At 40.0% G+C, this 57,671-nt stretch carries 54 protein-coding genes (2 of these 54 cut by a window edge); 32 read left to right on the top strand and 22 right to left on the bottom strand.

What is annotated here, in order from left to right; genetic code table 11:
• Window positions 1-627, bottom strand: partial view of an endonuclease MutS2 gene (locus L0951_RS09255; protein ID WP_234110947.1) — the start only. 1,524 nt of this gene lie to the left of the window's left edge; only the first 627 of its 2,151 coding nucleotides appear in the window; its start codon is at window positions 625-627; its stop codon lies beyond the left edge, outside the window.
• A 110-nt stretch (window positions 628-737) separates the two neighbouring features.
• Here L0951_RS09255 and L0951_RS09250 point away from each other — a divergent pair, with 110 nt between their 5' ends.
• A complete protein-coding gene (locus L0951_RS09250) occupies window positions 738-1,379 on the top strand; it encodes a uracil-DNA glycosylase (RefSeq protein ID WP_234110946.1) in 642 nt (213 codons plus the stop codon).
• Here L0951_RS09250 and L0951_RS09245 read toward each other — a convergent pair.
• Together L0951_RS09245 and L0951_RS09240 are read right to left on the bottom strand one after the other, a co-directional pair.
• Window positions 1,366-2,055, bottom strand: coding sequence for a hypothetical protein (locus tag L0951_RS09245; RefSeq protein ID WP_234110945.1), 690 nt, complete (start codon window positions 2,053-2,055; stop codon window positions 1,366-1,368). The two genes, L0951_RS09250 and L0951_RS09245, sit on opposite strands and share 14 nt — an antisense overlap.
• Window positions 2,056-2,065: 10 nt before the next feature.
• The gene (locus tag L0951_RS09240) at window positions 2,066-2,551 is read right to left on the bottom strand and encodes a DUF456 domain-containing protein (RefSeq protein ID WP_234110944.1); all 486 of its coding nucleotides are present in this window, start codon (window positions 2,549-2,551) and stop codon (window positions 2,066-2,068) included.
• A 65-nt stretch (window positions 2,552-2,616) separates the two neighbouring features.
• Between L0951_RS09240 and L0951_RS09235 the strand changes: the two genes are divergently transcribed.
• From L0951_RS09235 to L0951_RS09210, 6 genes are all read left to right on the top strand, one after another.
• Window positions 2,617-3,876 carry a mechanosensitive ion channel family protein gene (locus tag L0951_RS09235; protein WP_234110988.1) on the top strand — a complete coding sequence of 420 codons (1,260 nt, stop codon included), beginning with the start codon at window positions 2,617-2,619 and terminating at the stop codon, window positions 3,874-3,876.
• A 23-nt stretch (window positions 3,877-3,899) separates the two neighbouring features.
• Window positions 3,900-4,619, top strand: a complete 720-nt coding sequence (locus tag L0951_RS09230; protein ID WP_234110943.1) for a pyridoxine 5'-phosphate synthase — start codon at window positions 3,900-3,902, stop codon at window positions 4,617-4,619.
• Between the two features lie 170 nt (window positions 4,620-4,789).
• Window positions 4,790-5,578, top strand: coding sequence for an alpha/beta fold hydrolase (locus L0951_RS09225; RefSeq protein ID WP_234110942.1), 789 nt, complete (start codon window positions 4,790-4,792; stop codon window positions 5,576-5,578).
• Window positions 5,579-5,633: 55 nt separating this feature from the next.
• Window positions 5,634-6,641, top strand: coding sequence for an NAD-dependent epimerase/dehydratase family protein (locus tag L0951_RS09220; protein ID WP_234110941.1), 1,008 nt, complete (start codon window positions 5,634-5,636; stop codon window positions 6,639-6,641).
• 46 nt (window positions 6,642-6,687) lie between these two features.
• Window positions 6,688-8,448, top strand: a complete 1,761-nt coding sequence (locus L0951_RS09215; RefSeq protein ID WP_234110987.1) for an AMP-dependent synthetase/ligase — start codon at window positions 6,688-6,690, stop codon at window positions 8,446-8,448.
• Window positions 8,449-8,569: 121 nt separating this feature from the next.
• Window positions 8,570-9,625, top strand: coding sequence for a diphosphomevalonate/mevalonate 3,5-bisphosphate decarboxylase family protein (locus L0951_RS09210; RefSeq protein ID WP_234110940.1), 1,056 nt, complete (start codon window positions 8,570-8,572; stop codon window positions 9,623-9,625).
• A gap of 53 nt (window positions 9,626-9,678) precedes the next feature.
• Here the strand turns inward: L0951_RS09210 and L0951_RS09205 are convergent, their stop codons facing one another.
• From L0951_RS09205 to L0951_RS09165, 9 genes are all read right to left on the bottom strand, one after another.
• Window positions 9,679-9,870 (bottom strand): hypothetical protein, encoded by a 192-nt coding sequence (locus tag L0951_RS09205; protein WP_234110939.1) that lies wholly within the window; start codon window positions 9,868-9,870, stop codon window positions 9,679-9,681.
• An 11-nt stretch (window positions 9,871-9,881) separates the two neighbouring features.
• On the bottom strand, window positions 9,882-10,478 hold the full coding sequence (locus L0951_RS09200) for a MarC family protein (protein WP_234110938.1): 597 nt from the start codon (window positions 10,476-10,478) through the stop codon (window positions 9,882-9,884).
• A gap of 44 nt (window positions 10,479-10,522) precedes the next feature.
• Window positions 10,523-12,265 carry a BatD family protein gene (locus L0951_RS09195; RefSeq protein WP_234110937.1) on the bottom strand — a complete coding sequence of 581 codons (1,743 nt, stop codon included), beginning with the start codon at window positions 12,263-12,265 and terminating at the stop codon, window positions 10,523-10,525.
• Window positions 12,265-13,008, bottom strand: coding sequence for a tetratricopeptide repeat protein (locus L0951_RS09190; RefSeq protein WP_234110936.1), 744 nt, complete (start codon window positions 13,006-13,008; stop codon window positions 12,265-12,267). Before L0951_RS09190 ends, L0951_RS09195 begins: the two co-directional genes overlap by 1 nt.
• Window positions 13,009-13,099: 91 nt before the next feature.
• Window positions 13,100-14,107, bottom strand: a complete 1,008-nt coding sequence (locus L0951_RS09185) for a vWA domain-containing protein (protein ID WP_234110935.1) — start codon at window positions 14,105-14,107, stop codon at window positions 13,100-13,102.
• Window positions 14,108-14,198: 91 nt separating this feature from the next.
• Window positions 14,199-15,203: a VWA domain-containing protein gene (locus L0951_RS09180; RefSeq protein WP_234110934.1), complete on the bottom strand. Its 1,005-nt coding sequence runs from the start codon at window positions 15,201-15,203 to the stop codon at window positions 14,199-14,201.
• 3 nt (window positions 15,204-15,206) lie between these two features.
• Window positions 15,207-16,106 (bottom strand): BatD family protein, encoded by a 900-nt coding sequence (locus tag L0951_RS09175; protein ID WP_234110933.1) that lies wholly within the window; start codon window positions 16,104-16,106, stop codon window positions 15,207-15,209.
• Entirely contained in the window at window positions 16,107-16,970 is an 864-nt protein-coding gene (locus L0951_RS09170; RefSeq protein ID WP_234110932.1) for a DUF58 domain-containing protein, read from the bottom strand.
• A gap of 165 nt (window positions 16,971-17,135) precedes the next feature.
• The gene (locus L0951_RS09165) at window positions 17,136-18,140 is read right to left on the bottom strand and encodes an AAA family ATPase (RefSeq protein ID WP_234110931.1); all 1,005 of its coding nucleotides are present in this window, start codon (window positions 18,138-18,140) and stop codon (window positions 17,136-17,138) included.
• Window positions 18,141-18,410: 270 nt separating this feature from the next.
• Between L0951_RS09165 and L0951_RS09160 the strand changes: the two genes are divergently transcribed.
• The 5 genes from L0951_RS09160 to L0951_RS09140 all read left to right on the top strand — a co-directional run bounded on the left by L0951_RS09160 (window position 18,411) and on the right by L0951_RS09140 (window position 21,093).
• Window positions 18,411-18,881, top strand: a complete 471-nt coding sequence (locus L0951_RS09160) for a DinB family protein (RefSeq protein WP_234110930.1) — start codon at window positions 18,411-18,413, stop codon at window positions 18,879-18,881.
• A 38-nt stretch (window positions 18,882-18,919) separates the two neighbouring features.
• Window positions 18,920-19,657, top strand: coding sequence for a 23S rRNA (guanosine(2251)-2'-O)-methyltransferase RlmB (gene rlmB, locus L0951_RS09155; RefSeq protein ID WP_234110929.1), 738 nt, complete (start codon window positions 18,920-18,922; stop codon window positions 19,655-19,657).
• 97 nt (window positions 19,658-19,754) lie between these two features.
• Window positions 19,755-20,204, top strand: coding sequence for a GreA/GreB family elongation factor (locus L0951_RS09150; RefSeq protein WP_234110928.1), 450 nt, complete (start codon window positions 19,755-19,757; stop codon window positions 20,202-20,204).
• Between the two features lie 21 nt (window positions 20,205-20,225).
• Entirely contained in the window at window positions 20,226-20,747 is a 522-nt protein-coding gene (locus L0951_RS09145) for a nitroreductase family protein (protein WP_234110927.1), read from the top strand.
• Between the two features lie 49 nt (window positions 20,748-20,796).
• Window positions 20,797-21,093 (top strand): TM2 domain-containing protein, encoded by a 297-nt coding sequence (locus tag L0951_RS09140; protein ID WP_234110926.1) that lies wholly within the window; start codon window positions 20,797-20,799, stop codon window positions 21,091-21,093.
• 103 nt (window positions 21,094-21,196) lie between these two features.
• Here L0951_RS09140 and L0951_RS09135 read toward each other — a convergent pair whose 3' ends face one another.
• Window positions 21,197-22,402: an RsmB/NOP family class I SAM-dependent RNA methyltransferase gene (locus L0951_RS09135; protein WP_234110925.1), complete on the bottom strand. Its 1,206-nt coding sequence runs from the start codon at window positions 22,400-22,402 to the stop codon at window positions 21,197-21,199.
• 147 nt (window positions 22,403-22,549) lie between these two features.
• Here L0951_RS09135 and L0951_RS09130 point away from each other — a divergent pair, with 147 nt between their 5' ends.
• Window positions 22,550-22,882, top strand: a complete 333-nt coding sequence (locus L0951_RS09130; RefSeq protein ID WP_234110924.1) for a zinc ribbon domain-containing protein YjdM — start codon at window positions 22,550-22,552, stop codon at window positions 22,880-22,882.
• A 7-nt stretch (window positions 22,883-22,889) separates the two neighbouring features.
• Here L0951_RS09130 and L0951_RS09125 read toward each other — a convergent pair whose 3' ends face one another.
• A complete protein-coding gene (locus L0951_RS09125) occupies window positions 22,890-23,543 on the bottom strand; it encodes a ComF family protein (protein WP_262908479.1) in 654 nt (217 codons plus the stop codon).
• Between the two features lie 81 nt (window positions 23,544-23,624).
• Here L0951_RS09125 and queD point away from each other — a divergent pair, with 81 nt between their 5' ends.
• The 3 genes from queD (at window position 23,625) to L0951_RS09105 (ending at window position 25,924) form a co-directional block, all read left to right on the top strand.
• On the top strand, window positions 23,625-24,068 hold the full coding sequence (gene queD, locus L0951_RS09115; protein WP_234110923.1) for a 6-carboxytetrahydropterin synthase QueD: 444 nt from the start codon (window positions 23,625-23,627) through the stop codon (window positions 24,066-24,068).
• An 81-nt stretch (window positions 24,069-24,149) separates the two neighbouring features.
• Entirely contained in the window at window positions 24,150-24,914 is a 765-nt protein-coding gene (locus L0951_RS09110) for a UDP-2,3-diacylglucosamine diphosphatase (RefSeq protein WP_234110922.1), read from the top strand.
• Window positions 24,911-25,924, top strand: coding sequence for an acyl transferase (locus tag L0951_RS09105; RefSeq protein WP_234110921.1), 1,014 nt, complete (start codon window positions 24,911-24,913; stop codon window positions 25,922-25,924). The genes L0951_RS09110 and L0951_RS09105 overlap by 4 nt, the downstream gene beginning before the upstream one ends.
• Window positions 25,925-25,977: 53 nt before the next feature.
• Here the strand turns inward: L0951_RS09105 and aqpZ are convergent, their stop codons facing one another.
• A complete protein-coding gene (gene aqpZ / locus L0951_RS09100; RefSeq protein WP_234110920.1) occupies window positions 25,978-26,730 on the bottom strand; it encodes an aquaporin Z in 753 nt (250 codons plus the stop codon).
• Window positions 26,731-26,992: 262 nt separating this feature from the next.
• Between aqpZ and L0951_RS09095 the strand changes: the two genes are divergently transcribed.
• The gene (locus tag L0951_RS09095; RefSeq protein WP_234110919.1) at window positions 26,993-29,830 is read left to right on the top strand and encodes an alpha-amylase family glycosyl hydrolase; all 2,838 of its coding nucleotides are present in this window, start codon (window positions 26,993-26,995) and stop codon (window positions 29,828-29,830) included.
• 59 nt (window positions 29,831-29,889) lie between these two features.
• Here the strand turns inward: L0951_RS09095 and L0951_RS09090 are convergent, their stop codons facing one another.
• The 3 genes from L0951_RS09090 to pfkA all read right to left on the bottom strand — a co-directional run bounded on the left by L0951_RS09090 (window position 29,890) and on the right by pfkA (window position 32,538).
• Window positions 29,890-30,408 (bottom strand): DUF488 family protein, encoded by a 519-nt coding sequence (locus L0951_RS09090; protein ID WP_234110918.1) that lies wholly within the window; start codon window positions 30,406-30,408, stop codon window positions 29,890-29,892.
• Between the two features lie 86 nt (window positions 30,409-30,494).
• The gene (gene gap / locus L0951_RS09085; RefSeq protein WP_234110917.1) at window positions 30,495-31,499 is read right to left on the bottom strand and encodes a type I glyceraldehyde-3-phosphate dehydrogenase; all 1,005 of its coding nucleotides are present in this window, start codon (window positions 31,497-31,499) and stop codon (window positions 30,495-30,497) included.
• 52 nt (window positions 31,500-31,551) lie between these two features.
• Window positions 31,552-32,538, bottom strand: a complete 987-nt coding sequence (pfkA, locus tag L0951_RS09080; RefSeq protein WP_234110916.1) for a 6-phosphofructokinase — start codon at window positions 32,536-32,538, stop codon at window positions 31,552-31,554.
• Between the two features lie 186 nt (window positions 32,539-32,724).
• On the opposite strand from pfkA, the gene L0951_RS09075 reads away from it, so the two are divergent.
• The 4 genes from L0951_RS09075 (at window position 32,725) to L0951_RS09060 (ending at window position 37,632) form a co-directional block, all read left to right on the top strand.
• Complete coding sequence (locus L0951_RS09075; protein ID WP_234110915.1) at window positions 32,725-33,054, top strand: hypothetical protein; 330 nt, start codon at window positions 32,725-32,727, stop codon at window positions 33,052-33,054.
• A gap of 111 nt (window positions 33,055-33,165) precedes the next feature.
• Complete coding sequence (locus L0951_RS09070) at window positions 33,166-35,550, top strand: TonB-dependent receptor (RefSeq protein ID WP_234110914.1); 2,385 nt, start codon at window positions 33,166-33,168, stop codon at window positions 35,548-35,550.
• A gap of 116 nt (window positions 35,551-35,666) precedes the next feature.
• Window positions 35,667-36,227, top strand: a complete 561-nt coding sequence (locus L0951_RS09065) for a hypothetical protein (RefSeq protein WP_234110913.1) — start codon at window positions 35,667-35,669, stop codon at window positions 36,225-36,227.
• Window positions 36,228-36,297: 70 nt separating this feature from the next.
• Entirely contained in the window at window positions 36,298-37,632 is a 1,335-nt protein-coding gene (locus L0951_RS09060) for a trigger factor (RefSeq protein WP_234110912.1), read from the top strand.
• 77 nt (window positions 37,633-37,709) lie between these two features.
• On the opposite strand, the gene L0951_RS09055 is transcribed toward L0951_RS09060, so the two are convergent.
• Window positions 37,710-38,471 (bottom strand): exodeoxyribonuclease III, encoded by a 762-nt coding sequence (locus L0951_RS09055; RefSeq protein ID WP_234110911.1) that lies wholly within the window; start codon window positions 38,469-38,471, stop codon window positions 37,710-37,712.
• Between the two features lie 136 nt (window positions 38,472-38,607).
• Between L0951_RS09055 and L0951_RS09050 the strand changes: the two genes are divergently transcribed.
• From L0951_RS09050 to L0951_RS09030, 5 genes are all read left to right on the top strand, one after another.
• Window positions 38,608-39,954, top strand: a complete 1,347-nt coding sequence (locus tag L0951_RS09050; protein ID WP_234110910.1) for an alpha-amylase family glycosyl hydrolase — start codon at window positions 38,608-38,610, stop codon at window positions 39,952-39,954.
• A 135-nt stretch (window positions 39,955-40,089) separates the two neighbouring features.
• Window positions 40,090-40,530 carry a hypothetical protein gene (locus L0951_RS09045; RefSeq protein WP_234110909.1) on the top strand — a complete coding sequence of 147 codons (441 nt, stop codon included), beginning with the start codon at window positions 40,090-40,092 and terminating at the stop codon, window positions 40,528-40,530.
• 58 nt (window positions 40,531-40,588) lie between these two features.
• A complete protein-coding gene (locus L0951_RS09040) occupies window positions 40,589-41,383 on the top strand; it encodes a thymidylate synthase (protein ID WP_234110908.1) in 795 nt (264 codons plus the stop codon).
• 72 nt (window positions 41,384-41,455) lie between these two features.
• On the top strand, window positions 41,456-41,683 hold the full coding sequence (locus L0951_RS09035) for a hypothetical protein (RefSeq protein WP_234110907.1): 228 nt from the start codon (window positions 41,456-41,458) through the stop codon (window positions 41,681-41,683).
• A gap of 84 nt (window positions 41,684-41,767) precedes the next feature.
• The gene (locus tag L0951_RS09030) at window positions 41,768-44,278 is read left to right on the top strand and encodes a M1 family aminopeptidase (protein WP_234110906.1); all 2,511 of its coding nucleotides are present in this window, start codon (window positions 41,768-41,770) and stop codon (window positions 44,276-44,278) included.
• A 65-nt stretch (window positions 44,279-44,343) separates the two neighbouring features.
• Here L0951_RS09030 and L0951_RS09025 read toward each other — a convergent pair whose 3' ends face one another.
• Window positions 44,344-46,500, bottom strand: a complete 2,157-nt coding sequence (locus L0951_RS09025) for a prolyl oligopeptidase family serine peptidase (RefSeq protein ID WP_234110905.1) — start codon at window positions 46,498-46,500, stop codon at window positions 44,344-44,346.
• Window positions 46,501-46,788: 288 nt separating this feature from the next.
• Here L0951_RS09025 and L0951_RS09020 point away from each other — a divergent pair, with 288 nt between their 5' ends.
• From L0951_RS09020 to L0951_RS08995, 6 genes are all read left to right on the top strand, one after another.
• Window positions 46,789-47,706, top strand: coding sequence for a DnaJ C-terminal domain-containing protein (locus L0951_RS09020; RefSeq protein WP_234110904.1), 918 nt, complete (start codon window positions 46,789-46,791; stop codon window positions 47,704-47,706).
• Entirely contained in the window at window positions 47,703-47,993 is a 291-nt protein-coding gene (locus tag L0951_RS09015; protein ID WP_234110903.1) for a chaperone modulator CbpM, read from the top strand. Before L0951_RS09020 ends, L0951_RS09015 begins: the two co-directional genes overlap by 4 nt.
• A 238-nt stretch (window positions 47,994-48,231) precedes the next feature.
• Complete coding sequence (locus L0951_RS09010) at window positions 48,232-50,439, top strand: GEVED domain-containing protein (protein WP_234110902.1); 2,208 nt, start codon at window positions 48,232-48,234, stop codon at window positions 50,437-50,439.
• 230 nt (window positions 50,440-50,669) lie between these two features.
• Window positions 50,670-53,930 (top strand): beta strand repeat-containing protein, encoded by a 3,261-nt coding sequence (locus L0951_RS09005; RefSeq protein WP_234110901.1) that lies wholly within the window; start codon window positions 50,670-50,672, stop codon window positions 53,928-53,930.
• Window positions 53,931-54,187: 257 nt separating this feature from the next.
• Complete coding sequence (locus L0951_RS09000) at window positions 54,188-54,523, top strand: PadR family transcriptional regulator (RefSeq protein WP_234110900.1); 336 nt, start codon at window positions 54,188-54,190, stop codon at window positions 54,521-54,523.
• 5 nt (window positions 54,524-54,528) lie between these two features.
• Window positions 54,529-56,199, top strand: coding sequence for a PspC domain-containing protein (locus L0951_RS08995; RefSeq protein WP_234110899.1), 1,671 nt, complete (start codon window positions 54,529-54,531; stop codon window positions 56,197-56,199).
• 308 nt (window positions 56,200-56,507) lie between these two features.
• Here the strand turns inward: L0951_RS08995 and L0951_RS08990 are convergent, their stop codons facing one another.
• Window positions 56,508-56,951 carry a phosphohydrolase gene (locus tag L0951_RS08990; RefSeq protein WP_410686375.1) on the bottom strand — a complete coding sequence of 148 codons (444 nt, stop codon included), beginning with the start codon at window positions 56,949-56,951 and terminating at the stop codon, window positions 56,508-56,510.
• Window positions 56,952-57,016: 65 nt separating this feature from the next.
• Window positions 57,017-57,671, bottom strand: the 3' end of a protein-coding gene (locus L0951_RS08985) for a cation:proton antiporter (RefSeq protein ID WP_234110897.1). The gene runs 1,607 nt beyond the window's last position; only the last 655 of its 2,262 coding nucleotides appear in the window; its start codon lies off the right edge, out of view — the gene reads right to left on this strand; its stop codon occupies window positions 57,017-57,019.

Raw genomic sequence — 57,671 nt, 5'->3', positions numbered from 1 at the left:
AGAAACTCTTTTTTTGTATCCGGATTTCACTGCCAAAACCCTTTGGTCATCGATGATGCTTTCTTTAATATCATCCAGAAAATCAGTGGTGGAGAGCGCGCTCAAAGTGCGGTTGAAGTTCTCTTGAATGGCTTTTCTGGCATGTTGGATTTCCGTTCGAAGGGTTTTTAAAAATGGGGAAGCCTCACTTTTCACTTCACCGAAACGGTTGAAAACATGATCGATCTTGTCTATGATTTCTTTCTTGAATTCCAAGACTTTCACATCATTATTCAGGTTGTGAAATAACTCTTCAAATGGCGGAAAAAATTTTTGTAGTTTTCCGATTTGCTCAGTCAAGCTTTTTATTTTGATAAAGGCCGCATTTTCTAACCGAAAATTTTCGATCATCATCAGTTTCAGTTCCTGTTCAATATCTTCATATTCGCTGAATGGAATAGCATTTTCGCTTTCAAAACTCGATAGAAATTCCGCTGCCTTTTTTAGTGAAAGTTCAGCCTCGTCAATTTCCATCGGTTGAAGTGCAAGAATTTTTTCCGCCATCTTCGGTGAAAAGGCAAATGGAGCTATTTCCGACAACAGTTCGGGAAATTCGAGTTCGTTTAAATCTTCTTTTTGTATATGCACCCTGCAAAAATAATCAATTTGTTGATGTGAAGATGTGTGGTGGTGTGTACATCATAATTTGAAAACGGTAATATTGTTTTAATTTTGCAATTACTCATTATTCATCATTTATGACTTGGTCCGAAATTGTAGCACCCGTCGTTCATTCGGAATATTATGAAAATCTCTGCCGAAAATTGGAGGAGGAATATTCATCCGGAGATTGTTTCCCGCCGAAAAATCAGATTTTCCGTGCTTTGGAACTGACTCCGTTTGAGGAAGTGAAAGTGGTGATTATTGGGCAAGATCCTTATCATAATTATTTTCAGGCGAATGGGCTTTGTTTTTCTGTTTCAGAAGAAGTTTCTGCGCCACCTTCTTTAAAAAATATTTTTGCTGAACTGAAAGCCGATCTAGGAATAGAGCGAACCAAAACTGAACTCGACGATTGGGCAAAACAGGGTGTATTGCTTTTGAATGCAACTTTGTCAGTGAAAGCTCATGCTCCAAATTCGCATAAATATTTGGGCTGGGAAAAATTTACAGATTTCGTAATCAAGGAGATTTCGGATAAGAAAGAAAATGTGGTTTTCGTTTTGTGGGGCGCATTTGCACAAAAAAAGGAGGAACTCATTGATTCCTCCAAACATTTTATCATTAAATCTGCTCATCCATCACCGTTTTCGGTTTACCGCGGATTTTACGGCAGCAAGCCATTTTCTAAAATTAATGACTATTTAGCATCAAAAAATCTGCAGATTATTTCGTGGTAACTCCGTCTCCGTTTGAACTCTTCGAGAATTTCAACCCGATTTTATAATTCCCCTGAAGTGCTTTAAATCCTTTATCAGAAGTAGTTTGAGGATAAACTTCAACCAACGAAATACTGTAACCATTGAAATTTCCGCTCGTGGTAGTGCCACGTCTGGTGTCATTGGTAGTGCTTAGCTGAAAAGTCATCGGACGGGTATAAGTTCCCATAAATTCAATTTCGGCAGTAGCATTTCCAGCCCAGATACATTCAACGCCTTCCGGACAGCGGCTATCTTCAAGCATTTTCTTGAAGGTTACATTCATTTCATATTCCTTCAGAAATCTTCTTTCGCCTTCTTTTAAATAGATGACGCCGTCTTTCTCCGAATTTGCTGAACTTCTGGCGGCTTCTTTTTTTGCCTGATCTATCGCCGCTTTATCGGGTGGTAATCCTGGTGCCATTTTGGGGTTGCCTTTTTTTGGAGGAGTGGTGTGTTCTTGCATGGTGGTAACGGTTGAAGAATTGCTTATGCTATCTGTTGAATAGACAGTGTTTGTGTGATGGTCTTCCGCAGTTGAAGTGGAGGTGGTGTTCACAGAAGTTTCTGTGTTTGTAATCCCGTTCTTTGTTTCAGGATTTTTACAGGTTGCCAAAGTTAGCAAACCAAATGTGGTAATGAGGATAGGATGATGCATCGTGTTGATTTTAAAATAGGTCAAATAATACTACCAAAAACATTGCCAAAGCAACGATGAAATTAAATCCTGTTCCGTATAAAAAGCCTATCAGTGCGCCTTTTGTGGAATTCCAAGCTTTTTTCTTGTCATTAACATCATGCAGTAATTCACCGATAAACACGCCCAAAAACATCCCGATCAAGAATCCAAATGGAATTGGAATGAAGATCATACCGGCGAATGTTCCGAGTACCGAACCGACGCTTCCCCATCGTGTTCCACCGTATTTTCGGTTGGTTCGGGCGGGAATTACATAATTCAGAATTACAGATATGCCGGTCAATACCACAAAAATCCAGACATAAATCATTGAAAGCGGAGCATCTGTCCCGAATTTATAAATCAACAATCCGCATAAACTCAGCAGTAGTCCAGGTAAAACGGGAATAAAGGTTCCTAAAATCCCCAATACCAGCAGAATCATCACGACGAGGTAAATCAAACTGTTGTCCATTTCTTTTTTTGTTAAAAATAATTATTAATCCGCGAATGACAAACAGTTTTATTAATTTTGTGCTGATGAACACCGAACTGAAAGATACTAAAGATTTTCTGCAAAACATTAGCGATTCCATCCATTATTGGGTACGGGAAAACTTACCCGACAGTTGGGTTCTGTTTTGGCAGATCGTGCTGAAACTTCTGTTTCTTTTTCTGGTTATTTTCCTGGTTAGTTTTTTGGTGAAAATGTTGGTGAATGGAGTTTTCCGGGTGTTTTTTTACAAGGATAAATATCCCGTTTTAAAATCGGTTTACCAATCGAGGATTACCAATTCTTTTGCAAATCTGATTGCGCTTCTGTTCGGGAGTTATGCGCTGTTTTCCATTTTTTACCGGCATCCGAAAAGTTTCACATTTTTGGAAAGAATGATCGGACTGATCATCGTATTCGTGGTAGCGGGAATGCTTTATCGTGGTTTGGCGGCATTTCGGAACTATTACATCATCATGAAAAACCATTACAGAATCATTGCGCTGAATGCGGTTTCGCAAACGGTTCGGATTTTTGGGGTTTTTATTTCCGCAGTGGTGGCGGTTTGTGTCATATTCGGCATCAGCGGTTCTGCGATTGTAGGAAGTTTGGGTGCGATCACCGCAGTTTTGGTTTTGATTTTCCGGGATATGATTTTGGGATTTGTGACCGGAATGCACGTGGCGACTTCCAAAAATCTGAAAGTCGGTGACTGGATCGGAATACCGAAGTACAATCTGGAGGGAAATATCCTGGATCTTAATCTGCTGACGACTAAAATTCAAAATTTCGATAAAACGATCTCTACAATTCCTACTTACGATCTTTTGACCACTGAGATCAAGAATCTACAGGTCATGACCGAAAGCAATACCAGACGCATCAAGCGTTCCATTATTTTCAACATCAAGTCTTTCAAATTTCTGGACAGAGAAAATCTGGATAAGCTGGCAAAAATCAATCTCATTACCGATTATATTGAAACGAAAAGGGATGAATTAATCAAAAGCAGAACCACAATGCCGAATCCTGAACTTTTGATCAATGGCCGGCAACTGACCAATATCGGGGTTTTTCGGGAATATGTCTTTAATTATTTAAAAAACAATGAATCGATAGACCAGCAAGGAACCATCATCGTAAGACAGCTGGAGAATACGCCCCAAGGAATGCCGCTTGAAATTTACTGCTTCACCAATAGTTCTGTTTGGGCGAATTATGAAGATATTCTTGCCGATATTTTCGACCATCTTTTGGTGGCTTCCAAGGAGTTTGATTTGGAAGTGATGCAGTTTTCAAAAATATGAATGACTAATCTGAACAATAAATAATGACGAAACTCAGCGTAAATATAAACAAAATTGCCACCATCAGAAATGCAAGAGGTGGCGAAATTCCAAGTGTGACCGCAGCGGCGATAAAATTGCAGGAATTTGGTGCGCAGGGAATTACCGTTCATCCTCGTCCGGACGAAAGACATATCACAAGAAAAGATGTCTATGATTTGAAGCCTTTGATTAGCACCGAGTTCAATATTGAAGGAAATCCACATCGTCCCTTCCTGGACATGGTTCTGGAAATCAAACCGGAACAGGTGACTTTGGTTCCCGATGCGGATGATGCGATTACTTCCAATGCTGGTTGGGATTGCGAAAAGAATCTGGATTTTCTGAAATTGGTTATCGCTGAACTGAAAAACGCCGGAATAAGGACTTCCATTTTCCTGGACCCCAATCCGGAAATGGTGAAATTTGCCGCAGAAACCGGAACAGATCGAATCGAACTTTATACAGAAGCATTTGCAAAAAATTATACGGTCAACAAAGAATCAGCCATCCAACCGTATTATGAAACGGCTTTGGAAGCAACAAAAATTGGTTTGGGAATCAATGCCGGTCATGATTTGAGTCTGGATAATCTGAAATATTTTGCAGACCATATTCCCAATTTACTGGAAGTTTCCATTGGTCACGCTTTGATTTCCGAAGCGCTTTATATGGGATTGGAAAATACCGTTCAGGCGTATCTGAAACGACTGGCGAAATGGTAGATTTTACCGACAATAATATCCTCATCAGATTCCTTTTATGATGCTTAAGTCCATAAATTATTTTAGAGATACCGAAATGACGCCAATAACCATTATTTTTAAGGACTTTAATTGGTTAGAATATGAGGAAATCATAAGAGAAGAACACAAAAAACCTAAAATCTAATTTAATGCAAATCCTCCACTCAAAAATATACGGACAGGAAAAATCGGGAACTCCACTTTTGGTTTTTCATGGGCTTTTTGGAATGCTCGATAACTGGGGAAGTTTCGGTAAAGAAATGGGCGAGCTTTTCCCGGTTCATCTGATTGATTTACGGAATCACGGCAAAAGTTTCCATTCCGAAGAAATGTCCCACGACGATTTGGCGCATGACATTACGCATTACATGGAACATTACGGGATTGCAAAAGCGAATTTGCTCGGTCATTCTCTCGGCGGAAAAGCAGTGATGCAGTTCGCTATAAAATATCCGCTCAAAGTGGAAAAACTGATCGTCGTAGATATCGGTCCTAAAGCTTATCCCCCGCATCATCAAGGAATTATGAAGGCGCTGGAAAGTGTGGATTTCGAAAAAGTGAATTCCAGGCAGGAAGTGGAAGAGCTTCTCCATCAGTTTATCCCAGAAAAATCCGTCATTCAGTTTCTCACCAAGAATCTTTATTGGAAAGATGATAAAAAACTGGATTGGAGATTCAATCTGAAAACATTGTCCGAAAAATACAGCGAGTTTGTTTCAAATGCCATAAAATATGGGGTTTTTACGGGCGAAACTTTATTTGTCGCAGGTGCAAAATCCAATTATATTCTTCCGCAGGACGAATTTCAAATCAAGCAGCAATTTCCGAATTCCTCCATCGTGACCATTAAAAACGCAGGACATTGGGTTCAGGCGGAAAATCCTAAGGATTTCAATGAGGTGGTGAAGGATTTTATCATGCATAAATTCCTCAGTTGATATTTTTGAAAACGCACAATTAAAGCGTATTTTTGTAAATTATCATTCATCAATCATGGTTTTAGTAACTGGCGCCACAGGAATCCTTGGAAGAGTCATCGTTTTGGAGCTTCTCAAACGCGGAAAATCCGTGCGCGCCACCAAAAGAAAGTTCAGTAACCTTGACGAAGTCTGCAATTCCTTAAAGTTTTATACCGAAAATCCCAATGAATTTTTCAACCGGATTGAATGGGTTGATGTGGATTTTGACGATATCGATTCTCTGAGAACGGTTTTGAATGACATTGTGGAAGTTTATCACTGCGCCGCGAAAGTCAGTTTCCATCCCAGTTCCAGTAAAAAAATGTATCATACCAATATTGAGGGAACAAGAAACCTCCTGTATGCGTGTGAGAATTCTTCGGTGAAAAAATTCTGTTTTGTGAGCTCTATCGCAGTTTTGGATGGACTTAACGAAAATGGGGAAATGGATGAAAACTCCGACTACAATCCCAAGCTGGATCATTCGCCATATGCGGTTTCTAAACATTTTTCGGAAATGGAAGTTTGGCGCGCCGCTGCGGAAGGTTTGAAGGTGGTCATCATCAATCCCGGAATCATCATCGGAAGTGGAAATTGGAACGAAAGCAGCGGATTGATTTTCAAGAATTTTTCCAAAGGCCTCACTTTTTCCGGCGGCACATCCTACGTGGATGTTCGTGATGTGGCGAAAATTTCGGTGGATTTGATGGATAAAAATATTTTCGGCGAAAGATTTATCTTGATTTCCGAAAATAAGAGCTATCAGCAAATGACGGATTTTGTCCGAAAAAAATTGGGAAAACCCGCACCGAAAGTGATTGCAAAATCAGTGTTGCAAGTCGGCCAGGTTTTGAATCTTTTTTTAGGATGGCTGCTTCCACCTTTAAGAATAGCCAATAAAGTAAATATCGAATCGGTGACGACTTTCAATAAGATTTCAAATCAAAAAATAAAGGAAAAACTCGGGTTTGAATTTCTTCCTGTCGAAGAAAGCCTCGATTTCCATCTGAATAATTATTTAAATGACCAAAGAAAGAATTAATACATATCTTTCTTTCGGTAATTCACTTCATTCGTCTCAATATATTATGAATATCACTCATTTCCTTAACGATAATACTCAGAAATTTCCCCTAAAACCCGCCATCGGTTTCAAGAAAAAGGAGGAATGGAAGGAACTCAACTGGACGAATTTGCGGCGGATAGTTTTCAAGACTGCAAATGCCCTGAAAGCTGCCGGAATCAATGAAAATGATAAGGTTGCGATTTATTCCGACAATTCTGCGGAGTGGATTATTTTCGATTTGGCGGTGCTCTCGATCGGTGCGGTCACGGTTCCCATCTATTCCACGAACAACCTGGAACAGGCAGAATATATTCTCGAAGATTCCGAGTCAAAAATTATTTTGGTCGGTAATCAGGAACAATATGACGCCGCGTTTGAACTTTTGGGCAAAAGCAAAGTGCTGAAGCAAATCATCGTTGCTAAAAAATCGGTTTGGATCAAAAAGGAAAATTCACAATATCTGGAAGATTTCATCAAAAAAAGCGGAGAATATCTGGATATTGTGGAAAAGAATGATGAAGATTTAGCCACTATTATTTATACTTCAGGAACAACCGGCGTTCCGAAAGGCGTGATGCTGACTCATGGGAATTTCCATAAATGTTTTGATGCACACTTTGATTTCTTTCAATTTAAAAATTTTGAAAACGAACATTCTCTCGCATTTTTGCCATTGACACACGTTTTTGAAAGAAGCTGGACTTTGCTTTGCCTGTATGGTGGCGCAAAAGTATCTTTTCTGGAAAATACCAAACTCATTGCGAGTACCTTGACGGAAGTGAAACCGACCATGATGTGCTCCGTTCCGAGATTCTACCAAAAAATCTATGCGGGAATTCAGGAAATGGTTTCAGAAGGTTCTGAGTCCAAAAGGAAGATTTTCAACTGGGCGATGAAAATCGGTGGTGAGGTTGCCGAGTTAAAACGGACCGGGAAATCCGTTTCATTTTCCTTAAAACTGAAAAATAATATCGCCAATATTTTAGTTTTCAAAAAGATCAAGAACAAAATGGGTGGAAACCTTTGGTTCATGCCGTGCGGAGGTGCATCGATTTCTTCTGAAGTGACCAGATTTTTTGACTCCATGGGAATCCACATTACCGTGGGTTATGGATTGACAGAAACCACTGCTACTTTGACTGCTTTTCCGTTCCGGAATTATGAACACGGTACAGCGGGAGTTACTTTGGGTGACACCAAAATCAGGATCGGCGAAAACGATGAAATCCAGGCTAAAGGAAGCGGAATCATGCAAGGTTACTATAAAAAACCAAGTGAAACCGCTGAAGTTTTCACCGAGGATGGTTGGTTCAAAACCGGGGATGCCGGAAAATTTGACGAAAATGGAAATCTCGTAATTACTGATAGAATTAAGGATTTGATGAAGACTTCGAACGGGAAATACGTCGCACCACAACCGATTGAAAATCTTTTGTCCAATAATAATTTCATCACTCAAGCCATGGTGATTGCAGAGGGAAAACCTTTTGTCACCGCATTGATTATTCCTAATTTCGAAGCGTTAAAAGAGCAGTTGCCAAAACTGAATATTCCGTTCACCAATTGGGAAGAAATAGTAAAATCAGATAAAATCAGGGATTTTTATCATCAAAAAATTGACGAAATCCAAAAACAGCTTTCCGGTTTTGAAAAAGTGAAAAAATTCGTTTTGATGCCGGCAGAATTTGAAATCACCACGGGTGAAATTACCCCTACTTTGAAAGTCAAACGAAATGTGGTTTTGGCGAAATATGTTGGTTTAATTGATAAAATGTATTCGTAAGTACAGGTCAAGAATGGTCCGACCGTCGAAGGCAGTCAAATCTCAATTTATCCGCATTCATTTTAGAACCGAATTCCAAGTACATTATGAAACTCTTTTTCCTCTGTGTTAAATAATAATTATGGTAAACGAATTTTTAGGAAATCCCAATTTCAATATTTCAGCGCAAACCGTTTCAGCGAGTTGTCCGTCAAACATCGCCCTCATCAAATATTGGGGAAAATACGAAAGCCAGATCCCGGCAAATCCAAGTATTAGTTACACTTTAAACCACTGCAGAACCAATACTGCACTGGAGTTTGTGGCAGATGAAAAATTTTCTGTCCAGACTTTTCTCGGCGGAAATGAAGAAAAGAAGTTTGCCGAAAAAATCGAGAAATATTTTAAAGACATTGAGCCATTTTTGCCCTGGATTTTAAAAGGCAGATACGTTATTAAAACCGAAAATACATTTCCGCACAGTTCGGGAATTGCCAGTTCAGCATCAGGTTTCGGCGCCATCGCAAAATGTCTGATGAATCTGGATGAAGAGTTTTCGGGAAAGTTAGAGAAAGACTTTACGTTAAAAAAAGCTAGTTTCCTCGCTCGATTGGGAAGCGGAAGCGCATGCAGAAGTCTGTATGGCGGACTTGTTGTTTGGGGCGAAACCCAAGAAGTTCCCGGAAGTTCGGACCTTTTTGCGGTTCCTTATCCTACTGATGAAATTCATTCTGTTTTCAAGAATTTCAATGATTGGGTTTTATTGATTCACGAAGGTGAAAAATCGGTGAGTTCCACGGTGGGACATGGTTTGATGAAAACCAATCCGTATGCGGAAAGAAGGTTCCAGGAAGCACATGAAAACTTTTTTTCATTAAGAGAAATTCTGAAAACCGGCGAAATTTCCAGGTTCATCCGACTCGTTGAACATGAAGCATTGACGCTTCACGCGATGATGATGATGAGTGAACCGGCGTTTATCTTAATGAAAACGGGCACTTTGGATGTCATCCACAAAATCTGGAATTTCCGAAAGGAGACCAGACTGAACTTGTTCTTTACTTTAGATGCAGGTGCGAATGTGCATTTGCTTTTTCCCGAAAATTCCGATGCGGACAAAATCCGCGAATTTATTGTGAAAGAATTGTTGCAACATACCCAAAATGGAGGAGTAGTGAAGGATGAGATGAGGTTTTAGAGCTGGATTTGCTTTGCGGGTATCTGATCCTTTGAAACCTTAAGCTAATCATTCTACTTTCTCACCAATTTGCTCATATAGTGGAGCACAAAAATAATGACCACTCCCAAAATTCCTGCAGAAAGTGAAAGGATGTATTTGGCGTTTTCTTCATGCCAAAATCCTAAGTCCCATTCGATTACATAAAGGTTAAAGCCGATGAAAATGATGAAAAGAGCTAGGAATATTTTATAAAATCGCTGCATTTTTGCCTGGTTTAGAATTTCACGTACGTTGTAAATAACTGCGCAAAGTTAGCGGTAAATAATTTAATGGCAATCGCCAGAAGCACAATTCCGAAAACTTTTTGTAATATCTGAAGTGTCGTGGGACCTAATTTCCTTTCGAGCCAGTTTGCTGATTTTAAAACCAGATAAACAAATAGCGTATTCAGAAGTATAGCGGAAATAATATTGATATCATGATAATTGGCACGAAGCGAAAGTAACGTGGTCAAAGTTCCCGCACCTGCCACCAGTGGAAACGCGATGGGAACTATGGATGCTGCTTTTGCCTCGGTGTGTTTGTGGATTTCAATTCCCAAAATCATTTCCAAAGCGATAATGAAGATGACCAAAGCACCGGCAATGGCAAATGAATATACATCTACCCCGATGAATTTCAGGATTTTGTTTCCGATGAAAAGAAATGCAAGCATTAATGCACCTGCTACGATCGCTGCTCTTTCAGACTCTATTTTTCCAAACTTTTGTTTTAAGCCGACGATTACAGGAAGTGATCCCACGATGTCTATCACCGCAAACAAAACCATCGCAGTAGTAAGTGTTTCTTTAATGGAGAAAAATTCAAACATTTTTTTCAAATTAATAATTTGACAAAAATATAAAAAATAATTGATTATTTGTTAATCTCTGAATAAACCGCAATAATGGTATTGAGAAGTTCATCCAAACTTTCTTCAGAAGGAACGGGGGCGTATTTTTCAAACTGGATTTGCTCCGAAAGTGCCCTGTATTTTTCAGCTAACAATTGCCCTTTTGATTGTTCGATGAACTGATTGAATTCTGATTCCGTTGTGAGAGAATTCGCTTTTTTGGTTTCATTTTTAAGGTCTTCATATGCGGTGAAGAACTTTTCGAAATCATTATTTTCTTTTAATTTTTTTAGATATTCGATATTTTCCTCAAAGCGGTTCCCTAAATTTTCTCTGATCAGATCTTCTGTTTCTGCGATGGAAACAAAATTTTTACTGGCTATTTGAGGTTGCAATTTTCGTTTTCCTCTTTTTTTAAGGACCACGAAAAGCAGCGAAACAAACCCAAAAAGCAAAGCCATATTTGCAAAAACAATATTCCAGTTGATCTTGTTTTTTTCGGTGTCTTTTATTTTCAGATTCTGGGTTTGCAGAACTGGTGTGTTTACGGTTTCCAGAACGGTGTTTGTGTAATCGTTCACTTTTTCCAAGGTGGATTTCGCATTCGCTATTTCTTGTGGGGTTTTCACATCCAGGGTGATCGATTTTGCACCTAAATCCACATATTTTTCTTCCGTAGGATCAAAAAAAGAAAAGTCTTCAAATGTAATCGAAAGTGGACCCGCTTTTTTTGGAACCACCACATAATCCGCCGTGACAGATCCGTGTAAGCCATTGCGGCTTGCAACGGTTTTGCTGCTGATTTTGGGAGGATATGAAATATAATTGTTTGATTCCTGGATTTTTGGCAAATGCAGTGACTCGAAATTACCTACTCCGGAAACTTTTAACGAAACCATGACAGCTTTGTCAATTTCAGAGTGTTCCGAATCATTCTTGTTGACTACAGATACCTCAAAGTTGCCGACTGCATTTTTGAAGTTCTCGGGCATTCCACCGGGTAGTTTTTTTACATTAAGGCGAACAGTATTGGATTTGATCTTTTCAACTTTGTCAGCATTGGAAACAGATGCTGCAATAGGGTTGATCTCTACATTTCCGGATTCCGATGGGAACACCATGAACACCGCGATTACCTGCGAATTCATACCAGCCGAGGTTTCGATTTCAGACTTTGCAAAACTTACGGTCCTGAAATTTGCATTTCGCTGCCGCGGAATCTGTATGTTGCCCACTTTTCTGAAACTTCCGTAATCTTTGCTGTAAGCTCGCAGAACTGCAATAGTGGATTCGTTTTTATAAACTTCGCGATCCTGGATTTCGAGATTCAGATAAATGTCATCGGTATCCGTGTTTACCGCCATGGAAGATTTTTTTTCCTGTTCACGGACGTTGATGTCGAAAGGTTCGGTTTTGTATATTTTTCCGTTGACCGTCACCAAAACGGAGCCGAATTTGATCTTCCCTGCTTGTTTCGGACTCAATACCAGTTGGTAAACCATTTGGTTCACCGCATCCCCTTTTTTTGCATCCAGTACCACGGTATTTTGATCTGAAGCAGTTCCGATAATGTCAAATTTAGATAAATCGGGCATTCTCAGCGGCGTTTCCTGCATCATATTTTCACCGCTGATTTCCAACAAAACCGTCAGTTTGAACCGTTGGTTCATTTTGGCCTCTTTTACTTCCGAAACAGCCAGTGTGACCTGTCCGTAAGCTAAAAGCACGGAGAATAAAGACAATATGAATGGAATTTTCTTTTTCATCACCAATCCTTTTCATTGCTTTGGGGCATAGAATAGGAGTTTTTGTTGAGTATCCGCTTTGCGGTTTCACGTTCTTTATTTTCAACCCGGTTCAGGATGGAGTTTTCCAGGTCTTTTGGCATTTGGTTTTCGTTATTAGGCTGGTTTCGGTTCGGGTCGTTTCCCGTACCGTTTTCTTTTCCCTGCTGACCATTTCCCTGTTCCTGCTTTGGAGTATTTCCTTGGTCATTTCCTTTGTTCTGGTCTTTATTCTGGTCATTTCCACCACCTCCACCGGAATTGTTTTTTTGGTCTTTTTGCTGCTGTTTTTCTTTTTCTTTCAGCATCGCAATTTCGTAATTTTTTCGGATGGTTTCGTTGTATGGATCCTGCTTCAAAGCCTGTTTGAAGAGTTCAGCTGCTTTCTTGGAATCATTTTTCTGCATATAGGCATTCCCCAAATTATATAGGGCTGCTTTTTTGTCCGCAATAGTGGTTGAAAGTTTTTCAGCTTTTTCGAATTCTGCTCTGGCTTCTTCGAATTTGCCGCTTTTGTACAGCGAATTTCCTAGATTGTAATGTCCGGTAAAATCCTTATCGTTCAATTTTGCGGCATTCATAAATTTAGAGGAAGCAGATTCGTAGTTTTTTTTATCAAACTGCTGGTTTCCCTCATAAATAAGGGTATTGTAATTTTCCTGAGCTGATGTAAAAATAAAACCTGCAATTGCAAGAATTGCCGAAAAAATAACATTCGTGTTCATTACTGCAAAATTATTCCTTTAATTGTTAAGGAGGTAATGAGGAATTGTTAAATTTCGGTTAAAATGGGGGTGAAAATACGCTGATATGCATTTAAAGGTTGAATTCCCTCTTTGGATTAAGCAAAAAAATTAACAGAAAGAAAAAGAGGGAAATGCCCAGAAGATATTGGTAATAATGAATGGAATTTTGGGATTTCACCACACTTTCTGAAGACGTGGAAGTTTTCTTTAATCCTTCGATGATTTGAGCGGTTGCACTGTCCAGATTATTTCCGTCCACATAAGTTCCGCCGGTTTCCTGAGCGATATTTTGCAACGCATTAATTTGTCTTTTAGAGATCACGGTTTGTCCGTTCCGATCGGTTTTATAGCCCATCAATTGACCGAAAACATATTCCGGAATTGGTGCGCCTTCCTCGGTTCCGATTCCCACACTTACTACCGAAATGCCTTCTTTCTTTGCCAGTCGGATCGCTGCTTTTTCATTTCCTTCATTATCTTCACCATCACTCAGTAAAACGACTTTTCTGGAACCTTTTGCCACGTTTTTGAATTTTTCGGCTACGGTCTTTATCCCGTTCAGAAAGTCGGTTCCCTGAATTTTCATCACATTGGTTTCAATTCCGCCAATATATGTTTCGGCTGCGGTGAAATCGGTCGTCAAAGGCATGATGGAAGATGCTTCACCTGCGAAAACCACAATTCCGACTTTGTCGTTCTTCATTTTGGCCATGGTTTGAACCATGATGTTTTTTGCCATGTCCAGTCGGTTGGGATTGATGTCCTGTGCATTCATGGAGTTGGAAACATCGAGCAAGAAAATCACGTTGTTCATTTTTTGTCTGGATTCTATTTCTTCGGATCCGCTCAGGACATCTACGATGGAAAGGATCAGGAATAAGGTCGCGATTAAATAGAGTATCGGTAAAATTTTTGAAAACCGAGATTTTTTCTCGAAAAGTTGCTCCTGAAATTTGGACTCGGCAAAAACGTTTTTCCTCTTGATTTTCCACTTCGCATAAGCGAACATGATCAATCCGAGCAGCGGCAAAAGCAACAGCAGCAATAGATACCAATTATTTCCTAAATACCAATTCACAAAATTTTGTTTATAGTTTAAAGTTATTTGAGATTGTTTGATTTCAAGTTTAAATCAACAAATCACTCTGTCTTCGCTCAGACATCGTTTATTAGTTCAGGAACTTATAAAAAACCCATCTCAAAAGCGCATCCAGCAACAAAACACCGAGCGCAATCCACAAAAACGTTCTGAAATATTCCTGATAATTATATAATTTTGAAGTTTTCAGCTCTGATTTTTCGAGTTGATTGATTTCGTTGTACACTTCTTCCAGACTTTGCACCGAAGTTGCCCTAAAGTATTTTCCACCTGTAGTTTGTGCAATTTCTCTCAGAACGGGTTCGTCAATTTTGACTTCCACCTCATTGAATATCAAATCTCCAAAAATATCAATATTTGTAGGCATTAACGCATATCCGTTGGTGCCAATTCCAATCGAGTACACTTTTATTCCGTTTGCCTTGGCGAGTTGTGCGCCGACTTGAGGTGGCATTGCATTTTCGATCGTATTGACGCCGTCCGTCATTAAAATAATGATTTTTGATTTTGCTTTTGAGTTTTTCAAATGGCTCACTGCCACTGATAGTCCTTCGCCGATTGCGGTTCCGGGTTGCAGTTCCAAAGTGTTTAGGTTATCGAGTTCATCTAAAATAACGGCATGATCGGAGGTGACGGGAACTTTCGTGAAAGCTTCGCCGGAATAAGCCACAAGACCAATTCTGTCGGCGGGTCTTTGCATCACGAAATTTTTTGCAATTTTTTTCAATGCGGTCAATCGATCCGGTTCCAAATCTTTAGCCAACATACTGAGGGAAACATCCACAGAAAGCATGATGTCTATTCCCTTTGAGTCGTCACTGTTTTGAGAAATCGTGAAAGTTCTGGGACGCGCAATCGCGATGATCAATGCCGATAAGATAATGTATTTCGATATTTTCAGCAGAAATAGAACAAACAGGATTCCTTTGCTTTCTCCCATGTTACTGGTGGAAGGAACTTTGATTCCGGTTCGTTTCTTATTTTTAAGATCGAAAATCAAAAGCGGAATAAACGCCAAAAACAGCATCAGTAACCACGGACTGTAAAACTCGAAATTGGGAAAGACGGTCTCCATAATTTATACTCCTGTTCTTAAATGTTCGGCTTCCAAATCTTTAGAGGATCTTTTTACGAAAGCACGGATATCTTCGAAATCTTTTGACATGGTCGGCTCGTCCGGAAATGTTTTGGCAAATTTCACCAAGTCACTTCGCAGAAAGACTTCTTCCACGACTTTCTCGTTTTCTTTGGAAATGGTATTGTTGGTTTTCAATACGTCTATAAGATCATCAGTGAGCAAAACATCCGCCGGAATCCGGTACTGCTTGGCGAGAAAGTTTCTCGAAATATCGATGAGTTCCACATAAAACGAACGGTAATTTCCGGATTCGATATATTTTTTCTTTTTCAGACCCTCTAACTCTCGCAAAGTCTGGTTAGTCATTACAATGGGCGAGTTTTTTCGTCGCTTGAGATATTTCAGAATTTGCCAGATGACGAAAATTATTGCGAATAATGTTAAAATTCCCAGGATGTACCATTTGTAAAGTTGCCAATAATCCTGAACATCAAGAGGGATCTCTTTGTTTTTCATGATGTCATTGATCTGATCACCTTTTTGGGCGGTGTTCACTACCTCCACTTCGTAGGGAATGGTGTGGTAAATCTGTCCGCCAATTTTGAAATCCAGCGCGGGAATTTTAAATTTACCTTCCTCAAATACCTGAAATTCGATGATTCTTTCATATGAATTCTGCTGTTTACTGATGCTGTCTTTCACCTCTTCGAAGTGGAATGGGAGCAATTCGTTCTTCGGCGCAGAAACCACGTCTTTTCCCTGAAGATTGGTAATGTTGATCTCGAAAACTCCGACTTCTCCCAAAGCCAAAGTCTTCTTATCAAGTCTGGAGCCCAGTATTTGCGATTGAACTAAAGTACTGAGTAAAGTTATTATGATTAAAAATGTTTTTTTGAACATCTATCTTTTTCTAAAATATTGGTAAAGGTGCTTGGAATAATCATCCGCGGTATTCACATTCATGAATGTTGCCGAGGAATTCTCAAAATCTTCTGTGACTTTTCTAATTTTCTGTTTTTGATTTTCAGCAAAATGATAGCGCCATCTTGCGCTGGAGGTGTTTGCCCAAACTTGTTTTCCGGTTTCTGCGTCCCGAAAAAGTGCATAACCGATATCCGGAATCTCGTTGTCTTTATCGTCAAAAATTCTCATCCCCAGCAATTGGTGCTTTTTAGAGGCAACCCTCAAAATTTTCAAGTCATATTCATCCTCAAAATCTGAAAACAAAAAAACCATTGATTTCCTCTTAAAGACACTCATCATCAATTGCAAAGCTTCATCTATATTTGATTCGGCAGGGATGTAGTCCGCACTCAAAATGGTGCTGAGCATCGCCAAGATATGTTTTTTTCCTTTTTGGGGCGGAATCACTTTATAGACTTTGTCCGCAAAAAGAATTAATCCTACTTTATCGTTATTTCCCGTGGCGGAAAATCCCAGACTTGCGCAGATTTCGGCTACATATTCTCTTTTTAACTGATTTTTTGTGCCATAATCCATAGATGCGGAAATATCCACCAGAAGCATCAGTGTCAGTTCACGCTCTTCTTCCATCAGTTTCACAAAAGGTTCCCTGAACCGGGCGGTTTTGTTCCAATCGATTCTACGGATGTCGTCACCAAACTGATACCTTCTAACCTCTGAGAAAGTCATTCCCTGTCCTTTGAAGGCGCTGTGATATTGCCCCATCAAAGTGGATTCCGTCTTTTTTTTAGTACGGATTTCAATCTGCTTGACTTTTTTGATAATGTCTTTAATTTCCAATTTTAATGCAGCAGTTTAATAATTTATCAAGGTAGCAATTTATCAATATGAAAATGCGAAAATTTTTGATTTTGCAGATTGATCATTCCAGAAAAAAATCTCTGGGGAAAAATGATTCGGAGTACAAAATGGGTCTATTCTTACATTTTCTCATTGTTACGTTAATCAAGGTGCCTGGATTTTCCCCAGAATTTTATTCACGATTTCGTCTGCGGTGATTTCTTCCGCTTCTGCCTCGAAACTCAGACCGATTCTATGCCGAAGGACATCTTTGGCGATTTCTTTCACATCTTCCGGAATCACAAACGCACGGTTTTTCAAAAATGCTAAAGCTCTGGATGCGATCGCCAAATTAATAGAAGCTCTAGGCGAAGCACCAAAACTCAAATAATTTTTAAGTTCAGAAAGTCCGTATTTTTCAGGGAAACGTGTCGCGAAAACCATATCTAGAATATATTTCTCAATTTTTTCGTCCACATAAATTTGGTTGATGAGCTCCTTCGCATCCAAAACATTCTGCATAGAAATGACGGAGCGGATCTCCGGTTGGTGCGAGGTGGCAACCATTTGCATGATCTTTCTTTCGTCCTCGAATTCGGGATAAGTGATGGTGCATTTCAGCATGAAACGGTCGCTTTGTGCTTCTGGCAAAAGGTAGGTCCCTTCCTGGTCGATCGGGTTTTGCGTCGCCAAAACGAGGAAGGGTTTAGGAAGCTGCATGGTTTCGTCACCGATGGTCACTTGCTTTTCCTGCATTGCTTCCAATAGTGCAGACTGCACTTTCGATGGAGCCCTATTGATTTCATCTGCTAAAACAAAATTGGCAAAAATCGGTCCTCGCTTAATGGAGAAATCATTGTCTTTAATGTTATACATCATGGTTCCCACCACATCGGCAGGAAGAAGATCGGGGGTAAACTGAATTCTGGAGAAATCGCCGTGTACCGCATCTGCCAAAGTTCTGATTGCTAATGTTTTTGCTAATCCAGGCACGCCTTCCAGTAAGACGTGACCGTTCCCTAAAAGTCCAATCAACAGGCGATCCACCATGTATTCCTGACCGATGATTGCTTTGTTGATCTCCTGTTTTAAAAGCGAAAAAAAGTAATTCAGCTCCTTTACTTTTTCTGTCAATTGTCTGATATCTTCTGCTTGATGTAGTTCCGCCATAGTTTCTTCTGGATTTAATCGGTAAATTTCTAATAAATACCGACACCAATCAACACAATTAATGCCAACAGTGAGTTAAAGTTTGTTAAAAGGCGAGCGCTGGAAGACTTAAAATCAAAGAAGGGCACGGATCAAATGAAGGCAAGCTTCTTCACCGGAGCATCTCGCATTTGTTGTGATTTATTTTTGAATTTTGCAAAAATGCCTCTTCTGTCATTTGGCTCGGCGCTTCCATCTTTTTCCGTACCTTTGGAAACTAATTTATTCAGAATGAACTATCATTTTCAGGCGCACCGACAGGTTCGAAAAAACCTTCTGGAAATTTTGCAGAATTGTTCCATGCAGGATTTGATGCTGATTCCGGATGGTTTCAATAATAATATTTACTGGAACATCGCGCATGCCGTTGCCACCCAGCAGCTTCTTTGTTACTATCTCAGCGGAAACCCTTTTAGAATTGACAAATATTGGATTGAAACCTATAAAAAAGGTACCCTTCCTAACCTGAATGTGCAGCAGTCTGAAGTAGATGATTTGGCATTTCTCCTCATCGAAACTTCAAAAATTTTACTGAAAGATTATGATGCCGATTTCTTTTCAGAGTACACGCCTTATACCACGAGTTTTGGTTTGGATTTAAAAAATATCCAGGATGCTATTATTTTCAACAATATGCATGAAAGCCTGCATTTTGGTTATGCAATGGCGCAGAAACGAGCTATATTAGGCGAACAGTTTTAAGTTATTCATTACTAATTATTCCTATTTCATTTAAAATTATGAAAGACGACTTTATATTTGGTTTGCGCCCGGTCATCGAAGCTATTGAGGCAGGTAAAACCATCGACAAAATATTTTTGCAGAATGCTCTTCAGGGTCCGATTTATGCAGAGTTGAAAGCGCTTTTGAGCAAACACAAAATCCGACCAAATTACGTTCCTATCGAGAAGCTGAACCGGTTTACCCGGAAAAATCACCAGGGAGTGGTGGCCTTTATTTCGGATGTTCCATTTCATTCTATTGAAAATATTTTACCTGAGATTTTTGAAGCAGGAAATACCCCGTTTCTATTGATTCTGGACCGTTTGACTGATGTTCGAAATTTCGGTGCGATTTGCAGAACTGCCGAATGTGTGGGGATTGATGCCGTGATCATTCCGGAAAAAGGAGCGTCGCCCATTAATTCAGATGCGATAAAAACTTCGGCAGGTGCGATTTACAACATTAAGATCTGCAAGGAGAAAAACTTGGCACACGCCGTTGATTTCCTTCAACAGTCTGGAGTTCAGGTTTTTGCAGCAACAGAAAAAGCCCAAAAATTAGTGTATGATGTGGATTTTTCCCAACCTTGTGCTTTGGTGTTGGGAAATGAAGAAACGGGGATTTCTAAGGAGGTGCTGCACCATTCCGACGAAAAAATTAAATTGCCGATTAAGGGAAAAACCCAATCACTGAATGTTTCCGTGGCGTGTGGCGCGATTTTGTATGAAGCGGTTCGTCAGCGATTTCAAGGATGAATCGGGTTTCACTCACAACGGAAATGTCATAATCCGATTCATCACTGCGTGAACCAGAAATTAAAAAAGATTTTTATCTTTATTTAAAATTTGGCTTATGCAGAAGAATATGTTACTTAAAAATGAAGTGCGCAATTTTGTTCGCGATACGATCATTACCAAGATAAAAAAACTTGAAAAGTTTATAGAATTCACCATTGAAGCGAGTAGGGAAGTGAAGAAAACCCCGAAATATGACTCGATTCGTGAAGAAATGCAGGAAGAGATTTACCAGATGCAGAAGCAACTTGCTGCATTAAACGATTTGCGTAGCAATTTAACCAGAGTTTTAAACACGCCCACTGACACGGTGCAGCTCGGTTCGGTGGTTTTCACCAACAAGGCGAGATTTTACATTTCAGTTTCCTTGGGTGAGTTTTTCTTTGAAGGAGACCGCTTCTACGCCATTTCCGAGGAAAGTCCGATGGCGAAAATCATGTTTGGGAAAAAAACAGGGGATTCCTTCGTCCTTAATAATATCAGTCAGACCATCGAATCTGTGATGTAACTGATTCTTGAATATAAGAAAATGGATAAATCTAAAATATTAAAAGAAATTCTACAAAGTAGAAAAAGTACTTTTCCCCAAAATTACTCCACGGAAAAAATTGAAGATTCTGTGCTGTCTGAGATTTTGGAATCCACGAAGTATGTTCCGAGCCACAAAAAAACCTATCCCGCCCGTTTTAAGGTTTTCCGGGGTGAGGAAAAAGTTCAGCTCGGAAATCAGCTTGCAAAAATCTATCAGGAAACCACGGCTCCTGAAACTTTCATCGCTAAAAAATTTGAAGATATTCCGCACAAAATATCCATGGCGGATACGGTAATTGCAATCTGCATCGATTTCAGCGGAAAAGTTCCAGAGTGGGAAGAAATTGCCTCCACCGCAGCTGCCGTAGAAAATATGTATTTGACTTGTGCGGTGAACGGAATAGGATGCTATTGGAGTACTCCGGCGATGATTCGCTATCTTGGAGGTTTTCTCGGATTAAAAGAAAACCAAAAATGCTACGGACTTTTCTACATGGGAAAACTGAAACCGGAACTGTAACGTTCTTCGCAGTTTGCCGACTTATTTCTAAATAAAATTGGCATAAACTATGGAAACTTACGGCTATAATCATCCGCAATCACAGCAAAATCAAAATTCCCAAAACCCAAACTACAAATCCCAGAAAAAGCTCGCAGCAGGACTTTTGGGTATTTTAGTTGGTGCATTCGGTGCGAACAAGTTTTACCTGGGATACATCAACGAAGGAATCATCCAGATTGTTTTGAATATTGTGACTTGTGGAATGGCAACGATTATACCCTTTATCGAAGGAATCATTTATTTGACAATGAGCGATGAACAGTTTGACCAAACTTATGTGCAGAACAAAAAGGCTTGGTTCTAAACCGACCGGTTTTTTTTGAATTGAACCCGGAATTGGTTTTTTAAATATTAAAACACCACGAATGTCCGAATGATTTTTTTTCGCGAGTTTCGTGGTGATTTTTTTAATTTTTCCGCTCGATCAGCGCCATATAAAACCCGTCAAATCCTTCGCTCGGCATTATTTTTTGGTCTTTGATTAATGAAAATTCGGCGTTGTTTTCAAGGAAAATTTTTACCTGTTCGCTGTTTTCAGAAGGTAAAATAGAGCACGTTGCATAAATCATTTTTCCGCCTTTTTTCAAAATTCTAGAGTAATCCTGCAGAATTTGCTGTTGCTCCTTTTTGATTCTCTCAATGAATTCGGCATCGATTTTCCATTTGGAGTCTGGATTTCTTTTCAGCACTCCCAATCCGGAACAAGGAGCATCGATCAACAGTCGGTCCGCCTTTTCATGGAGCCGTTTGATGACTTTATTGTCTTCAATGAATCTGGTTTCAATATTGTGGGCTCCAGCTCTTTTTGCACGTCGTTTCAGTTCAGCCAGTTTCCATTCGAAAATATCTAGTGCGATAATCTGACCTTTATTTTTCATCAGTGCAGCCAAATGCAAAGTTTTTCCACCGGCACCTGCACACGCATCCACCACGCGCATTCCTTCACGGACATCCAGGAATTCTCCAATTTTTTGGGAAGACGCATCCTGAACTTCAAATAAACCTTCCTTGAAGGCAGAAGTAAGGAATACGTTTTTCTTTTCCTCCAATTGTACTGCGTCTGGATAATTTCTGATTGGGAAACAATCCACATTTTCTTCATGAAGTTCGTCTATCAGATGTTTGGCGGTAGTTTTCAAGGTATTTGCACGAAGAATCGTCGGAGCCTGTTCGTTGAGTGCCTGCATTTCCTTTTCCCAGGTATTTCCCAATTCCTTTTCCAAAGTTTCTGCCAACCATTCGGGGATCGAGTATTCAATCGCTTTTGTGGGTACAGTTCCTTTTTTCAGTTTGGTCAAGATATCAGCAATTTTGATCCCGTCAAACTCTTCAAATTTTTTGTAATGGGTCTTGCTCCATAGCAGATAAGCAAGAATGAGCTTGTAAACATTGTTGGGTTTCACGCCTTCTCCCATATAATATTCCAGCCGTTTTTTCCAGCGGATGATGTTGTAGAAAATCTCGGAAACCACTTTCCTGTCTTCGCTTCCCCATTTTCTGTGGGCCTTCAAAAGTCTTTCGATCACTTTATCTGCATATTTCTTTTCCTGGAAAAAAGTTTCCTGAAGCGCATCGTGTATTCCGATGAGGAGGTTTCTGTGGATGAGTTCCATTGTTTGTTTTTGGCGAATAGCATTTGGCTATTGGCGATGCAAAAATAGGGTTTTTAATGGAATTTGTTGGGTTTTGCACATTTGATGACTGCCGCTGATCAGTTTCAAAAGCCAAAATCAATCCCTATCTTTGCACAAATAAATAAAATGAGTGACACCCTACTTTGCCCGAAATGCCAATCGGAATTCACCTATGAACAGGATCATATGATGGTCTGTTCGCAATGTTTTCACGAGTGGGATCCTAATGAAATTGATCAATCTGATAAGATTCTGGATGCCAATGGAAATGAGTTGCAGAATGGAGACTCCGTGGTGGTTATCAAAGATTTGCCGGTAAAAGGTGCTCCCAAACCTGTAAAAGCTGGAACGAAAGTAAAAAACATCCGCCTTCGTCCGGATTCTGATCACAATATCGACTGCAAAATCGATGGATTTGGTTCTATGGCGTTGAAATCTGAATTTGTGAAGAAGGCATAATCTGCGTTTATTCATCCAGCGCGATGACCAGAATCGACACGCGATTTCCTGAATTTTTCAAGATTTCCCAAGCCACGGAACTCATGGTGTTACCGGTGGTGAAAACGTCGTCGATAATCAAAATGTGTTTTCCCGAAATTGCTTTCCTCACAGAGAATAGGTCGTCTGTAACCACTCTCTCAGATTTGGATTTTTTTGCCTGAGCCTTTTTGTAAAGGTTTCTTCTCAATAACTGATGGTCACAAGGAATTTTAAAATTCTGGGAAAGCACATCTGCGAAAAGATGAAGCTGGTTGTAACCTCGTTCTTTCAGTTTTTTCGGGTGGAGCGGAACGGTGGTGATTAAATCGGGTCGTTCTTGTCCAAATGAAATTCGTTCTTTAGTCCAGTCAGCCAATATTTTCCCGACCTTCTCACGGTTTCCATATTTTAAGGAATGAACGATTTTTCGGCTTAAACTTTCCTTTTCAAACTGCATGAGCGCAAAAGCATTTTCAATGGGGAATAGTAGTTTACATTCCTGTTTCAATTGATTTTCTTCTCCGAATTGATGATGGGTAAAATTAATTTTTCTAAAGCACAATTCGCAAACCAAATCCTCAGCAGAAATAATTTTGCTGCATTCAATGCACCGGTTGGGAAAAAGCAAATTAAGAAACATGGTTGAAATTTATTGAAAGGTACAATTTTTTGTTAATTCCCACTTTTTTCAACTTCGCGGCAAATAAATTATCTTTGCCACATGATACGAATCACCAAAATCTTCACTTTTGAAACGGCGCATGTTCTCTATAATTATGATGGGAAATGCAAAAATATGCACGGACATTCCTACAAACTTTTTGTCACGGTGAAAGGTAATCCCATCCGTGATTTGGAAAACCCAAAGAACGGAATGGTGGTAGATTTTGGAGACATCAAGAAAATCGTGAAGCAAGAAATCGTTGATGTTTGGGACCATGCCGTTTTGATTAATGCGCTTTCGCCGCACAAAGAACTCGGTGAAGATTTGGAACAAAAGGGACATAAAGTCATCTATTGCAACTTTCAGCCAACGTGCGAAAATATGCTTTATGAAATTGCAGATAAAATAAAAAACCGTTTGCCGAATCATGTGCAGCTGGCTTATTTAAAACTTCATGAAACTGAAAACTCCTATGGAGAATGGGTGGCGGAAGAAAATTGAAGAAAAATGAATTCGAGTGAATTTGCTTCGCAGTGAATTCTTCGAGCGAGTTTTTAAACTGATCAACTTGAAACTTAAAACTTGAAACAAATACTATTACAACCCGGTAAGAAAATCTATTTCTGCTCCGATCAGCATTTTGGTGCGCCCACTGCAGCAGAAAGCAGGAAGCGTGAGGAGAAATTTATCCGTTGGCTGGATGAGATCAAGAGCGATGCCCAAGTTTTGTTTTTGATGGGCGACTTGTTCGATTTTTGGCATGAATGGAAACATGTGATTCCAAAAGGCTATGTGCGGGTTTTGGGAAAACTCGCCGAACTGAAAGATTCCGGAATTGATTTGTATATGTTCGTTGGGAACCACGATTTGTGGATGAAAAATTATTTTGAGGAGGAAATTGGTTGCCAGGTTTTCTTCGAAAAGCAGTTTTTCCAAATCAATGGGAAGAAGTTTCTGCTTGCACACGGAGACGGACTTGGTCCGGGAGACAAAGGTTATAAACGCATGAAGAAGCTGTTCACGAATCCCGCCGCTCAATGGGCTTTCAAGTGGCTTCATCCCGATATTGCGATGAAAGTTGCGATTTACCTTTCCACTAAAAACAAGATGATTTCGGGCGAAGAAGACAAAGCTTTTTTAGGCGAAGACAAAGAATATCTCATCATTTATTCCAAAGAAAAACTGAAATCGGAAGAGATTGACTATTTCATTTACGGACACCGCCATCTTCCGATGGTACTGGATTTAGAGGGAAAAGCGCAGTACATCAATCTTGGTGACTGGATTTCCTATTTTACGTATGGTGAGTTTCAAGATGAATTTCTTTTGAAGGAATTTGAAAAATGACCAACTCAATTTTCAACATCAAAACCGAAACTGATTTCCACGCCGCATGTTTGGAAACTTTCCGTTATCAATATGAAAACGTGGAAGTTTACCGACGGTTTTGTGACTATTTGAAAAAAAATCCTAAAGAAGTTGATGAGGTTGAGAAAATTCCATTTCTCCCGATTGAGGTGTTTAAAAATCATTTGGTTTTAGACCAAAATTCTACAACGGAACATTTCTTTCAAAGTTCGGGAACAACCCAGATTCAGACTCGATCGAAACATTTTATTGCAGATTTTTCTTTGTATGAGGAAAGTATTTACCGGAGTTTTGAACAGTTTATCGGAAATCCAGAGGACTTTATTTTTCTGGGCTTATTGCCCAATTATTCAGAAAATTCACATTCTTCATTGATTTATATGGTTGATTTTCTGATGAAGAAATCAGGAAAGCCGGAGAATGGGTATTTTCTGTACAACCATTCTGAACTTTTTGAACTCCTGCAAACTTTAAATGATAAGAAAGTAATCCTGTTCGGTGTTTCATTCGCATTGCTCGATTTTCTGGATTTTCTGAAATCGAGCACTAAACCAATAAAACACTTGTCCACTTTAACAGTAATTGAAACGGGTGGAATGAAGGGCAGAAAATCAGAAATGACCAAGGACGAGTTGCTGGAAATTTTCAAGAAAGGTTTTGGTACCGAGCGGATTTTTTCGGAATATTCTATGACAGAATTGCTTTCGCAGGCTTATTCTTTAGGCAAAAATATTTATGAAAGTCCAAACTGGATGCGCGTTTTGATCAGGAATACCGAAGATCCGTTTTCATTTTTGGAAGAAGGAAGAACTGGCGCGGTTAATATTATTGATTTGGCGAACAGGCATTCCTGCTCATTTATTGCAACCCAGGATTTAGGGAAAATCTTTAAAAAACCCCATACAAATGGCATTTTGGGAAATGCATTCCAGGTTTTGGGGCGGATTGACCATTCTGATATTCGCGGTTGCTCTTTGCTGGTTTCATGAAAAAACCTCCAGAAAAATCTTTCTGAAGGCTTTCAGATATTTTTAATTTAAGATTAAGCTGCTGCAGCTTCTGCGTGAGTTCTCTGAAGAAGTCTGCTGTAAATTACTCCGCCGATTACTCCGCCTAAAATCGGGGCCACCCAGAACAGCCAAAGCTGAGAAATTGCCTCACCTCCCACGAAAACCGCCTGAGAAAGTGAACGGGCAGGATTTACAGAAGTGTTGGTAATTGGGATGCAGATGAGGTGGATCAAAGTGAGACACAACCCGATAGCGATTCCGGCAAATTTTCCGTTAGCAAATTTATCTGTGGCACCCATGATGACGATGATGAAGAACATAGTCAATAAAGTCTCTGCCAAGAAAGCTGCAAACATGCTATAACTCCTTCCGAAGTAAACCGCTTCCCCGTAAAAATTGGTTGCAAACTCGCCGCCTTTTCCCTGGAATTGCACCAGTTCTCCATTATTTGCGCCCTTTAGAATCAGGAAAAGACAAGCCGCTGCAGCCAGCGCACCGACACATTGGGCAACCACGTAAGGTAATAAATCTTTCCACGGAAGTCTGCCGCCTGCAGCTAATCCGAAAGAAACCGCCGGATTAAAATGACCGCCGGAAATGTGTCCCACCGCATACGCCATGGTGAGAACAGTAAGCCCGAACGCCAATGCAACGCCGAGAAGCAAAATCCCGATCTGTCCGGAATCTGCGGAAGGTGCAATCTGGGAAGCAAATATGGCGGCGCCACAACCTCCAAATACCAACCAAAACGTGCCGAAAAATTCAGCAATTAATTTTTTTGCCATAATCGTTTAGTTTTTAACTCTATTCAAATTTAAGATTTTTTTAAATGATTCAACTGTTTGATTTAAAGATTTTTATAATGAGTTCTTAGTTGGCTTTGGTTTTATTTCTGTTTTTTTTCATCGGCAGTTGTTTTGGTTTATTTTAAACAGAACATATGATGGGGGATGTACCCTTTTTTTTTGGACAGATATAAATCAGGTCAAATCGTATTTTGTCCTTAAGTTTTTCTAATTTTACAGTCTTATAATAAATTAAGATGTTATGAAATATTTTTATACTTTGGTTTTGGCCTGGTTGATTCCTTTTCTTGCAATTGGACAGACTACGGTTACTTCTTCCATCAACCCGCCAAGTTTTGATGAAACTGAAGCGATTACCATCACTTTCACATTGAATGAAAATGCTTATGGCGTTGCAAGTTCTCATGCGTTATATCTTTGGGCGTGGTCCTTTGATACCACAAACACCAGTATGGATTGTCCGACGAACGGAACCTGGAACGCTTCCAATCCGGCCAACAAACTGACCTATGTTTCTAGCTCAGGAGGTACCGGAACTTATACTTTCACAATGAACACCGTGAAATCATTCTACGGAAACCGTCCGAATCCCTTGACAAAAATTGGATTTTTGGTTAAAACGCTCAACGGTTCCGTGCAATCTCAGGACATCATTGTCAATGTTGGGAAATTTCAGTTTACGCTCACCAATCCTCTTGCAGGAAGTGTGAATGTGGTGAGTTCCGGTACCGTGCTGAATATTACGGGAACGGCTTCACTTGCTGCAAACTATGTGGTGAAATCTAACGGAAATCCTGTTTACACAAGTTCATCACCTTCCACAAGTTTGAATTATAACTACACGGTGACTCAGGATGCAACTGTGGATGTGGTGGCTACGAATCCGGTGGATGCCTCGACGGTGACCAAATCTTTCACCGTGAATGTAGCAGCGCCGGTTCCAAGCGCACCGATTCCGGCTTATATGAGACAGGGAATCAGCTATGATCCTGCAGATCCCACCAAAGTTGGTTTGGCGCTTTATGCTCCGGGAAAACCTTATGTGCACGTAATTGGAAGTTTCAACAACTGGACGGTAAGTGGAAATTATCTGATGAACCGCGATACCGCCAATACCAACCTTTACTGGATTGAAATTACAGGACTCACTCCGCAACAAGTTTATACCTTCCAATACAGAACGGCAGATGGAATCAAAGTAGCAGATCCGTATTCGCCAATGGTTTTGTCGCCGTATGACGATCAGTATATTTCACCAAATACCTTTCCGAATCTTCCTCCATATCCGGTGGGTCAAGATTTTGAAGTTTCTATGATTCAGACTGCTAAGCCAGCCTATAACTGGACGGTGACCAACTTCACAAAACCGGCAAAAGAGAATTTGATGGTCTATGAACTTTTGGTCAGGGATTTCACCTCTCAGCAAAATTGGCAATCGATGATAGATAAGGTACCTTATTTAAAGTCGTTGAAAATCAATGCTGTGGAATTAATGCCGGTCATGGAATTTGATGGGAACAGTTCATGGGGATACAATACTGGTTTTCATTATGCATTGGATAAAGCCTATGGAACTCCAGAAAAATTCAAGGAATTTATCGATACTTGCCACCAAAATGGAATTGCAGTGATTTTAGATATCGCACTGAATCATGCCACCGGAAGAAGTCCGATCGAGAGAATGTGGTGTGTGGATCCGGATGGTGACGGATATGGCGACCCTTCACCGAGCAACCCCTATTTTAATACCGTGGCAAAACATACCTACAGTGTTTTTAATGACTTTAACCATTCTTCACCAGATACCAAATATTATGTAAACCGTGTTCTGGAACAGTGGATCAAGGAATACAAAATAGATGGTTTCCGGTGGGATTTGACCAAAGGATTTACCCAAGCTTGCACCAATACCGACGAAACCTGTACCAACGCTTATCAGCAGGACCGGGTGAATATTTTAAAAGGATATGCTGATTATCAATGGAATTGGGATCCTACATCCTACATTATTTTTGAACATTTGGGTACGGATTCTGAGGAAGCACAGTGGGCCAACTACAGGGTTTCAGAAGGAAAAGGCGTGATGATGTGGGATAAAGAAACCGATCCTTATAACCAGAATACCATGGGATTCGCCACAGGAAGCAATTTCAACAGGGTGAAATACAGTGCGCACGGATTCACTGATTTGAGGGCTTTAAGTTATCCTGAAAGTCATGATGAAGAACGAATCATGTACAAAAACCTGACTTACGGAGCTTCCGGCGCAAACACGCTTTCAGCTGCATTGCAAAGACAGAAATCGCTCGCAGCAGTTTCCCTCACTGTTCCGGGACCGAAAATGATTTGGCAGTTTGCAGAACTGGGATTTGATAAGAGCATCAACCTTTGTTCAGATGGAACTACGGTAAGTCCTAACTGTAAACTTGATCCAAAACCTTCTGCATTTGCATTGAGTTACGATACCGATGCCGCAAGAAAATCTGTTTACGACACCTGGGCGAAAATCCTGGAAATCCGTTTGGCAAATCCTGCCGTTTTCGGGACTAAGAACTTCACTGTGGAATCCGGTAACCTCATGCCGAGAATTTTCATTACCAATAATTCTGCACCAACTGCATTGAAGAATGTAGTAATTTTGGCCAATTTCACGACCTCTACGCAGAATATCGTTCCGAATTTTCCGATGGGAAACATCAACTGGATTAATCTGATGGATAATACCTCTATATTTGTATCAGACACCGCTGCTCCGATCACGATTGAAGCTGGTGGTTTCAGAATCTTTGGTGATGGAGCTGCTTTGTCCACGAACGAAAATGCGGCCGTTAAAAACGCAGTGACTTTAACCGTCACTCAAAACCCGGTGATCAATGGAGTCGCAAGTCTTCGCTATACCAATGCAGATCATGGAACTTTGGCAATTTATGACCTTTCCGGAAAGGAGGTGAAAACAGTGAAAACCAAGCATTCCAATGGTGACCAGGAAGTCTCCGTCAACGGATTGACTTCAGGGACTTATCTGATTCAACTGAAATCGGACAAAGGTGTTGCCGTAGCAAAAATGATCGTGAAGTAATTCTTTCTCGAATTTGAACTCATGAACGGCTCGTGTTTGCGGGCCGTTTTTCTTTTGGGTTAAATCTGAATATAAACTAGTTTTCCGTCTTCGATTCGCGCCGGTTTCGTAAAAGGATGTTCCGTGCTTTTCCCAATTCCCATAATATGCTGCACATTCCAACCCTCGTTTTTCAGGTAATCGGAAACCAGCGAACGGTGGCAACTCCACCAAACCGCCTCTGAACACATGCAGCAAACCCTTTTTTGGATGGCGATTTTTTCCAATTCTTTGACTGCTTTTTTAAAACTTGCGGTTTCCATGTAATCGGCATAACCTTTGAAGGCATCGAGTCTCCAAGCGGTATTTTTCGAATGTGGCTGCACTTTTCTTCTTCCGCCCAAATCTTCAAAATGCAGGTATTCAATTGCGTTTTCGGGTAAAGTTATCTGTAAAGATTCTTTTTTGAATTGCGGATATTTTTTGGAACCAGGATGTCTTCTGATATCTGCCAAAAGCTCTATTTCAAAGGATTTCAGCATTTCTAAAAATTCTTCAAAAGGATGTGTGGAGTGACCTATGGTGAAAATGGTTTTCATGATTTTAATGAAGCTAAATGTATTCCACAAAAAAACCTCCCAATCGGAAGGTTTCATATTGCTCTATGCTGATTAATTATAGTCCATTAAATGGAAGCAGCGTGTACCAGCAAATCGGTCAGTTTGTTAGAGTATCCCATTTCGTTGTCATACCATGAAACCAGTTTCACGAAATTTGGAGAAAGCATGATTCCCGCATCTTTATCGAAGACGGAAGTTCTTTTTTCACCTACGAAATCCTGAGAAACTACGGCATCTTCAGTATATCCTAAAATACCTTTCAGTTCGCCTTCTGAAGCTGCTTTTACTGCTGCACAGATTTCGTCGTAAGAAGTGGCTTTTTCCAATCTTACGGTTAAGTCAACTACAGAAACGTCCGCAGTTGGAACTCTGAATGACATTCCGGTCAATTTTCCGTTCAACGAAGGAATCACTTTTCCCACTGCCTTTGCAGCACCGGTTGAGGAAGGGATAATGTTGTTCAAAGCAGAGCGGCCGCCTCTCCAGTCTTTCATGGAAGGTCCGTCAACTGTTTTCTGGGTAGCGGTTGTGGCGTGGATCGTGGTCATCAATCCTTCCACAATCCCAAAGTTATCGTGGATTACTTTTGCCAATGGAGCAAGACAGTTGGTGGTGCAAGACGCATTGGAGAAAATCGTTTGATCCGGAGATAATTCTTTGTGGTTTACACCCATCACGAACATAGGCGTGTCATCTTTGGATGGAGCGGAAAGCAATACTTTTTTCGCACCTGCGTTAATATGTCCCTGAGCCAATTCTTTTGACAGGAACAAACCTGTAGATTCCACGATATATTCTGCGCCCACTTCGTTCCATTTCAAGTTGTTAGGATCTTTTTCGGCGGTTACTCTGATTTTTTTTCCATTCACGATGAGGTCGTTTCCTTCCACGGAGACTTCTCCCGGAAACTGTCCGTGTACAGAATCATATTTCAGCATATACGCCATATATTCGGCATTGATCAGGTCGTTGATTCCCACCACTTCGATGTTTGTTCTTTCGGACATTGCTCTGAAAACAAGACGCCCAATTCTACCGAATCCGTTGATTCCTACTTTGATTGTTGACATAATTTTTATTTTAAATTAAATTTATAGTTAGTTCTTTTAATCATTGTGAAAATTAAATCGCCAAAATCTCCGCAATCGTCAGAAGATTTTTGTCTATTTCATTGTGTTTCTTGATGGCTTCCTGAATAGGAGTGTACACCAATTTATTGGATTGCATTCCCGCCATTACTTTGGATTTACCTTCCATCAAACCGATTACCGCACCATAACCAAGCTGACTCGCCAAAACGCGGTCTGCGCAGCTCGGCGAACCACCTCTTTGAATGTGTCCCAAAACCACCACACGGATATCATATTCCGGAAAACCATTTTTCGTGGCTTTTGCCAAATCATAGATGCTTCCGAGCTGTTCCCCTTCTGCAACAACTACAATACTCGATGATTTGCCTGCCTTTTCGGCTTTTTCAAAAGTCGCGAAAAGTTCTTCGATGCTGTCTTTTTTTTCTGGAATCAGGATGTCTAAAGCGCCGGTTGCAATGCCGCTGTTCAGGGCGATAAATCCGGCGTCTCTTCCCATCACCTCCACGAAAAAAACACGGTTGTGGGAAGTGGCGGTATCACGAATCTTGTCGATCGCGTCCATTGCAGTATTCAGAGCGGTATCATAACCAATCGTATTATCGGTCCCGAAAATATCGTTGTCAATGGTTCCCGGAACACCGATGACCCTGATTCCGTATTCATCGCTGAAAATATTGGCGCCTCTGAAAGTACCGTCTCCACCAATGCAGACCAAAGCGTCGATTCCCCGCTTTTCCAGGTTTTCATATGCTTTTTTTCTACCTTCTGTGGTTTTGAATTCCAATGAACGGGCAGATTTCAAAATGGTTCCACCTGCGGTAATGATGTTTTTCACCGATCTGGCTCCCATTCTTGTGAAATCGTCATGGATTAATCCGTTGTAACCTTCCCGGATTCCGTAACACTCTATATTGAAGTGGCATGCGGTTCTAACTACCGCTCGGATTGCAGCGTTCATTCCGGGTGAATCACCACCGGAAGTCAATACGCCAATCTTGCTGATCAAACTTTCTGACATATATGAAAATTTCAGCACAAATTTACGAAAACTCCGCCAATTAACAGAATCGAAAAACCCGAAGATTTAGATGGGGTCTAGAAATTAAACTGGCAGATGAAATTTTTAAAATTCTTGAAAAGGCAGTTTGAATTATAGGAATTTCAGTATTTTCGCAGCGTGTTAAGAAATCAGGCTTTTCGAAAAGTGCTTTCGACCCTTTTTGCAGGGGTTTATCTTTTTGTGGCCCTGTTTTCTCAAAATTTTCACCATCACGGAAGTGGTGAGGTTTTTAAGGATTTTCATTTTCAAAAAACCGAAAAAACCTTCACCACAAGTCATCTTTCTCAAGATTTTACAGATTGTCTTTCCTGTCATTTTCTCCATGGTGGCAAAACGCTGGTTCCACAAAATTTCAGTTTTGAGTACTCCACGTTTTTGGATTTAAAAGAAGGGATTTTCAATGATCAGCAGTGGATTTCAAAATTTAAGCTATTCTATTTCCAGCTTCGCGGTCCACCTTCAAATTTCATTTAAGACGAAACATTTCTGATGAAAATGTTGTAATAAGCCTTTTAATCCAATCATTAATATTTGGTTCTTAAGGTTTTGCAATTTCGTGTATCATTAATTCAAAATTTAATCTTAATGAAATTTAATCTGAATATAATTCTGGTCTTTTTCGGGCTCGCTTTCTTTAATGCCCAAAACAATTATCATATCAAGGGAAAAATCATTGATTTTCATGACAAAGTTCCTTTGGCTCAAGCTTCCATAAAAATTGGAAACAACACTGCAATTTCTGATGAAAACGGAAAATTTTCTTTTAAAAATATAAAAAAAGGAAGCTATATTTTAACTGCAAATCATCCAGACTGCTCGACTTTTACAGAAAATTTGGTAGTGGACAAAGATTTGGAAATCACCATTAATTTGGAACACCATATTGAAGAAATCGAAACCATCACCTTTCACCGCGTGCATAAAACCAATGCGTCTATGATTCTGAAAACTCTGGATCAGGAGACGATCGCCAGAAATTTCACCGAAAATTTAGGGAATGTGCTGTCTAATATTTCGGGAGTCGGCGCACTGAAAACGGGAAATAATATTTCGAAACCCATTATTCATGGACTTTATGGAAGTAGGGTTCCCATCATCAACAACGGGGTGAAAATGGCGGAACAGGAATGGGGAGTGGAACATGCTCCGAATGTGGATATCAACAATTTTGAACATATCGACGTGATCAAAGGAGCGTCTGCTTTGAAATACGGAAGCGACGCAATTGGCGGAGTAGTGGTGATGGAGCCCGAGTTTTTTCCTAAAAAAGATACCTTGAAAGGTGCGGCGAATCTTTCCGGAATTTCAAACGGTCGCGGAATAGGTTTCGACTTGAATCTCTTGAAAACCTGGGAAAACGGATGGGCCGTGAAAACGAATGGAGGTTTTAAAAAATGGGGTGATCTGAACACGCCGGATTACAATCTGATGAATACCGGATTGCAGGCGAATTCATTTAATTTCACTTTGCAGCACAATACTTTTCTTCAGGGAATTTCTTTTGATTACAGCCTGACCAATCAACAAATTGGGATTTACCGAGGTTCGGATTTGGGAAATCTCGAGGATTTCTATAAAGCTTTGACGATGGATATTCCTATTTACCGGCGGGATTTCTCTTATTCGATAGATACTCCGAAACAGGATGTGCAGCATCATTTGGCAAAGATTTCTGCTTTCAGGAGGTTTAAAGATTTTGGGAAAATTTCGGTGGATTACAGTTTCCAATACAATCACAGGAAGGAGTTTGATGTGCGCCGCGGCGAACTTGCCCGCATTCCGTCGCTTGATCTGGAATTGTTTACCAATCAATTCAATATCAACGATTTAATTGAAAGGCAGTTCTGGAATCTGGAAACCGGGATTGACTTGGTTTACCAATACAATTATTCCACCCCTGAAACGCAGGCGAGAAGATTGGTGCCGAATTATTCCAAATATTCTGGCGGAGTTTATTCTGTTCTGAAATATAAATTCACTCCGAAATTTAGTGTTGAAGCAGGCCTTCGATATGATGCAACCAGATACAATGTAAAAAAATGGTATGACCAAAATACCTGGGAAAATCTTTTTTCAGAAAATTATTCCCAGTTCTATGTAAAGACCGATGGAAACCGAGTTTTCACCAATCCGGTGTTGACCTACAAAAATCTTTCGTTCAATGCAGGATTTCAATATAAACCTTCAAGTGCATTTGATCTGAAATTTAATTATGCGAAAGTGGGTAGAACTCCAAATATTGCTGAACTTTTCGCAGATGGACTTCACCATTCTGCAGCCATTATCGAAGTGGGACATTTGGGCATGAAAAATGAGGACGGAAACCAATTCAATATGTATATCGATTCAAAACTCAATGTGCTGGATGGTCTGCAGATTTCTGTAAATCCTTATCTGTTTTTGACGAAAAATTTCATCACCGAGGTGCCAACTGGGATTCAGAACACGATTCGGGGCGTTTACCCGGTTTGGAGTTATCAGCAAATTGACGCGAAAATGTATGGACTCGATGTGGATGCAAATTTGAAATTAAGTTCCAACTTCTCTTATAAAGGAAGATTCTCTTATGTTTATGGTCAGGATTTGACGAATGACCAACCGTTGATTCTGATGCTTCCGCCGAATTTTGCCAATAGTTTGGAGTTTTCGAAAGCGGAATGGCAAAATTTCTATTTTAAGGTGGAAAATCAGACTTTCCTTCATCAATCAAGATTTCCCGACTATAATCCGTCCATCCAGATTTATGAAAATGGGGTAGAAGTGGAAAAAATATTAGACTTATCCACACCACCGCCGACTTATTCTTTATGGAGCATCCAAACCGGGATTGATTTTGGCAAAAATTTTTCAGCAGGTGTGAAAATCACCAATCTTTTTAATCTGAATTACAAAGACTATCTGAACCGGATGCGGTTTTTCTCTTATGAGATGGGGAGAAATATTATTTTAAATATTAAATACAGTTTCTAAATCACACCTCCGTTACTTCGAAGCAGGGAATCGCCTTACTTTGGAGAGGTGTCTTCGCCGAAGGAGTAAACGGGGTGGTTTTTAGTAATCAAACTTTATCAAACAAAGAATATAAAATGAAACATTTAAAAAATATCATACTTTTCACAACCTTAATCTTCACTTCAACCTTCACTTTAACCTGCTCAAGATCAGATGAAGATTTAGACGTGCTTTCGCAGGAAGATATCTCCAATATCATCCTGAATGTCACCGATGATGCTACTGGAATAACCCAAACTTATAATTACACAGTGAATTCTGCGACAAATCCCGTCATTAAACTTACAGACGGAAAAACATATACCGTAAAAACAATTTTTCTCAACGGAAATGAAGACGAAACCGAAAGCATCAAAGCCGCAAAAGATGAACACTTTCTAATTTTTGATTTTCAAGGTTCGCACATCAATTTCACGAGAATTGACGATGCTTCCTCCACGAGAACGGACGAAAAAAAGCTGGGATTAATCACAAAATGGGAAGTGGTGAAAGCTGTGAATGCTCCAGGACCGGAACTGACACTGTCCTTGATCCATGACGCCATTTCAGTTAGTGAGGCACAAAACGGTACCGCTTTTGGAAGTGCAACCGGTGGAGAGACCGATGCGGTGGCAACTTTCGGGATATCAAATTAGCAGCGAATTTTTCAAAGCCAAAAAGTCAAAAAAAAATCCTATTTTTGCAACCTAAAATTTTAATAGAAAAATGAACGTTACAGCGACAAACCATGATGATGTAAGTGCATTGCTTACAGTTACTTTAGATAAGTCAGATTACAAAGATAATGTGGAAAAGCAACTTCTCAATTTTGCGAAAAACGCACAGGTTCCTGGATTCAGAAAGGGAAAAGTGCCTTTGAGCATGGTGAGAAAGCAATATGAAGCAGGGATCGCTTTTGAGGAAATCAACAAACAGGTTTCTGATGCGCTCAATAATTACATCAACGAAAATAATCTGAGATTGGTTGGTCAACCGGTTCCACAGCCGGTAGAGGATTTCAACCACAATGCAGATCAGCTTTCTGTGGCTTTTGAAGTAGGGTACGAACCAAACTTCACGGTGGATTTGTCGAAATATGAAGCGCCTCATTTTAAGGTGGAAGCTTCTGACAAGGAAATCGGACAGAGCATAGAAAACATGCAGAAACGATTCGCAACTCAGGTTCCACAAGATAAAATCGGAAAAGATTCCCATGTGGCATTGGAAATTTCGCAGATTGTTGAAGAAAATGCTGAAGGTGAACATCACCACCATCCAAAACAAACCGTGGTTAACGCGGATAAAAAGGAAGCTTTCAAATTGGTGAAAGATTTGGCGATGGACGGAACTGTGAAAGTGACCAAAGCAGATTTGCAGAACAATGAAGATTTGGCAAAAGAACTAGGTTTCGGAAAAGAAGAAGTGGAGCACCTTCACCATGAAGAACTGGAAGTGAAAGTGAAAGATTTCTACGGATTGGATTTGGCTGAGCTGAACCAGGATTTGTTTGACAAAGTGTATGGCGAAGGAAACATCAAATCTGAAGAGGAACTGAAAGCAAAAGTAAAATCTGAACTGGATGAATACTTCCAGCAAAATGCAGACGTACATTTCGTCAATAAGATTTTGGCCCAAATCAACGAAAAAGAAGAGGTGAAACTGCCGGAAACTTTCCTGACAAAATGGTTGGTTTACAGCAATGAAAATGTGAATTCTGAAGAGCAGGCGAAAGAAATCCTGGAAGCAGAAAAGAACATCTTGAAATACCAAATCCTGGAAGGGAAACTGATGAACGACAACGACATCAAATTGGACTATGCCGATGTTTTGGCACAGGCTGAACAATTGGTTAGAAATCAGTTGGCAATTTACGGAATCCACCATTTAAGTGACGAGGAAGTTCAGAAATATGCGGTGGAAATGTTGAAAGATCAAGAGCAGGTTCGCCAGATTTCTTCTGAAGTTGCAATGGCAAAACTGAAAGATGTAATTCTGGAAAAAGCAGTGAAGAAAGAAACTCCGATCTCTCATGATGAGTTTTTGGAAGAGCTGAAAAAGTAATTTTTCAGCAATAAATTTTGAATCCGTCTTGAATGCTCAGGACGGATTTTTTTGTGCTTAATCTCGGTCTGTCAAAACTATTGCAGTTCCACCAAAACCGGACAATGATCGGAATGAAAAGCCTCGCTCAGAATCGCGGCGCGGGACAGTTTTTCCTTTAAAGGATAGCTTACAAAGTTGTAGTCCAATCGCCATCCCTTGTTTCGCGCCCGTGAATTTTGCCGGTAACTCCACCAAGTGTAATTGTCGGGTTGGTCATTGAAAAACCGGAAACTGTCGATCAGTTCGCACTCATCAATGAATTTGGTCAGCCATTCCCTTTCGATGGGTAAAAAACCCGAAACATTTTTCAGGCCTTCCGGATTGTGGATGTCGATCGGTTTGTGGCAAATATTAAAATCACCGGAAATAATCAGGTTCGGAATCGTTTTCCTCAATTCCTTGATATACTCCAAAAAATCATAGCAAAACTGCATCTTAAAATCAAGTCGGTCAATATTCGACGCAGACGGAACATAAACCGAAATCACCGAGAACTCCTCAAAATCCGCACGGATGATTCTTCCTTCGGAATCGTAATTTTCAATTCCACAACCGTATTCCACATGTTTCGGTTTCATTTTAGAGGCGATTCCCACGCCGGAATATCCTTTTTTCTGGGCAGAATGCCAAAAACTGTGATAACCGATTTTTTCGAACCCTTCAATGTCGATTTGGTCGTTTCCAGCTTTGCTTTCCTGGATGCAGATCACATCCGGAAGTGCGGCATTTAGCCAACCCACAAAATCTTTGGTGAATGCAGCACGAATCCCATTCACATTATAACTGATTATTTTCATTAAAATTAATTTTCTCAAAATTAGGGAATTTGTCTTGAACTAAAACGGCGATTTGCATTAAAAATAGCTAATTTTAAACTTATAGTCAAAGCCGGTTTTGAAATAAAATTCAATACATTTGCCTTAAATCTCCGCAATGAAAAAATTCGTTATTTTAGCGATTATCGCACTCGGAATTATTTCCTGTACTACTCAAAAAGCCACTAAAAAAATGGAAGCACCCAGCGAATGGAAACGCCACACGAATATTTATGAAGTCAATATAAGACAATACACGAAAGAGGGAACTTTCCGCGCATTCGAAAAGGAAATGCCGCGGCTGAAAGCGATGGGAGTGGAAACGCTTTGGTTCATGCCGATTACGCCGATTGCCACCGAAAAAATGAAAGGAACTTTGGGAAGTCCATACGCAGCAGCGGACTATACTTCAATCAATCCTGAATTCGGAACCATGGAGGATTTCAAACATCTTGTTGATGAAGCGCATCAACTCGGCTTTAAAGTCATTATCGATTGGGTGGCAAATCACACTGGTTGGAACCATGTATGGACCAAGACCAATCCGGAATTTTATTTGCACGATCCAGACGGAAATTTCCATATCGCTTCCGGAATGGAAGATATTATTGAGCTTGACTACAGCAACCAAAATATGCGGAATGCCATGATTGAAGCCATGAAGTTTTGGGTTCGGGAAACCAATATAGACGGTTTCAGATGTGATCTCGCAAGTTGGGTGGAAGTCGATTTCTGGCAGGAAGCAAGACCGAAAGTGGAAGCACTGAAACCACTCTTCTGGCTTGGTGAGTTTGACGAACTCGAAAATCCGGAGTACGGAAAAGTTTTCGATGCAAGTTATTCCTGGACCTGGATGCACAAAACCGAGAATTATTACAAAAATAATCTGCCTCTGCAGGAACTGAAAGATTTGCTGATGAAATATTCAGCGATCGGCGACCATTCGATGAGGGCGTGGTTCACGACCAACCATGACGAAAATTCCTGGAACGGAACCGAATACGAGAAGTATGGTGTGATTGCAAAACCTTTGGCGGTCTTTTCAGCAACCTGGAATGGTGTGCCTTTGATTTATTCCGGTCAGGAACTGCCGAATCTCAAACGCCTGGAGTTTTTTGAAAAAGATGCCATCAACTGGACCGGAAATTACCAGTTGGCAGATTTTTACAGAACTTTATTCAGTTTAAAATCTTCTAACCCTGCATTGCGAGGTGGCGATCCGAATGTGACCACCTATTTTTTGAACAATTCGGCGAACGACAAAATCCTGGCTTTTCTCAGAAAAAATGGGAATGATGAAGTTTTGGTTGTCTTGAACATGTCAAAAGACGCGGTAGATTTTTCGATCGAAGATGGAAATGTGGGTGGTACTTTTAAGAATCTTTTCGATAAGACTTCGCGGGACTTTTCTTCGGGCAAATCGTTTTCGATGAAAGCAGGGGATTATGCAGTGTTTGTGAAATGATTTTTTATTGCCAACGGATTGCATGGTTTTCAGCAGATAAAACTGCATAAATACTTTGTGAAAACCGGTGTGATCTGTGAGAAATTTTTAGCAGTCATTTTGTCAAAATCTGGTTGCAAAATAACATAGAATTAAATGGATAAAACATCTTTGCTCAAAATCATCAGCGAAAAATTATCTGAAAAAATCCAGACCCTTCAAACCTTAATTGAAGAAACCCGTACTTCCAACAACGATACCAAATCTTCAATGGGAGACAAATACGAAACCGGCCGAGAAATGCTGCAGCAGGAAATCAATAATCTTCAGATTCAGCTGAATGGGTTTTCAAGTTCATTGAATATTCTGAAAAACATCAATCCAGTTCCACACCAATCCATCGGTTTGGGGAGTTTGGTGGAAACAGAAAAGGGGAAGTTTTTCATTTCGGTTTCTTTGGGTGAAGTCAGCCTTGATGGTGAAAAAATATTTGTCATCTCTACAGAAAGTCCACTGGCAAAAGCAATGCACGGAAAGAAGGCCGGAGAAACCTTAATTGTGAATGACGTAACCCAAACCCTTAAAAATATTTGGTAAATTTGAGCATTGGCAAACTCAAACCTCAAATATTATACTTCAAACCTTAATTAAGAAAATGCAGAACTATCTCGATTTACTTCAACATATTTTAGACCACGGAACCGATAAAACCGACCGCACAGGAACCGGAACACGCAGCATTTTTGGATATCAACTCCGGTATGATTTGTCAAAAGGGTTTCCTTTGGTGACGACCAAAAAAGTGCATCTGAAATCCATTATTTACGAATTACTCTGGTTTTTGAAAGGCGACACCAATGTAAAATATCTGAATGATCACGGCGTTTCCATTTGGGATGAATGGGCGGATGAAAAAGGAGATCTCGGTCCGGTTTACGGTGCACAGTGGCGAAGTTGGAGTGGTGCAAACGGAAAAATGGTTGACCAAATCACGGAAGTGATCGATCAAATTAAGAAAAATCCGGATTCCAGAAGATTGATCGTTTCTGCCTGGAATGTGGCGGAAATTCCGAATATGGCTTTGGCGCCGTGTCACGCAATGTTTCAGTTTTATGTATCAGATGGAAAATTGTCTTTGCAACTTTACCAAAGAAGTGCAGATGTTTTCCTGGGGGTACCGTTCAATATTGCGAGTTATGCACTGCTTTGTATGATGGTTGCGCAGGTCTGTGGTTTGGAAGTGGGTGATTATGTGCATACTTTTGGCGATGTACATATTTACAATAACCATTTTGAGCAGGTTCACAGGCAACTTTCGCGCACACCGAAATCATTGCCGACGATGAAGCTGAATCCTGAAATCAAAGATATTTTCAATTTTGATTTTGAAGATTTTACTTTGGAAAATTATGATCCGTATCCGGGAATTAAAGCACCGGTTGCGGTTTAAATCAATAAAAGTGAAGTAAAATTACTTCGCTTTTTTTGTAACTTTTCGTTAAATCCTAACACTTATTAAGCGGTGAAAAGTCTTAAAATCAATATCGAAGAAAACGCAAGTCCGGAAATGCTCCAAACCATTTTAGAGCAAATAAGAGGTGTGAAATCTGTGGAAATTATTGATGAGGAAAATCCCGAAAGCGAATTGAAGAAGGCGTTCCGCAAAAGTAAGGAACAGCTGAAGAAGGGAGAGTACGAAAGCATTGTGAACGATATTTTCGACCTGCTCAACGATCCCAAATCGAAATAATTTTTAACTTTGAGTACATTTTATAAAATATTCTTTTCTTGAAATCCGTTATTCTCAATTTTTAAACTCATTTTTAAATCATAAATGAAAAAAATCCTAATTGCAGCACTTTTTCTAAGTGCATTCTTACCATCCCAGAACGTTTTCGGGCAAACCGATACATCCGGTAGAACTGAAATTTACAGAGCAACCCACACCAAGACCACGGAGCTGAAACACACCAAATTAAAGGTGAATTTCGATTACCAAAAAGAACAGATGAACGGTGAAGCGTGGATTTCTGCCTCGCCGCATTTTTATCCTAGTGATTCCTTGGTTTTAGATGCCAAAGCGATGCTGATTCATGAGGTTGCTTTAGAAAAAAACGGTTCGAAATCACCGCTGAAGTATAACTACAAAAACGATATGCTGAAAATTAATCTTGATAAAACCTACAGCAGAAATCAGGATTACACGGTTTACATCAAATATACAGCCCGTCCAAATGAAGTAAAACAGGTTGGAAGTGCAGCAATTACCGATGCAAAAGGACTTTACTTCATCAACCCACAAGGAAAAGAGAGCGGAAAAGCTACGCAGATTTGGACTCAGGGAGAAACCGAATCGAACTCGGTCTGGTTCCCAACTATTGATAAACCCAACCAAAAAACCACTCAGGAAATCTTCATGACGGTTCCGGAGAAGTACGTCACTTTGTCCAACGGAATTTTGAAGGATTCCAAAAACGAAGGCAACAATTTCCGCACAGATCATTGGGTGATGGACAAAAAACATGCGCCTTACCTTTTCTTTATGGGAGTTGGTGAATATGCCGTGGTGAATGATAAATGGAGAAGTATTCCGGTGGATTATTACGTAGAAAAAGAATATGAACCTTATGCAAAACAGATTTTCGGAAACACGCCGGAAATGATGGAATTTTTTTCTAAAAGATTAAATTACGATTACCCTTGGCAAAAATACGCTCAAATCACCGGTGTTGATTATGTTTCCGGTGCAATGGAAAATACCACTTCCACGCTTCATTCCGCTATGGCGCAGCAAAAACCGGGCGACCTGATCGATGAAAACCGTTGGGAGGATGTGATTTCCCATGAGTTGTTCCACCACTGGTTCGGAGATTTGGTGACCGCGGAATCCTGGTCAAACATCACCGTTAATGAGTCTTTCGCCAATTATTCGGAATATCTGTGGAATGAGTATAAATATGGAAAAGATTTCGCGGATTACACTTTGATGAAAACCCGGGAAGGGTATTTCCGCGATCCGTCAAATGTTTCCAAGGATTTGGTGCGGTTTAATTATCATTCCAGGGAAGATGTTTTCGATGGGGTTTCTTATAATAAAGGTGGTTCAATTCTTCACATGTTGAGAAATTATTTGGGAGACGACGCATTTTTTGCAGGATTAACGGATTACCTGAAAACCAACGAGTACGGAACCGGAGAAGCGCAGCAACTTCGACTTTCATTGGAAAAAGTCTCAGGAAAAGATTTGAATTGGTTCTTCAATCAATGGTATTACGGAAACGGAAATCCTAAACTCACTTACTCTTCCACTTTTGATCCGGTGAAAAAGATGGTCACAGTTTCCATCATCCAAAATCAGGGTCAATACTTTCAGTTTCCTTTGGCGATAGATGTGTTTGAGAATGGGAAACCCTCAAGACAAAATGTTTGGGTTGCAGCGAAAAGCAAGAATGATTTCACGTTTCCTGTTTCAAAAAGTCCGGACCTGCTGAATATTGATGCAGATGGCATTCTGCTTTCCGAAATCACAGAGAACAAAACTCCCGACCAATATTTTCTGCAGTATACGGGATCCAAAGAATTTTTGAGTCGGTATAAAGCAGTAGAAAATGCGGTAGATAATGCTGCGAAAAACGCTACATCTCTGAAAACATTGGTAGCCGCGTTGAAAGACAGTAATTTCAGAATCCGAATGAAGGCACTGAGCGGATTGGATTTCTCAAAACCGGATCATCAAAAAGCGGCGCTCGCCGAAGTGGAGAAAATTGCGGCAAACGATCCGAAAACTTTGGTGCAGTCTGCTGCAATAACAGCTTTGGCAAAAATGAAAGATAAAAAATACCTGCCGGTCTTCGAGAAGGGAATGTCTGCGGTTTCCAATGCGGTAAAAGGTGCTTCTTTGGGAGCGATTTCATTGATTGATCCAGCCAGAGTCTCTGTTTTAGCTGATAAAATAGATTTGGAAGGCGCAAGTGACGAACTGATCTCACAACTTTTGCCGATCATCGTAAAAAATAAGATTGAAAAGCAGATGCCGGCAATTGCTTCCACAGCAGCGTTTTATCCGTTTATCAAATTCCAGAACCCAGAGTTGGGCGCCTCAGCAGAGGAGGCCTTCAACTGGATTATGGGTTCCGACAATTTGAAGGCAACTGAAAATCTGACAAAGGTTTTGACCCAGGTCAAAAGCCAGATCGGGCAAAATCCACAGGCAAAAATGATGATCGTTCAAATCCTGAAAGAAGGACTTGGCAAAAAAATGCAGGTTTTGAAGGCGAATCCATCAAGTCCGACGATCAATGCGCAGATTGATCTGATCAATAAGGCGATTGAGGCGTACAAATAAGATGATCTGATATCTGGAAAAAAAAACAAAGCCACCCGCACTGAGGTGGCTTTTTTTGAATATTTCTACTTTACCTGAAATTCTGGATTTCCAGTTTCATTAAGCAGAAAAGCAAACTCTTTAGACAATTGTGCAAATTGCTCATCCATAGTGCTTCCGCCGAAATGGCCCGCTTTGTAATCCACATAAAGGTAAACCGGATTTTTGGAATCAGTTTGATCCTGCATTTTTGCGGCAAATTTCGCAGGAATGAAACTGTCAACTCGCGGATCATTGAAGCCGGTTGTAATCAGCTGTGCAGGATATTTCGTTCCTTTTTTGATGTGCTGAAACGCGTCCATTTCGTAGAGTGCTTTAAACTCGGTTTCGTCTTTGATGGTTCCGAATTCGGGTATGTTTACCGGTCCGTTTGCGGAAAATTCCATCCTTAAAGTGTTTAGGCATCCCACTTTGGGAATGGCAACTTTGTACAGATCTGGTCTTTCGGTGATGGCTCTTCCAATCAATATTCCACCTGCACTTGCTCCGGTAATTCCCAGTTTCTCTGGAGAAGTGAATTTATTTGTAATTAAATATTCTGCAGCTGCATTGAAATCTTTCCAGGTGTTGGGTTTTGTTGTTTTTTTTCCGGCAAGGTACCAATCGTTTCCTTTTTCGCCACCGCCCCTCACGTGAGCGAAAGCGAGAACCACACCCCGGTTCAGCAGTGGCAGATAATTTCTTTGAAATACAGGTGCATATGCAATCATGCCATAGGAACCATAACCCATCATCAATGCCGTGTTACTGCCATCTTTTTTTAGTTTTGTTTTGTCATAAACGATACTCAGTGGAACCATGGTTCCATCATGAGAAGGATATTCAATTTCTTCATAGGCCAGATTTTCCAAATTAGGAAAGTTGAACTTCACGGTTAGAAAGTTTTCCCATTTTTTCTTAGTGGGCAAATCGTATGGGAAGACATTGAAGGGTTTTGTCCAACCTGTGTTGATCAACACGATTTCATTGTCGTCCTGTCTTTCGTTGAAAGGCATAGACATTACGTTTCCTTCAATGTTTGTATTTAAGTTTTCATTCTTGCCATTACGCAGGTTGTATGTCACGATTTTGGTCTGAATACCATTATGGTCTTGATCAATGACCAAGAAATCTTTGGTCTGGAAAACTCTGTCAATTTTCCAGTCACTATTTCCGTCTAATATTACTTTCGCATTGGCGATGTCTGGATTTTTCAGTGAAGTTTTGATCAGTCTAAAGTTTGAATTGCCTTTTGGTGTTTGAAAGTAAACATCGTGGCCATCTACAAACATTTGATGGATTTCATCACTTTGGTCGACCAGTTTTTTCCAATCTGTTTTTTTATTTTTGAAATCAGATTTTAACGCATAGTAATAAGTTGCGTTGGGATCTACTGTAAATATCCCCAAGAAAACATAAGGGGAGTTTTTATAGGATGAAATGCCCAGATAATCCATGGGTTTGATTTCTAATTCTGGATATTTTTCGGCACTCGCCAATAATATGTCTGAGGAAATTGGAGTTCCAATCTTGTGTAATTTTAAAGCTAAATTAAGGTTGTTCATAGGATCATGAACGTCATAGCTTTTATATTGTCTGTAAATAATTTCTGATTTACTGGTGTCAAAAAAATATCCTTCGCTGTGGGGAATTACATCTGCCAGGAATTTGCCAGTCGAAACCTCCATAATTCGAACGTCTCCCAGTTCCGATCCGGATTCACTGAGGTTAAAGATGATTCTTGAACCATCATCACTTATTTGAGTGTTATAATCCATCGTTTTTCCTGCCATAAATTTTTGGGGATCAAAAAGCAGTTTTTCAGCACCGTTTTCACCATCCCGGTAATAAAGCTTTCTTACCTGTTCGCCGGCATTTTTCCGATTGTAGAAATATCGATTTCCTGATTTTCCGGCAGGAATATTCATTCCTGGGTTCATTTTTTCGTATTGCTTTAATTCCTTAATGAGTTGATCTTGACCAGGAATCTTAGACAGCTGAGAATTGGTGAAATCTGCTTGTGATTTTAGCCAAGAAACCATTTCGGGGTTTTTTACATCTTCCATCCAGCGGTAATCATCTTGGACTTTCTGGCCCCAAATTTCGTCCGTTACCGGTGCTTTTTTTGTCGGTGGATAAATGAACTGTTGTGCGGTGATGAGCTGGAATGCTGCGCTCATACAAATTAAAGTGACTTTTTTCATGATTTAGGTGTTTTAGGGTTGCGGAGATTAGGAAATAGAACAATAAAAAGTTGTTCGCCGCATTTTATTTTTGCAGCGATTTACTTAACAAAGCTAAGAAGGTTTTTGAAAAAATATGAGCGTTAAAACACCCTTTCTTATTATGTTGATGTTTTTATTCTATTAGAAATCAGGAAAACACTCTTTTCATCAGCTTTTCCAATAATTGGGTACGGATAATTTTTTTTTAAGGACAAATAAAATGATTTCGCCCGTTTTTTGATTAAATTTGAATAAATCTTTTATTCGATGGCATACATAGATTATTACAAAATTCTGGAAGTCGATAAAAAGGCGAGCGCCGAGCAAATAAAAAAGGCGTACCGGAAACTTGCCCGAAAATATCACCCAGATATGAATCCTGGCGACAAAGGAGCTGAGAAGAAATTCAAAGAAATCAATGAAGCCAATGAAGTTCTCAGCAATCCCGAAAACCGTGAAAAGTACGATAAATACGGGGAGCACTGGAAGCAAGGTGAGGAATTTGAAAAAGCAAAGCAGCAGCAAAGATCATATCAGCAAAGCCAGAACTACGGTGGATTTGCAGCAGAGGATTTCTCTGGAGGAGAAGATTTTTCTGATTTTTTCCAAAGCATGTTTGGTGGTGCGGGAACTGGCTTTGGCAGAAGTTCCAGAGGTAATGCTTCGGGAAAATTTAAGGGTCAGGATGTGGAGGCGGAAATTAACCTGCACTTGAGAGACGCTGCCAAAACACATCAGAAAACCTTTGAAATAAACGGTAAAAAGGTGAGGATTACGATTCCGGCAGGAATTGCAGACGGACAGAAAATCAAACTTAAAGGCCATGGAAATCCTGGATTTAATGGAGGTCCAAATGGTGATCTATTCATCACTTTTAATATTTCCGAAGACCAACATTTCAAAAGAAATGGTGATGATTTGAATTCAAGAGTTGAAATCGATTTATATACCGCCGTTTTGGGGGGAGAGGTGAAGATCCCTACTTTAGACGGAAGTGTGAAACTGATGGTGAAGCCAGAAACCCAAAACAATACCAAAGTAAGATTGAAAGGTAAAGGATTTCCGGTGTATAAAAAAGAAGGGGAGTTTGGGGATTTGTTTGTGACGTACCATGTGAAGCTTCCGACTCATCTGACGGAGCGAGAAAAGGAACTTTTTCAGGAACTTAAAAACTTAAAGAAATGAGCGAGCGAATTTCAAGAGAAGAACTTGTAAAAATCTATGATATTGAAATCACTTTTTTTGATTCCCTGGAAGAAGCAGGATTGCTGAAAACGGAGACCGAAAATGATGTGAAGTATCTTTTGTATGAAGAACTGCCCGCACTTGAAAGGTTTGCAAACTGGCATTATGATTTGGATGTGAATCTGCCCGGACTGGAAGTCATTCATCATTTGCTGGAAAAAATGGAGCGTCTCAGTCAAGAAAACCGGAGACTGATGCGGTTATCGACTTATTTTATGGAGGAATAGATTATGGTCATCGATTTGTAAATGAAATGATTCAAGAAGTATATTGCTGGGTATTTTCATTTATGATTTCAAATGCCCCTATCTGTATAAATTATTAAAAAAAAATTAAATTGTATTTCGGGATTAACAAGAAATTATGACAGTTCATTAGAATTTACTAAGTTCGCCGGAATACTAATTTAATTTATTTTTAATGAAAAAACTTTTATTATTGTGCTTTTTGGCCATTGGAATTGGGATGAGTGCCCAATACAATTACACTTCTACTGATCCATTTAATGATCCGGCAAGGATTTTTTTTGCTGCTACACCCAGCAATGTGACTGGCGCATGTGGCACCAGCAACGGTATTAGCCAGGCGACTACTGCTTTAACTACGCAGATTGGAGTAGCAATCCAGCTTGATAAACTTGCTGTACCACAAACCAACAATGGACAGGCGGCAACTATTTCCCTCAACTTTAAGAAAAGCGGAACAGGATCAGGAACACTATATTTGGTGTTATTTGATGCTCCACACGGCGACACAACGTGGAATATTAATACAATAGCGCAAGTCGCCATAACCAGTGCTACAGTAACCACATGTACATCACTTACAGGAACTATTCCAGCAGGTATTATGAAAACAGATGGAGCAACAGATTATGCTTATGGATATTTCTATGCTGCGACTTCTGGAAATGCAACTTTTACAACGACGGATTATAAAATAGTTCAGGATGTGGCAACAGATGTACCATTATGTAGCACTTTTATTAGTCCACTAGATGGTTCTACTCTTAATTATGGTGCACATAATTTTAAATGGAATGCAACTCCTAAAGCCGTTGGATATCAGTTAAGCGTGGGTACAACACCAGGAGGAAATGATGTATTTAATAATACTATTGTTGGAGGATTGACCAACCAATATGTGCCATTGAGTCCAAATAAAACTTATTATGCGAAACTTGTACCTTACAATTTGGTTGGCAATGCCACGGGTTGTCAAGAAATCAGCTTCAGTACCAATAACGTGTTAGGATATTGTGACGCTACATCGCCAACATATACCAATACGACGTATGAGATTATCAGCAGCGTGGTTTTTGCGGATGTCAATAATGTGACCCCTACTGTGGCAAATACCCCTGGATATTTAGATTATACTTCGGTAACTGCCCATGTGAAAAAACAGCTCACCTATCCAATTACAGTAAATATTAAGGGATTTGATTCTGCCGGCCCAGATAAAACGAGTGTTTGGATCGATTATAATCACGACGGAATTTTTGCAGATAATGAAAAAACAGTACTATCAAATGCAGCTGCAGCGACGGGAAATATCACTATACCTGCTTCGGCTTTAAATGGGCCAACAAGAATGAGAATCAGTATGACTTATTCTGCGGATCCAGTTTCTTGCGGTAATAATGCTTATGGACAGGTTCAAGATTATACCGTAGATATCCAGGATTTAGTACTGCCTAGCTGTACTGCAATTACTTCTCCAGCGGACGGGGCAACAAATGTAACTGCAGCTTCCACAATATTGAATTGGATTAAAGATGATAATGCTAGTGGGTACAAAGTTTATGTTGGAACTGCATCAAACAATTACAATGTTGTAAATGGAACAATTGCAACTACAAACAGTTTTAACTTAAACGGTCTTGCATTAAATACCACTTATTTTGTGAAGGTGGTGCCAACAAATCCAATTGGAGATGCAACAGGTTGTTCAGAAATTTCTTTCACCACAGGTGCAAATTGGACTTATTGTGCAGCAACACATTCAACCGTAAACGCAGATAGAATGTCTAATGTCACTTTCGCAGATATTAACAATCCAAGTACTGTTACCACAATTCCAAACGGGTATGAAGATTTTACCGCAGTAGTAGGAAATGTAACTCAGGGTCAAAGCTATCCAATGACCATTACTTTAGCTAGTGCAAATACCAATGATAAAGTAAGTGTTTGGATCGATTTAAATAATAATGGAGTGTTTGATGCTTCGGAAAGATTCGATTTGACTGGATCGGGAACTGGTCCAAGAACAGGTACAATTGCCATCCCTGCAGACGCCACGATCGGAAATACAAGAATGAGAGTTCGTATGTCCAGACAAAACAGCATTGCATCTATCGTAGCTTGCGGCAATATTTCTGCACAAGGTAGAACACACGATTACACATTGAATATTATCGACAAAACATTAGCCGTTTCAAACGCAAACAAAGATGCTGTATCGGTTTATCCAAACCCGTTCACAGATATCCTGAGAATCTCTGATGTGAAAAATGTGAAATCGATCACCATTAGCGATGTTTCTGGAAGACAGGTGAAAACACTTGCTCCGGCTGCAGAACTTAATCTTTCTTCATTGAACGCAGGATTGTATCTGGTAACATTGCACATGAACGACGGATCTGTGAAAACAGTGAAAGCAATCAAGCAGTAATTACTCAGATGATACCTTTACGAATCGCCCCAATTTTGGGGCGATTTTTTCATGCATTGGAATTGCGCTCAAATTGTAAATAATTGGGTATTTTGAATGATGACTTAATATTGAATTAAAAGATGTCTTGTTTTAAGATTAAAAAAATGTTAAAAATCTGTTTTATTGGTGAATCACATAATTTATACCCTAAATTAAACTATATTTGGCGACAATTTAAAAAAATATACATGAAAAAACTTTTACTCGCATGCGGGGTAGTTTTCGGAATTTGTGTTTCTGCACAAGTCTCCGGGACAAAAATGATCGGGGTAGATTATTTAACATTGGCTGAAGCGTTCACAGAGCTAAATGCAAGTGGGGTAGGTCCTGGCGGCGCCACAATCAAGGTTCCAGCCGGATATGCGGAAACTGCTCCTTCAGGAGGATTTACTTTAGGATCTATGATTCTGAATGCATCGCTTTCTTCAAGTAATCCACTTGTCATCCAAAAAAGTGGATCCGGGCCAAATCCGGTGATTAATGCGCAGGTTGGAACCACAGCTTATGATGCTTTCTTTAAATTTGTGGGTGTGGATTATATGACCATTGATGGTTTTACACTTCAAGAGAATCCAAGTAATAGTACTGCAATTACGGCAATAGAAAGAGGATTTTATTTTTATCCTTTGGATGCGACGGACGGTTGTAACAATAACACCATTCAGAATAACGTGGTGAACTTTATCAACGGTGGCGCAGCTACTCCTACTTCCGGTGTTTACTTTGCACATACCACGGAATCTGGAACTGCCCTTATACCCACCGCTACTTCAGGACTGAACAGCAATAACAAGATTTACGGGAACACCATCAATAACGCTTTGTCAGTCGGTATAATGCTGAACGGATATGCAGCTGCTGCTCCATACACATTGAGGGATACCGGAAATGATGTAGGAGGAACTTCAGTTGCCACTGGTAATACATTCAATAATTTGGGTGCATTAGGTTATGTTACAGCATATGGCTTATTTGGCACTTATCAGGCATCTTCCAATGTTTCTTTCAATACCATGAATTTTGCAGACGGAGGTTTAGGAGCGGCTGGAATCTATATCTACGGTGACAACACGTCTTTTACAATAAATAATAACAAAGTGAATGCGCCAAACCGTTTGAATTATACTTCCACAAGCAGCGGAACTTATGCGGGTATTTATTGTTTAAGTACAACTGCTTCCACAGCAGTAAATTTAACGGCAAATAACAATGAGATTAATTTGGGAACCATAGCAAATCATACCGGTACAACTTACCAATCCGTATATGGAATTTTGCACGGCTATGCAGGTACTGCGAATACTGGATCCCTCACTGCCACAAAAAATAAATTGAACGGTTCTTCTTTTGGTACCTACTATGGAATTTATACAACCGCTTCTGGACCTCAAACGGATATTATCGACAACACCGTAAGCGGAATCAATATTGCAGCAAATGGCTACTTGATTTACGCCAATGCTACAGCGCTCACCAATATTTTGCAAAATAAAGTATATAACGTGCAGGCTACTGGCGGAGCAAGTGTGCTCTATGGTGTTTATATTGTAGGAACCACAGTTTCTGCCAATACGTACATTGTAAATAATTTAATTGGTGATTTGCGTGTTCCAAACAGCAGCACTACTTCAGTTGGTTTGGCAGGGATCTACCTTGCTTCCAGTGGTGCCACTTCAAATCTCAAAGTATATTACAATTCAATCTATTTGAATGGTACATCTTTGGGAGCTAACTTTAATTCCACAGGTATTTACCATACATTTAACACTACTTCAACTACTGCAACGTTGGACATGCGAAACAATATGGTGATCAACACTTCCACACCTAAAGGAACAGGATATGCATCTGCATTCAGAAGAAGTGCATCTACTAATCTTAATAATTATGCGGTAACATCAAATAACAACAACTTTTTTACAGGTTCTGGAACTAACCAAAATATCTATTATAACAGTGCTACTGCCTATTCTACAATGTCTGCGTTCCAGACTCATGTAGGCGTCAGAGAAACCAATTCCCAGAATATTAGTGCAGATTTTCTTTCCACTAATGGAACTTCTACGGATTTCCTTAAATTGAATCCAAGTTCTGAAAATACAGAATTGCTTGATAACAAAGGAACACCGATTGCTGCTTATACGACTGATTACACGGGCGCAACTAGAGATGCTGCGACTCCAGATATAGGTGCGTATGAGTTTACTTATGTTGCCCCTACAACCGCTCCTTCATGTACTTCACTCACAGGAAATCTCACTGGTCTCGCACCAAATCCTGCAACTATTTCGTGGGCATTGGCTAATGGAGCTACAGGTTATAAAGTATATATTGGAACCACTGATGGTGGAACAGATATCGTAAACGGAACATTGACAACAGCGTTGAGCACCCAAGTAAACCTTATCGGTAATTCAACTTATTACGTGAAAATTGTACCTACTAATAATATCGGAGATGCCACCGGTTGTGTCTATACCGCTATTACTACTGGATCATTTGTTTACTGCACAGCAGGAGCAACCTCTACTTCATTTGAAAAGATCTCAAATGTTACTTTTGGAACCATTAACAATAACTCTACTTCTACTGCAGGATATGAAGATTTCACTGCTATTTCCACAAATGTAAATAGAAAAGGAACTTACTTGCTTTCAGTAAAAGCATCTACTTACTTTGCAAGTGATAGTTATTTTGCGTGGATCGATTATAATCAAAATGGTGTTTTTGAAGACGCGGAGAGAGTTCAGCTTACAGGTGCCTCAGCAACTACACCGGGAATCGCAACCATTGTAATCCCTGCTGACGCCAAATTTGGTACAACAAGGATGAGAATTAAGTTGGTCGATGGAACAGACAATACCCCTTGTCAAACCTATACTTATGGACAAGTGGAAGACTATACCGTTAAGATTGTTGCTCCGGATGTAGCTTTAATTACAGCTCCTGCTAATGGTGCAACTGGGGTTTCCACAAGTCCAGCTACGATCACATGGGGTGCGGCAACTGGCGCTACGAACTACAAACTTTTCGTGGGAACTGCTTCTGGAAATTATGACGTGGTAAATGGAACTTCTACTTCATCTACAACTTATGACCTTAATTTGAATCCAAGCACTACTTATTATGCTAAAGTGGTTTCCAACGATGGATCAGCTGATTCCACAGGTAATCTGGAAATCTCTTTTACAACGGATGCTGCACTTGCGGTTAACAATGCTAATAAGACTGAAATTTCCATCTATCCGAACCCGTTCACAGATATCCTGAGAATCTCTGATGTGAAAAATGTGAAATCGATCTCTGTAAGCGATGTTTCAGGAAGACAGGTGAAAACACTTGCTCCGGCTGCAGAACTTAATCTTACTTCATTGAATGCAGGATTATATCTGGTAACATTGCACATGAACGACGGATCTGTGAAAACAGTGAAAGCAATCAAGAAGTAATTTCTTAAATGATACTTTGATGAATCGCCCCAAATTTGGGGCGTTTTTTTTTGAATAATTCTCAGATTTTACTTTTTCTCGAATACCGGTTAAAATTATTATGCTTGATTATCAATCATTTAATGTTTTATTTAAAATTATTTCACTACTTTGTATTGCATATTACTAAATTATTTCCATATCTTTGCTTTGTAAAGTTGAAGAAGTGACGACTTCTCAAAAAATGGAAATAGTTCCAATTAATAACCTCATAAAAAATGAACACAGAAAACACCAAAGCGCAAATGCGAAAAGGCATTCTGGAATTCTGCATTTTGAGTTTGATTGAAAAAAAAGAAATGTATGTTTCTGACCTGATCGACGAACTGAAAAAAGGAAAACTGGATGTAGTGGAAGGAACTCTGTATCCTTTGCTGACCCGATTGAAAAACGGCGAATTCTTATCCTACCGTTGGGAAGAATCCACAGGCGGACCACCGAGAAAATATTACCAGATTACCGATCAAGGAAAACTGTTTCTCGCCGAACTGCTAAACACCTGGAACGAATTAACAGATTCCGTAAATCAAATTACTCAAAAATCGATAAGCTAAATAAAATGAACAAGACACTCTCAATAGGACTCGCCGGTTTCTCCTTCACAATTGAGGAACACGCATACATCAAATTAAGTGACTACCTCGCTGCACTGCGAAATTCATTGGATGCAAATGAAGCAGATGAAGTGATGCACGACATTGAAATCAGAATGGTGGAAATCTTTAAAGACTCCCTAGGAAAACGTGAAGTCATCAACGATGACGACGTGGAAAAAGTAATCACCCAAATCGGTAAACCCGAAGTCATCGAAGAACAGGAAGAAGCTTATTTTTCTGATAAAACCAAAAACCAGAAGAACAGAAAAACCTACAGCAGTTCCACCGAACAAAAACAACTTTTCAGAGATCCGGAAAGACAGAAAATAGCCGGAGTTTGCGCCGGACTGGCCCATTATGTGGGAATGGATATTGCCGCCATGCGCGCAATCTGGGTGGGATTATTCCTGTTGCTTTTTCCACTTCCCGGTTCGCCAATGCTGATGGTGCTTTTATACATCATTCTATGGCTCGTCATGCCGAAAGCGGAAACCGCAGCAGATTTTTTAAAGATGAAAGGAAAACCGATCAACTTTGACAATATCAAAGAAGAATCCAACAAGATTGTGCAGTTTGCCAATGAATCCACACAAAGAGTGGGCGAAATTTACCATGAAAACAAACCCTATATCAACAAAGCCGGCAACGGATTGTGGAATGTAGTAAGGTTTGTATTGGGCGGAATCTTCTCGCTGATGGGCATTTCCCTGCTGTTGGGATCTTTTGCGGTCTTTGGAATTTCGGGATCAGACAATATCCATTTCTTTGATAATCTTGGATTTTACCTTCAAGACAACAACCTGGGTTTCCTGGTGATCGCAGTTGGTTTTCTCACCATGTTTATACCGGCACTCATCTTTTCTTACCTGGCCATGAAACTGTTTTCGCCAAAAACAAAACTAAACAATACAGGATTTGTGATCGGCGGATTGGTATTGCTCTGGATCGGATTGGTTGCTGCAACCGGTTTCAGCGCCATCAAATTCAAAACTCAGTATAGCGGGAATAATGATGAGACTGAAAATGTAGCGATCAACACCACTTCCGATTCCATTTTGGTGGATGTGAAAAGAGTGGTTATTCCACCATCCTTTAAAGCTTATTGGGATGATGTGTACTCAGACAAAAAGACCATCTACAAACAGGATTATCCCAATGTGGATGTGAAAAGAATGGACGTGAAAGCACCTTATCTGGAAATCAAAAAAAATGCAGACGGATATAATTTGCCGCTCAGAATGCAGGTTCCGGTAGAAATTGTGGATAACAAAATTTTGCTGCCCAACTATTACTCTTATCCGTATGAACACCGTTTCAGGGATTACAGAGTAGATTATGAACTGGTGGTTCCGAAAAACATGAAAGTCATTTCCCTAAACGGTGAGCGTGGATTTTCGGTCAGAGATGATGCAGAGGAAAACGAAGATGCTGCTTCGGGAAGTACTAACGGATCAACAGGCAAGAATTCCATCGTGGTCAATTCCAATGACGAAGACTCCATCATCGTGAATGGGAAAAAAGTCAGCAGGGAAGAAGGTGAGCTCATCATGAAGAAAATTGATAAGAAGGATTTGAAAGATATCGACATCACCGTGAAAGACGGTAAAAAAGAAATCATCATCAAAACCAAATAATGAGAGTGGATGAGCAAAAGCGGATTCCTTACCAAAAAAGTTATTCGCTTTTCGCTTGTTCATTCTTTAACTAAATAAAAACCAAAATCATGGCACAGCTCTTTTTTGAAATCGTACTGAAAATTGTTGCTTTTGTCACCAGTTTTCTGAATTAGAATTTCTTGAAATCAATACTGACAAAACTGATGGAGTGATTCATCAGTTTTTTTGTTTAGCGTAAAAAGGATAAAATTTCTTTTGAAAAAATCAAATTGAGTTCCCTTTCGATAGCGGGAAAGCATATTTAAGATTATTTTGGATTTTTACCTTTAGTATTTCTCCTTCAGATAAAGATACGCCGTCAGATATTTATTCAAACGCTTGTAATCCCTATCGGTCAAAGGTTTGGTGAATCTGGTCAAATCCATATTATCCCGCAAATCATTCATTTTAACGGCAACTGCGAGTGGTGATTTCTCGGTTTGCTTCACAAATTCTGTGTAATCCTGATCAGGCGGATTCTTCGTGAGACATTCAATCGCAAAAACGATATCTTGCGGAAATCCCTCCTGCAAAAGGTACTCCAAAGTTATTTTCGGGCAATCCTCGATCACGTCATGCAAAACCCCCACTATTTTTTCATCATAAGTTTTTCCATAATTCATCACACGGATTACATGACCGATATATGGTGTTCCAAATTTGTCGGTTTGTCCTTTGTGCGCCCGGTCAGCGATTTTTATGGCCTTATTTAAAAGTTCCTCCTTGGTCATGGTCATTTTCAAAAGACAAATTTATATTTTTTGATTTTCGTGTGAAAGGAATGTGAAGTAGATTTTTAGATCTCCTGGTTCAATTTTTCAATCTTCTTCCGGTCACCTACTACGAAAATGATATCGTCTTCCAGTAAAATTTCTGTGGATTTGGGATTAAGTATCCTTTCTTCTCCGCGCCTGATCGCTACAACTAAGCCATCAGTCTTGTCGCGGATTCCAGATTCACGGATGGAGATATTTTTGGCGGGTGAATGATGATTGATCAGGATTTTTCCCAGTTTCACGTCATTGGCGTCGGTCTCCTCCGCACTTTCAAAATTTTCGAATATCGGCTTGAATACCTGGAAATCATCATCTGTAGTGATAATTCCCACTTTATCATAAGGCATCAGAACTTCGTTTCGCTCCGGTGTATGGATGAGTTTTTCACCCCGTTTGATGTAGCCGATATTGATGCCGTATTTTTCACGCCACTGCAGCTCAATCAGCGGTTTTCCAATATAGTTTGCAAGAGGATTCACTTCCAACTCCAAAATATGGACATCCCAAGCAGCGAGATTTTTCTTGATTTCGCTGTTGCCGGCAAGTCGCGTGACTGCTTCAGACTGCGCATTTCCGTCCGTTCGGTCATTGAGATTTCTGATAAATCTTTTCTCCAGCCGATTATAGAAGCGGTTAATCCTTTTGTTGAAAAGCACAATAATGATCACCGCCACT

Origin of the sequence: Chryseobacterium sp. R2A-55 (genome assembly GCF_021401085.1) — a bacterium.
Classification (GTDB): Bacteria; Bacteroidota; Bacteroidia; order Flavobacteriales; family Weeksellaceae; genus Kaistella.
Note: the sequence above shows the minus strand (reverse complement) of the source record. Positions and strands in the feature narration are given on the sequence as shown.

Bases quoted from the DNA above. Each gene is read 5' to 3' on its own strand.
- L0951_RS09165 (WP_234110931.1), bottom strand. From the start codon at position 18,140: ATGGCGGAACTACATCAAGCAGAAGATATCAGACAATTGACAGAAAAA.
- L0951_RS09210 (WP_234110940.1), top strand. From the start codon at position 8,570: ATGGTAAACGAATTTTTAGGAAATCCCAATTTCAATATTTCAGCGCAA.
- L0951_RS09240 (WP_234110944.1), bottom strand. From the start codon at position 2,551: ATGGACAACAGTTTGATTTACCTCGTCGTGATGATTCTGCTGGTATTG.
- L0951_RS09200 (WP_234110938.1), bottom strand. From the start codon at position 10,478: ATGTTTGAATTTTTCTCCATTAAAGAAACACTTACTACTGCGATGGTT.
- L0951_RS09025 (WP_234110905.1), bottom strand. From the start codon at position 46,500: ATGAAAAAAGTCACTTTAATTTGTATGAGCGCAGCATTCCAGCTCATC.
- queD (WP_234110923.1), top strand. From the start codon at position 23,625: ATGATACGAATCACCAAAATCTTCACTTTTGAAACGGCGCATGTTCTC.
- L0951_RS09020 (WP_234110904.1), top strand. From the start codon at position 46,789: ATGGCATACATAGATTATTACAAAATTCTGGAAGTCGATAAAAAGGCG.
- L0951_RS09150 (WP_234110928.1), top strand. From the start codon at position 19,755: ATGCAGAAGAATATGTTACTTAAAAATGAAGTGCGCAATTTTGTTCGC.
- L0951_RS09130 (WP_234110924.1), top strand. From the start codon at position 22,550: ATGAGTGACACCCTACTTTGCCCGAAATGCCAATCGGAATTCACCTAT.
- L0951_RS09000 (WP_234110900.1), top strand. From the start codon at position 54,188: ATGAACACAGAAAACACCAAAGCGCAAATGCGAAAAGGCATTCTGGAA.
- L0951_RS09060 (WP_234110912.1), top strand. From the start codon at position 36,298: ATGAACGTTACAGCGACAAACCATGATGATGTAAGTGCATTGCTTACA.
- L0951_RS09205 (WP_234110939.1), bottom strand. From the start codon at position 9,870: ATGCAGCGATTTTATAAAATATTCCTAGCTCTTTTCATCATTTTCATC.
- L0951_RS09125 (WP_262908479.1), bottom strand. From the start codon at position 23,543: ATGTTTCTTAATTTGCTTTTTCCCAACCGGTGCATTGAATGCAGCAAA.
- aqpZ (WP_234110920.1), bottom strand. From the start codon at position 26,730: ATGGCAAAAAAATTAATTGCTGAATTTTTCGGCACGTTTTGGTTGGTA.
- L0951_RS09190 (WP_234110936.1), bottom strand. From the start codon at position 13,008: ATGAACACGAATGTTATTTTTTCGGCAATTCTTGCAATTGCAGGTTTT.
- L0951_RS09045 (WP_234110909.1), top strand. From the start codon at position 40,090: ATGGATAAAACATCTTTGCTCAAAATCATCAGCGAAAAATTATCTGAA.
- L0951_RS09135 (WP_234110925.1), bottom strand. From the start codon at position 22,402: ATGGAACTCATCCACAGAAACCTCCTCATCGGAATACACGATGCGCTT.
- L0951_RS09175 (WP_234110933.1), bottom strand. From the start codon at position 16,106: ATGTTCAAAAAAACATTTTTAATCATAATAACTTTACTCAGTACTTTA.
- L0951_RS09065 (WP_234110913.1), top strand. From the start codon at position 35,667: ATGAAACATTTAAAAAATATCATACTTTTCACAACCTTAATCTTCACT.
- L0951_RS09145 (WP_234110927.1), top strand. From the start codon at position 20,226: ATGGATAAATCTAAAATATTAAAAGAAATTCTACAAAGTAGAAAAAGT.
- L0951_RS09140 (WP_234110926.1), top strand. From the start codon at position 20,797: ATGGAAACTTACGGCTATAATCATCCGCAATCACAGCAAAATCAAAAT.
- L0951_RS09090 (WP_234110918.1), bottom strand. From the start codon at position 30,408: ATGAAAACCATTTTCACCATAGGTCACTCCACACATCCTTTTGAAGAA.
- L0951_RS09095 (WP_234110919.1), top strand. From the start codon at position 26,993: ATGAAATATTTTTATACTTTGGTTTTGGCCTGGTTGATTCCTTTTCTT.
- L0951_RS09030 (WP_234110906.1), top strand. From the start codon at position 41,768: ATGAAAAAAATCCTAATTGCAGCACTTTTTCTAAGTGCATTCTTACCA.
- L0951_RS09230 (WP_234110943.1), top strand. From the start codon at position 3,900: ATGACGAAACTCAGCGTAAATATAAACAAAATTGCCACCATCAGAAAT.
- L0951_RS09220 (WP_234110941.1), top strand. From the start codon at position 5,634: ATGGTTTTAGTAACTGGCGCCACAGGAATCCTTGGAAGAGTCATCGTT.
- L0951_RS09040 (WP_234110908.1), top strand. From the start codon at position 40,589: ATGCAGAACTATCTCGATTTACTTCAACATATTTTAGACCACGGAACC.
- L0951_RS08995 (WP_234110899.1), top strand. From the start codon at position 54,529: ATGAACAAGACACTCTCAATAGGACTCGCCGGTTTCTCCTTCACAATT.
- L0951_RS09195 (WP_234110937.1), bottom strand. From the start codon at position 12,265: ATGAAAAAGAAAATTCCATTCATATTGTCTTTATTCTCCGTGCTTTTA.
- L0951_RS09055 (WP_234110911.1), bottom strand. From the start codon at position 38,471: ATGAAAATAATCAGTTATAATGTGAATGGGATTCGTGCTGCATTCACC.
- pfkA (WP_234110916.1), bottom strand. From the start codon at position 32,538: ATGTCAGAAAGTTTGATCAGCAAGATTGGCGTATTGACTTCCGGTGGT.
- L0951_RS09015 (WP_234110903.1), top strand. From the start codon at position 47,703: ATGAGCGAGCGAATTTCAAGAGAAGAACTTGTAAAAATCTATGATATT.
- L0951_RS09245 (WP_234110945.1), bottom strand. From the start codon at position 2,055: ATGCATCATCCTATCCTCATTACCACATTTGGTTTGCTAACTTTGGCA.
- L0951_RS09005 (WP_234110901.1), top strand. From the start codon at position 50,670: ATGAAAAAACTTTTACTCGCATGCGGGGTAGTTTTCGGAATTTGTGTT.
- L0951_RS09050 (WP_234110910.1), top strand. From the start codon at position 38,608: ATGAAAAAATTCGTTATTTTAGCGATTATCGCACTCGGAATTATTTCC.
- L0951_RS09160 (WP_234110930.1), top strand. From the start codon at position 18,411: ATGAACTATCATTTTCAGGCGCACCGACAGGTTCGAAAAAACCTTCTG.
- L0951_RS09215 (WP_234110987.1), top strand. From the start codon at position 6,688: ATGAATATCACTCATTTCCTTAACGATAATACTCAGAAATTTCCCCTA.
- L0951_RS09225 (WP_234110942.1), top strand. From the start codon at position 4,790: ATGCAAATCCTCCACTCAAAAATATACGGACAGGAAAAATCGGGAACT.
- L0951_RS09235 (WP_234110988.1), top strand. From the start codon at position 2,617: ATGAACACCGAACTGAAAGATACTAAAGATTTTCTGCAAAACATTAGC.
- L0951_RS09105 (WP_234110921.1), top strand. From the start codon at position 24,911: ATGACCAACTCAATTTTCAACATCAAAACCGAAACTGATTTCCACGCC.
- L0951_RS08990 (WP_410686375.1), bottom strand. From the start codon at position 56,951: ATGACCAAGGAGGAACTTTTAAATAAGGCCATAAAAATCGCTGACCGG.
- L0951_RS09250 (WP_234110946.1), top strand. From the start codon at position 738: ATGACTTGGTCCGAAATTGTAGCACCCGTCGTTCATTCGGAATATTAT.
- L0951_RS09010 (WP_234110902.1), top strand. From the start codon at position 48,232: ATGAGTGCCCAATACAATTACACTTCTACTGATCCATTTAATGATCCG.
- L0951_RS09180 (WP_234110934.1), bottom strand. From the start codon at position 15,203: ATGGAGACCGTCTTTCCCAATTTCGAGTTTTACAGTCCGTGGTTACTG.
- gap (WP_234110917.1), bottom strand. From the start codon at position 31,499: ATGTCAACAATCAAAGTAGGAATCAACGGATTCGGTAGAATTGGGCGT.
- L0951_RS09070 (WP_234110914.1), top strand. From the start codon at position 33,166: ATGAAATTTAATCTGAATATAATTCTGGTCTTTTTCGGGCTCGCTTTC.
- rlmB (WP_234110929.1), top strand. From the start codon at position 18,920: ATGAAAGACGACTTTATATTTGGTTTGCGCCCGGTCATCGAAGCTATT.